This is a genomic window from Alloalcanivorax sp. C16-2 (assembly GCF_046507615.1).
GTDB lineage: Bacteria > Pseudomonadota > Gammaproteobacteria > Pseudomonadales > Alcanivoracaceae > Alloalcanivorax > Alloalcanivorax marinus_A.
On sequence record NZ_JBKFTL010000007.1, the window covers coordinates 55,218 to 110,694 of the forward strand.

Sequence of the window (55,477 nt, forward strand, 5' to 3'; positions counted from 1 at the left end):
TCCACCAGCAAGGATTGGCGATAGGCATCCACCTCGGTGGGGCCGCCGGTTTCGCCATAACCACGCAAATCCGGGGCCACCGCGTGGTAGCCGGACTGCGCCAGCGCCGGCAACTGATAGCGCCAGGAAGCCCAGCACTCCGGAAAGCCGTGCAGGCAAAGCACCAGGGGAGCCCCCGGTTCACCCGCTTCGGCGATAAAAAAGTCCATTCCATTGGCGTGCAGACGCCGTTCACGAATAAAAGCCATGCTCTCGTCGACCTTATGGTGGTTTCCCTGGGGCCAGTCTGGCAATGTGACACTGCCCACGCACCCTGACAAGAGAAGCCGCTACGGTAGCCACGGTGAACAAACCTTCCGCACCCCCACCCCCCGCCAGTCCGGATGGCGACGGCGCTCCCGGCGAATCCGCGTCCAGTGGGTTCAAACGGCGCTTCGACGCCCTGATCCAGCCCTATATTCCGGAATATTTTCCGGTCGCCTGGAAAATGGGCCTGTCGATTTCGGCGCTGATCCTGGTGGGCATGACGCTTCTCGGTGCCTTTCTTCTCAACAACCAGCTCGAACGCATGCGCCAGCAGGCGGACCGGTTCGGCACCGCCATCGCCACGCAACTGGCGCACACCGCCCAGGAACCGCTGCTCGCCGAGGACCACTTCCTGCTCAAGGTTCACCTGAGCAATCTGGTACGCAGCGAAAGCATCGAGGGCGCGGCCCTGTTCGACCGCGACGGTCGACCGGTGGAGCAGGCCGGCGTGCAACCGTCCCAGAATACCCCGGCGAATCTGCCGATGCGCCGCTGGCACCATGACGGCGAAGCCATGAGCACCTACGAGGCGCCGGTGACGGTGGATGGGAACCTCGCCGGCACCGTGGCGGTGACGCTGTCGGATCGCTCCATCACCGCCGCCCAGCATGAGGTGCGCGATACCATGATCACCGCCACCCTGGCCATGGGACTGCTGGCGATCATCGCCTCCTTCCTGATCAGCCGCCGCCTGGCGCAGCCGATCCACAACCTGCTGGCCGCCACCAGCGCCCTGCGCCAGGGCGACCTGCAATACCGGATCCAGGAGCGCCGCAACGACGAAATCGGCCATCTGATCGAGGCCTACAACAGCATGGCCCATGGCATGCTTGAAAAGGACCAGGTGGAGCGCGTCCTGCAGCGCTTCGTGAGCCCTTCGGTGGCGCGCAAGATGATGGCCAATCTGGACCAGGTCACCCTTGGCGGCCGGGACGTGAACGCCACCGTGGTGTTCGCCGACATCGTCGGTTTCACCCGCATGTCGGAAAGCCTGGCACCGGAAGCCGTGGCGGACATGCTGAACGTCTACTTCGACGCCATCACCACCGCGACCTCCTTCTACCGGGGCACCATCGACAAATACATGGGCGACTGCGCGATGATCGTGTTCGGCGTGCCCGAGGAGGATTCGGAACATCTGTTCCACGGTCTGTGCTGCGCGGTGATGATTCAAAGACTGGTGGCCAGACTCAACGAATACCGGGCCGCCCGCGGCCAGACCACGGTGGAATTCCGCATCGGCATGAATTCAGGGCCAATGCTGGCGGGCAACCTGGGCTCCCGGGAACGCATGCAATACACGGTGGTGGGCGACGCGGTGAACCTGGCGTCGCGGCTGTCGAACATGGCCGGCGCCGGCGAAATCATCGCCGCTTCCCCGCTCATCGAAAACCCGAATATCGGCTCCCGGGTACGCGCCATCGAATACGGTGCCATGCGTGTACGCGGGCGCAGCGAGCCGGTCGGCACCTACCGGGTGGACGGGGTGCACGCCCTGTCGGAAACCTTGATGGAACAACGGATCGCCCAATTCCTGGCCGAGCAGTACCTGGAGACGCCGAGTGCCTCGTCATAACATGCCGCGCCTGACCGCGCTGGCCGGCGCCGTCCTTCTTTCCGGCTGCGCCGCCCTGTCTTCGTTCAATGATCCGGCTGATCGGGTCGGCGACGCCCTCAAGGCACAGGACTACCGGCGCGCCCTGGCGGTCATCGACGAGGCCGACGAGGGCCACCCCCGGCATGCCCTGCTCATGGAGCAGCGCGAAGGGGTGTTGCAGGCCAGCCGCGAATACCGCGACCAGGCGCTGGACCAGGCGCGTGCCCTGGCCGAGCGGGAACAGTGGCAGGAGGTACACCAGGTTCTGCGGCAAGCCCGCGAACGGGTAGTGGACCCGGAGCCAGTGACCGAGTTGATGGAACAGCTCGACGATCAACGGGAAGCCCGGCTGCGCGCCCTGCTCAGCCGCGACTATCTGGCCGAAGCCCGCGCCCTGCTGAGCACGCCGGATCTGGACCAGGCCCTGCTCCCTTACCAGGACCCGCGCGCCCGCCAGGCCCGCCAGCGGCGCATGGCATTGCGCGAGGAACTGCATCGCGAGCTGCTGGCCATGGGCAACGACTACGCCGAGGCCGGCCGCTGGCCGCAGGCGCTGGAGGCCCTGGAAACCGCCCACCGCCTGGCGCCGGACACGGCCGCCCCCGAGGCCCTGGGCAAGGCCAGGCAGGTGCTGCACAGCGCCCGGGACCGGGCTCGGGATGCCCGCGACCGGGCACACCGCAAAGAGGCCGAAGCCCTGGTGGAGGGGTACCGCGAAAGCGGACGCCTGGATGATCTTCTGGCCGCCCGCGCTTTCCTGCTCCAGCACCAGGACCCGCAACTGGATGCCCTTCGCGACCGGGTGGAAAGCTGGTCGCGACAACGCTTCCAACGGGCCATGGCTCGCGGCGAGGCGCTCTACGCGGAAGGCGATTACCAGGCGGCCAACCGGCTGTGGCGGAGCGTGGCGCCGCTGGACCCGGACAACCCGGAATTGCTGAAGAAGCTGGAGCGCAGCCGCAAGGTGCTGAATAACCTGCGCTCGCTGGAGCAGTAATCACCGGGCCCGAAACGGGCCCGGTAGCGGGGGCCTAGCGGGCGCTTTCGCCCTCCTCGGGCCGGCTGGCGGCGGGCTCTTCCTTCTCCGGTATCACGCTGTCGGTGTCGGTGACCGGGCCGGAAGTGGGCGGGGTGGCGGAGTCTTCATCGCTTTTCAACTGTTCTTCCTGGTAGGCGCGGCGGTAGTCCTCGGACACCGGCGAACGCCCATCGAAGATGCGCTCCACCTTGGTGGGCAGCGGGAACTTCACTTCACGCACCAACTCCCCTTTGTCGTTGACGCGGAACTGCATGGCGGTGACGCCCATGTATTTTTCCCGGGTCATATCCACCAGGCGGTCATTGCTGGCGAGCACCGTGGGCTTGATGAACACCATCAGGTTGCGTTTCACGTGACTCTTGCTGGTGGAGCGGAACAGCACGCCCAGCAGCGGGATATCGCCCAGAATCGGTACCTTGCTCACCGAATCCTGAACGTCGTCGGTGATCAGACCGCCCAGGGCGATGGTTTCACGGTCATCCGCCAGCACCGTGGTGGCCAGCTTGCGCTTGGTGGTCACGATGTCCACCGCTTCCCCGGTGGATTCCTTCACCGCCGAGGTTTCCTGCTCCAGCTCCAGGCGAATGGTGTCCAGGCCCGCCACATGGGGAGTGACCTTGAGGGTCAGGCCCACGTCCTCGCGCTGAATGGTGGTGAAGGGGTTGGAGACGCCGGAGCCGGTACTGGAAGCCTGCCCGGTGACGAAAGGCACGTTCTCACCGACGATAATGGAGGCTTCCTGGTTATCCAGAGTCAGAATGCTGGGCGTGGAGAGAAGGTTGGTATTGGTGGTGCGCGCCAGAGCCTGAATCAGGGCGCCCCATTCGATATCACCATCGGCATCGGTTTCGCCGATGCCGGCGGTAATGCCGTCACCCAGGGAAATATTGGACGGGTCCTCGGTAATCACCGCCTGCAGCAGGGAGTTGATGCTTACCCCGCTGCCGCCGAAGTTCACCGCGCCGACACCATTCTCAAGATCACCGGCCACGTACTGGAAGCCCAGGGAGCTGGCTTTGTCGCCGGTGACCTCGACGATCGCCGCCTCGATCAGGATCTGGGCGCGACGCACGTCGAGCTGGCTGATCACCGATTGCAACTGCTTCATCATCTCCGGCTCGGCGCGAATCACCAGGGCGTTCAGCGAGGTGTCCGCCTGGATCGAAACCCCGGCGGTGGCATTGGCGGTGCGCGTCGCCGCGGCGCCGCCATTGCCCTCGCCCTGACGGACCGCCGAGGCGCCGGCGGCGAAGTTCTTGAGCAGCTCCGCCATCTGTTCGGCGTCGCCATGGCTGAGACGCACCACCTGGACACCACCGGCGGCGCTGGACGGCGTGTCGAGCTGATTGACCAGTGGGATCAGACGGGCCCGGGTGCCGCGATCGCCTTTGATGATCAACCGGTTGGTACGCTCATCGGCGACCACGGTGGCGGCGCCCTGGAGCCCGCGCCGGCGGTTATTGCCCGAGGCATCCGCCTTGGTCAGTTCCTCCAGCAGCTGCACCATGTTGCCGGCGAAGGCATGCTGCAACTGGACGATCTCCACTTCGTCGCTTTCGGCGGTATCGAGGCTGTTGATAATGGCGCGCATGCGCTGAATGTTATCGGCATGGTCACTGATGATCAGCGCGTTGGCGGACCCCACCGCCGCCAGATGGCCGTACTGCGGCACCAGCGGGCGCAGCACCGGCACCAGTTCCTCCACCGGGGAGTTGTCGACCGGGATCACCTGCGTGATCAGTTCCTCGCCGTCCACGCTGCCCGCGTTTTCGGTGAGCGGCAGATTACTCTGCTTGGCGGTGGTGTTGGTGACGATCTTGATCACCTCTCCGGAAGGCACCGCCGCGTAACCGTGCACCTGCAACACCGATAGAAACAGCTCGTAGACTTCGCTGGCGGTCAACGGCTTATTGGAAATGACGGTGACATCGCGGGCCCGCACGCGCGGATCGACCACGAAGTTCTTACCGGTCATCTCCGCCACCTGGTTGATGAACGCCTGGATGTCCGCGTTACGGATATTGACCGTCCAGGTCTTACCGTCGCCGGTTTCCTCCACCCGGGCCTGCTGCTGGGCATGGACACCGAGCGCCAGGCTCAGCGCCACCACTGCGATTATCGTTTTTAAGGCCGACTTCATAGGTGTCTCGCTAAGGTGGGTAGTTCACGGTAAATTCCTGTTCGCCGCGCTGCACGACAATGATCGCCGCCTGGCTTTCCATGTAGGATTGCAAAGCGGCCAGATCGCTTTCCTCGGTGCCGAGGGGGTAGCCATTCACCGACGCCACCACGTCACCGGGTTTAAGCCCCACCTGCTCGATCAACTGCTGGGGGGCCCGCTCGCCGATCTTGTAACCCTGGTCGGCGCCGGCACTCACCGGCTGCAGGCCCAGTTGGCGAATCAGGGCGGTGCGCTGCTGGGCCAGATCCGTCTGCGGGCTGGGCGCCGGACTGCGCGGCTCCGGCTCGGTGACCTGGGTCACGCCGCCCGCCAGCCCCTTGAGTTCATTCAGGCGCAGGGTTTCCAGCCGACCCTGGCGGCGCAGAATCACGCGATCCGCGTAAATCTCTTCCAGGGTAGCGTTCCCGGGAATGCTGTCACCAATGTGGTAGAGTTCGGCGTCACCGCCACGCTCAGCGATGATCGCCGAGGAACGGCCCCGATCACGGGTCTGGAACAAACCCAGCAACTCCAGGCTGAGGCGGGTTTCCGGCGCGTCCACGGGGCGTTCCTCGGAGGGCTCGGCCTGATACACGCCGAACAGCCGCCAGCCTTCCACCTGGGCGGCGGACAGCGCCGCTCCACCCTGGGCGCCGGCCTGCACCGATACCTGGCGCAACCGGGTCTCGGGCAACGCATCGCGGGGGCCGTACCAAAGCAACCAGACGGTCTGGGCAATCAAATAGGCGAGAATCACAACCAACAACAGAGCCAGTACGGCGCGCGCCATCCGCTCCCAGCGTTGTCGGTTTCCCCTCCGGGCCCACTGAATCATAAAACCTTCAATCCCATTATCGTTTTATACCGGCCCACCGGTCCGAAGGCTTGCCGCCTTATCGGAACCCGGACGTCCCTGGCCATTCTAGGCACGCTTTTGTGACCTGCTTATTATCCGCCGGCACTTAGCCGGAGCGCCCCAGGGTCAAGGGGCGACTCATGCGAAACACCACGTCGGAGGGATCGCCCCCCTGACTTACCCCAAGCAACTGAGGCCAGGCCCGACGGACCTGCACGTTCAGTTTTTCGTTCTCAAGCCGGGCGTGCACCAGTTGTTGTTGTCGCGGCCCGGTGACCTCCAGCTCCGGGGCCCCGTTGACCATCGCCAGACGCCCGTCCAGGGGCGGCACGCTGGCCGCGCCATCGCGACCCCAGGTCACGGTGCCGCCGCTGTAGGTCAAGGTCCCTTTGGCATCGACCACGGCATGGTCGGCGAGTTCCAATGCCATGAGGGTCAAATCCACGGTACCGTCGGCATTACCCTGGGGCACCCCGGCGCTGAACGGAGCCACCGGCACGGTGGCGCGCCACTGCTCCAGGCGCCAATCACCCCAGTCCGCCCCAAGCCAGCCGTTGGCGTCAAGGTCACCGCTTACCATGGACAGTTGCACGCCGGGCGTCAAACCGTGCCAGTCCAGGGCCCAGCTCAATTCGCCCCGGTGCTGCCGCCAACGCGCATCGACACGGGCATCCCACCAGGGCCCGCGGGCGTTAGCCAGCGTCAGCGGCGCTCCGCCGGGACGCAGCGCCGGCACCCGCTCCACCACCACGGCGGCCGGCATCAGCACCACCATGAACACCAGCAAACAAACCACGAACACCGCCCCCAGGGCAAACCAGCGCCGCATTGGAACCCCTGTCGATCAGAACGGAATGTCGTCGTCGAAATCGTCGGCGGGGCCGCTGAAACCACCGCCCTGATTGGCCGGCGCCTGTTGCTGGCCGCCACCACCACCCTGGCCGCCACCTTGATTGCGGCTCTGGTCGTAGTAGTCGTTGTTCTGGTTGCCCTGGTTGCCATAACCGCCCTGGCCACCGCCGCCTCCGCCCTGGAAATCACCGCCACCACGGCCATCGAGCATCTGCATTTCGCTGGCGACGATCTCCGTGGTGTAGCGATCCTGGCCGTCCTGCCCTTGCCATTTACGGGTGCGAATCGACCCTTCCACATACACCTTGGAGCCCTTCTTCAGGTACTCGCCGGCGATTTCGCCGAGCTTGTTGAAGAACACCACCCGGTGCCATTCGGTGCGCTCCTGCTGCTGGCCGCTCTGGCGGTCCTTCCAGCTTTCCGTGGTGGCGAGCCGGACATTGGTCACGGCGCCGCCGCTGGGCATGAACCGGGTTTCCGGATCGGCGCCCAGGTTGCCGATCAGAATGACTTTGTTGACGCCTCTCGCCATGGCTGTTCACTCCCTCAATCTCTTAAGACGACCCACCGGCGCGGGCCGGTGCAAGACCGACCATTGTGCCGCTTTGCGCTCGCCGGCGTAACCCCCGTCAGGAGTGCTTGCGCACCTCGCCGGCCAGGGCCGCCAGCGCCTCTTCATCAAGCTGTTTATTGTCCACCTTGAGCAGGGCCAGGCTCTGCTCAGCCACCACCACCGCCTCGAGCACCCCGGGCACCCCGCGCAAACGGGCCGCCACCTCGCCCCAGTCCTGGCGGTTCTCCAGGTGGATCACACGGTTATCAAGCTTGGGCAACTCGCGCATGCCCCACAGGCAAGCCAGCCAGACCACCGCCAGCAGGGCACAGCCCAGGAACACCGCTTCCGCGCCCACCCACTGGTACAGGGCGCCACCCACCTGGCCACCGATGAACACGCCCAGGAACTGGCTGGTGGAATACACCCCCATGGCGGTGCCCCGGGTACCGGCCGGCGCCGCCCGGCCAACCAGGGAAGGCAACAGCGCCTCCAGCAGGTTGAAGGCCATGAAGTAAACGAACAGCGCCAACACGAAGTGCCAGAGCGTGCCGCCGGCCAGGACCAGCAACACCTCGGCCACGATCAGCAGGCTCACCGCCAGGCGCTTGACTGGCATCGCGCCACGTCGTTCGGCGGTAATAATCAGCGGCACCATGGCCAGAAAGCTGGTCACCAGTACCGCCAGATAAAGCAGGCTGTGCTGCTGCAGGTCCAACCCCAGGCGCTGCTTGAGGATCTGCGGCAACACCACGAAGGAGGCGGTCATGGTCAGGTGCAGCACCATGATGCCCAGGTCCAGACGGCGCAGGTTGGGATCGCCCAGTACGCGGCCAAAACGCTGGGCCGCCGGCAACGGCTCGGCGGCGCGCACCTGGGGCGAAGGCACGCCGAACGCCACGCCCATGGCCAGGATGCCGAGCACCACGGTCAGCCAGAACAGGCCGCTGAGGCCCAGCCAGTGGGCCAGCAACGGCCCCAGGATAAGCGCCAGAATAAAGGCGCCCCCCACCGACATGCCGATCAGGGCCATGGCCCGGGTGCGGCGCTGCTCGCTGACCACGTCGCCGATCAGGGCCATGATCACGCTGGCGATGGCGCCGGCCCCCTGTAACGCCCGGCCCAGAATCACGCCATGGATGGTATCGCTAAGCGCCGCCACCGCGCCGCCGGCCACGAACAACAGCAGGCCCGCCAGCAGCAGCGGGCGCCGGCCGAAGCGATCGGAAAGCATGCCAAAAGGGATCTGCAGCATGGCCTGCATCAGGCCATAGGCGCCGATCGCGGTGCCGATCAACAGGGGGGTGGCGCCGTCCAGTCGCTCCCCGTACACGGCGAACACGGGCAGAATCATGAACAGGCCGAACATGCGCAATGCGAAGATCGCGGCCAGGGAGCCGGTGGTGGAAAGTTCGGTGCGCCGCAAGGCGGCCCGGGAAGCGTCCGTCATGGTCAAGCATCAAGGATACGGAAATGGGACTGGAGTGTATCAGATTAGCGGACGACGGGGATGATGCCGCCCCTGGGAATGATGGTAAATTGAAGCCCCGCTAAAGCGGTGATAAATTGATGACTTGATTCAGTTTTTCTTCTTAGCTCCCCCCCGGGTTTTCCGGGATGCATCATGGACGAATTGATGGATACTTCAACGATACAAAAGGTGTACGTGGTCGGTGGCCAGCATCTTCAGAACGCCCTGCTCACCGAGTTTCTCGACAAGGCGTCGATCCCCGCCACGGCCATCAAGTCCGTGGATCAGGTTAACGAGGACGACCTCGCCGGGGTGGAACAGAACCTGTTCCTGGTGGATTTTCATTCGGTGGACGTCAATCAGGTGATCGCCCGCCTGATGGATGCGGACAAACGGCTGCCCAACGATATTCTGATCGGTGTTTTCAACGTCGATCATGAGGACGATCTGTCGCGTCTGGCCGGACTCCCCATGGTCAACGGCGGCTTCCAGCACGATTGCCCGCAGGACCTGCTGACCAAGGGCATCAAGGCCATGTTCAAGGGCGAACTGTGGTTCCCGCGCAAGGTGTTGCAGCAGTACCTGGTCAAAAGCCGGGCCTTCAACAAGACTTTCGCCCGCAACGAGGTCAACCTTACCGACCGCGAAATCGAGGTGCTCAAGGTGATGGCCACCGGCGCCAAGAACTCCGAAATCGCCAAGGTGCTCAGCCTCAGCCCGCACACCATCAAGACCCACATCTACAACATCTTCAAGAAAATCAACGCTTCCAACCGCCTGCAGGCGGTGAACTGGGCCCAGGAAAACCTCTGATCATTCCGACGCCGGGCCGACCCGGCCGGTGTCGGCGTGTGCCCGCCTTCTTTCCCCGTTCACGGTATTTCCCCTATACTGCACTGTTCATTTTGACAGTAGCCGAGGGCTCGCCATCTCATGGATACCATTCTGGTTCGGGGCGCGCGCACCCATAACCTGAAGAACGTGGATCTCGACATTCCCCGCGATAAGCTGGTGGTAATCACCGGCCTGTCCGGGTCCGGCAAATCGTCCCTGGCGTTCGACACGCTGTATGCCGAGGGGCAGCGCCGTTACGTGGAGTCGCTGTCCACCTACGCCCGGCAGTTCCTCTCGATGATGGAAAAGCCGGACGTGGACCACATCGAGGGGCTGAGCCCGGCCATTTCCATCGAGCAGAAGTCCACCAGCCACAACCCGCGTTCCACGGTGGGCACCATCACCGAGATCTACGATTATCTGCGGCTGCTGTTCGCCCGGGTGGGCGAACCACGCTGCCCGGAGCACGATACCCCCCTGGCGGCGCAGACCATCAGCCAGATGGTCGACCAGGTGCTGACCATGGAGGAAGGCAGCCGGCTGATGCTGCTGGCGCCGGTGATCCGCGAGAAAAAAGGCGAGCACCTGAACCTGTTCGACGAATTGCGCGCCCAGGGCTTCATTCGCGCCCGGGTGGATGGCCGCATTTACGATCTGGACGAGGCCCCCACCCTGGACAAGAACAAGAAGCACACCATCGAGGTGGTGGTGGACCGCTTCAAGGTGCGCGGCGATCTGCAGAACCGGCTGGCGGAGTCCTTCGAGACCGCCCTCAACCTGGCCGACGACATCGCCATCATCGCCTCCATGGACGGCGAGCCGCTGGACGACGACAACCCGGAGATCACCTTCTCCGCCAAGTTCGCCTGCCCACACTGCGGCTACTCGATCCCGGAGCTGGAACCCCGTCTGTTCTCGTTCAACAATCCGGCCGGTGCCTGCCCCAGCTGCGACGGCCTCGGCGTCAAGCAGTTCTTCGACGAGGACAAGGTGATCACCAGCGACGAGCTGTCCCTTGCCGAAGGCGCGATCCGCGGCTGGGACCGCCGCAACGTCTATTACTTCCAGATGCTCAACGCCCTGGCCCAGAGCCTGGGCTTCGACATGGATCAGCCCTTCAACAAGCTGCCCAAAACGGTGCGCCACAAGATTCTGTACGGCACCGGCAAGGAAAGCGTGGAGTTCCGCTACCTCAACGATCGCGGCGATATCATCAAGCGCAACCATCCGTTCGAGGGCATCATCCCGAACATGGAGCGCCGCTACCGGGAGACCGAATCCGACGCGGTGCGCGAGGAGCTGGCCGGCTATCTGTCCACCTCAACCTGCCCCAGCTGCCACGGTTCGCGGTTGCGTGAGGCCGCCCGCCATGTGTTCATCGGCGACACCAACCTGCCGGACCTGGTGCGCCTGGCGGTGGGCCGGGCGTTCGACTACTTCGACAGTCTCAAACTGAGCGGCAGCCGTGGCGAGATCGCCGAGAAGATTCTCAAGGAAATCCGCGACCGGCTGCAGTTCCTGGTCAACGTGGGCCTGGACTATCTGACCCTGGAGCGCAGCGCCGAGACCCTGTCCGGTGGCGAAGCCCAGCGCATCCGCCTGGCCAGCCAGATCGGCGCCGGCCTGGTGGGGGTGATGTACGTGCTCGACGAGCCATCCATCGGCCTGCATCAGCGTGATAACGAGCGTTTGCTGAATACCCTGACCCGGCTGCGTGACCTGGGCAACACGGTGCTGGTGGTGGAACACGACGAGGACGCCATCCGCACCGCCGATCACGTCATTGATATCGGCCCCGGCGCCGGAGTGCACGGCGGCCGGGTGGTGGCCCAGGGCACCGCGAAGCAGGTCGCCGCCAACAAACAGTCGCTCACCGGCGATTACCTTTCCGGGCGCAAGCGCATCGAAGTACCCGCCGAGCGCCGCCGTAACGAGGATGACCTCTGGCTGACCCTGTTCGGCGCCACCGGCAACAACCTCAAGGGCCACCCGCTGAATCTGCCGCTGGGGCTGTTCACCTGCATTACCGGGGTGTCCGGGTCGGGGAAATCGACGCTGATCAACCGTACTCTCTACCCGCTCGCGGCCACCAAACTGAACAAGGCCAGCACCCTGAAAGCCGCGCCCCACGAAAGCCTGGAGGGGCTGGAGCACCTGGATAAGGTGGTGGACATCGACCAGAGCCCGATCGGCCGCACGCCGCGTTCCAACCCGGCCACCTACACCGGCATTTTCACGCCGGTGCGGGAGCTGTTCGCCGGCACCCAGGAAGCCCGTGCCCGGGGCTACAAGCCCGGCCGCTTCAGCTTCAATGTCAAGGGCGGGCGCTGCGAGGCCTGTCAGGGTGACGGCGTGATCAAGGTGGAAATGCACTTCCTGCCCGATATCTACGTGCCCTGCGAGGTCTGCGAAGGGCGACGCTACAATCGGGAGACCCTGGAGGTCACCTATAAGGGCAAGAACATCTACGAAGTGCTGGAAATGACCATCGAGGAAGCCCGCGAATTCTTTGACGCGGTGCCGGCACTGCAGCGACGCCTGCAGACCCTGCTCGACGTGGGCCTGAGCTACGTGAAGCTGGGCCAGGCGGCCACGACGCTGTCCGGCGGCGAGGCGCAGCGGGTCAAGCTGGCCCGGGAGCTGTCTCGCCGCGATACCGGTCGCACGCTCTATATTCTTGATGAGCCGACCACCGGCCTGCATTTCCAGGACATCCAGTTGCTGCTGGATGTGCTCAACCGGCTCCGTGACCACGGCAACACCATCGTGGTGATCGAGCACAATCTGGACGTGATCAAGACCGCCGACTGGGTCGTGGACCTGGGCCCGGAAGGCGGCGACGGCGGCGGGCAGATTATTGCCGAGGGCACACCCGAGCAGGTCGCCAAAACCAAGGGCAGCCACACCGGCCACTTCCTGAAACCCATGCTCGCCAACAAGGGGAAATAAAGCCGCTCTGGCACGGAAACTGCTTGGCTTCTCAAGCCGATGTCACGGAGCGAAGAGCATGAGCGGGGGAGGAATCAACGCCCATTGGTTGATGCATTACCGGGTGGTGACGCTGGTGAACCAATGCCGGCGGCTGATCCGCGACGAATTCGGGGCCCGTCTGTCGCTGACTGACCCGGATTTGCGCGAGGAACTGGAGGCCTACGCCGAGCGCAGCGCCTCGGCGGAACTGAAACGCCTGATGGCGCGCATCGACGAAGAAGCGGGGGAGCCGGAAGCGGCGCCGGAGCCGGTCGCGAGACCGGCCCGGCGCATGTATCGTGGCCAGCCGCTACCGGACCCGGAAGCACCAGCCTCCGGGAAATCGGAGACCGCCCCCGCCAGCGACAAACCGGTGATCTACCGGGGCCGGCGGGTGCGCTGAGTCAACGGATACCCACATAGAGGGTCACCCGATCGGTGCCCTCATAAACCTCATAATCGGTGAGAAAGGCCCGTTGCGGGGCATCTTCCGCCTCGAAGTAGTGCCATACCTGGCTCCAGGCCTCCATGGCGGTTTCCGGCATCCGGCCTTGCGCCCGGAAAACCAGATACTCGCCGGCCTCCAGCGTCAGGGTGGCGAAATCGTCCGGAACCTTCGTCTCATCCGTTACCTCGACACCGGCCAATACGCTGTAGTCGCCCTCGGCGCCGTTTTCATACTCGGTGTAGACGCCGTACACCGGCGATCCGGCGGCCTTGTCCGGGATCGTCTCGGCCAGGCGTTCATCGTTGAATTTTTCCCACAGGCGGTCCAGTTGGGCGTCTTCCGGCCGCAGTTCCCGCTCCTGATTGGTGCGCACCTGAATACCCGCCACCGCCTTGCCGTGGCGGCGTTCGCGTTCCGGTTTGATCACGCCATGTCCTCCCTTCGCTGGTGATGCCGTACCGATTAGAGCGACTCCAGAATCGCCGCCATGTCGTCGGCGTGTTCCTCTTCCTGAGCCAGAATCTCTTCCATGATGCGGCGGGTGGTGGGGTCCTTGTCGCCCAGGTAAGTGGCAATCTCCCGATAGCTGTCGATGGCGATCCGTTCCGCGATCAGGTCTTCCTTGACCATTTCCTTGAGGCTATCGCCGGCCACGTACTCCGCGTGGGAGCGGCTCTGCAGGCCTTCCGGGGAGAAATTGGGCTCGCCGCCCAGTTGCACGATGCGCTCGGCCAGCCAATCGGCGTGTTGCTGCTCCTGTTGCGCATGCTCCAGGAACTCATCCGCGGCGATGCTGGCGTTGAGGCCATCCGCCATGTAGTAGTGCCGCTTATAGCGCAGCGTGCATACGATCTCGGTGGCGAGCGCCTCATTGAGCAGGCTGAGCACGGTTTCCCGATCGGCGGCGTAGCCCGCGGTCACGGCGCCGCGCTCGATGTGCTCGCGCGCCCGCTCGCGGATGGTTTTTATATCGGTGAGAAAGGGCTGCTTCTCGCTCATGGTCTCTCCCTGCGTGGGTGGAACGAATAACTTGGGGTGCCCCTAGTGATGCCGATGGCGACCCGCGAAAACAAGAGGACCAATCGCAAAATAGCGTAAAGCGCCGGCCTCAGGCCGGCGCGCGCAGAGCTTCCTCCAGAGTGGAGTGGAACGAGTAAACCCCTTCACGGGGCGTCACGCCGGCCCGCGCCAGGGTCTTGAGCGGCTGGAACTGAAGATCGGCGATACGCACCCGGGTGCCGCTTTCCTCGCAACGCGCCAGGAACCGCTGCAGCGCCGCCAGACCGCCGGCGTCCATCACCGGCACGCCATCCATGTAAAGCACCAGCACACGGCGCTCTCCGGCGAGAGCCGCCAATTCGCCGAACACCCGGTCGGCGGCGGCGAAGAACAACGCCCCACTGATTTTGAAGACACCCCAGTCTTCCGGCAGGCCGTAGGGCGCCAGCCGTGCCGAACCGGTCATGTCGCCGACCCGGGTCATGGCGGCGATGTCACGCATGAACAGCAGCGAGGCGAGCAGGACCCCGGCGGTGATCGCCACCACCATATCCACGAATACGGTCAGCAGAAAGCAGACCAGGAACACCAGCACATCACTGGCGGGAGCCCGGCGCACCAGACGCACGGCCTTGGGGGCCTCGCTCATGTTCCACGCCACCAGCAGCAGCAACGCCGCCATGGCCGGCATCGGCAGATAGCCCAGCCAGCGCGCCAGCGCCACCATCGCCAGCAGCACCACCAGCGCATGCAGCATGGCGGCCAGGGGGGTTTGCGCACCCGCCTTGTAATTGGCCGCCGACCGGGCAATCGCGGCGGTGGCGGTGATACCACCAAACAGGGGCACCACCAGGTTACCGACGCCCTGCCCCAGCAGCTCACTGTTGGCGCTGTGGCGACGGCCGGTCATGCCATCCAGCACCACCGCGCACAGTAACGACTCGATGGCACCCAGCATGGCGATGGCGAACGCGGTGGGCACCAGACTCACCGCCAACTGCCACAACGCGGCGCCACCCAGCGCGTCGCCGCCGCGCGCCCAGGGCCAGGCCAGCTCCGGCAGTACCGGCGGAATTCCCTGCCCGGTCACGCCACTGTCGAGCACATAGTGGAACCGGGAGGCGATGGTGGGCACGGCGGCGCCCTGGTGGTTGAACCAGGCGGCCAGCGCGCCGCCCACCAGCACCGCCGGCAAATGAGGCGGCAGCGGCGTTTTCAGACGGGGCCAGATCAACAGCACCGCCAGGGTAGCCAGGGCCACCGCCAGGCTGGCACCGTGTACCTCACCCAGCATGCCGCCCAGGGCGGCCAGCTTGCCGGGGTAGGACGCGGGCAGGGATTCCAGAGGCAATCCCAGCAGGTCCTTGATTTGCAGCGTCGCGATCACCACTGCAATACCCGCGGTGAAGCCCAGGGTCACCGGCGGCGGGATGTACTCGATCAGCCTGCCCAGGCGCAGCAACGCCATCAGAATCAGCATGGCGCCTGCCATCATGGTGGCGATCAGAAGGCCGGTGAGGCCGTGCTCCTGGGCCACCGGGTACAGGATCACCACGAAGGCGGCGGTGGGCCCGGAGATGCTGAACCGGGAGCCGCCCAACAGGGCGATCAGGAAACCGCCGACGATGGCGGTATAGAGCCCGTATTGCGGCGCCACGCCGCTGGCGATGGCCAGCGCCATGGACAGCGGGATGGCGATCAGGCCGACGGTGATGCCGGCGGCCAGATCACGACCAAGGCGACGTGCGTCATACCCCTCGGCCAGACTCTCGCGCAGAGCATGGGCGGGACGCAGGGAAAACAGGTGAGCGCGGTGGGACATGGTGATGGGACCCGATGCGGTTGAGAAAATGGAACCCGGGTATTATATTCAAACTGAATCTACATCATATGTTAATGAGATTAACATCATTGCCATGGAAAAGCGCACAGCCCGCCTCACCTTGTTGATTGATCCCCGCAAGAAAGCCGTGTTCGAGCGTCTCTGCGCACGGGAGGATGTCACACCGTCGCAAAAGGTTCGTCAGTTCATCCGTGAGTACGTCCAGCGGGAGCTGGGCGACGACTGGATGACACAGGCGGAACTGGTATTGCGGGAAAAAGAGGAAAAGGAAGGTCCGGAGACCTGACCGCTTCGCCCATCACAGGCGACCTCCTGATAGGTGAACCCCTGATAGGTGACGCCAATCATGACTATTCCCGCAATCCATTATTAAAATCACACCTTCACCCCTATCTTAGGGGATGTCACGTTGACCACTCTGAAAAAGGAGCTAGACATGTCTGTAATCAACACCGAAATCAAACCGTTCAAGGCCCAGGCTTTCAAGAACGGCGAATTCATCGAAGTCAGCGACGCTGATGTAAAAGGCAACTGGGCGGTATTCTTCTTCTACCCCGCCGACTTCACCTTCGTATGCCCCACCGAGCTGGGCGACGTGGCCGACCACTACGAAGAGTTCCAGAAGATGGGCGTGGAAATCTACTCCGTGTCCACCGACACCCACTTCACCCACAAAGCCTGGCACGACAGCTCCGAGACCATCGGCAAGATCAAATACACCATGATCGGTGATCCGACCGCGACCATCAGCCGTAACTTCGAAGTACTGCGCGAAGACGAAGGCCTGGCCAACCGTGGCACCTTCATCGTGGACCCGGACGGCGTGATCCAGGCTCTGGAAATCACCGCCGAAGGCATCGGCCGCGACGCGTCCGACCTGCTGCGCAAGGTGAAGGCCGCTCAATACGTGCGCGCCCATCCTGGCGAAGTTTGCCCGGCCAAGTGGAAAGAAGGCGAGGAAACCCTGGCACCTTCCCTGGACCTGGTCGGCAAGATCTGATCGCGCCTTACCGCGTGAAGACGCCCGGGCCTCGCGCCCGGGCTTCCCTCCCCTCTCATTGTCATGGAGACCGGCATGCTTGACGCCAACCTGAAAAACCAACTGCAGTCCTACATGGAGCGCATCACGCAACCGTTCGAGATGGTCGCGTCCCTGGACGACGGCGACAAATCCCGGGAGCTGTTGGAGCTGTTGCGCGAGATCGAAGCAATGTCCGACAAGATCAGCCTGCGCGATGACGGCGACGACGCTCGCACGCCCTCGTTCAGCCTGAACCGGATCGGCGGCGACATCAGCCTCCGCTTCGCCGGCATCCCCATGGGGCATGAATTCACCTCCCTGGTACTGGCGCTGCTGCAAGTAGGCGGCCACCCGCCAAAAGCCAGTGAGGAGGTGATCGAACAGGTGAAGGCGCTGGACGGCGACTTCCAGTTCGAAACCTATTTCTCTCTGTCCTGCCAGAACTGCCCGGACGTGGTCCAGGCACTGAACCTGATGGCGGTACTGAACCCGAATATCAAACACGTGGCCATCGATGGCGCGCTGTTCCAGGATGAAGTGGAAGAGCGCGAAGTCATGGCGGTGCCCAGCGTGTTCCTGAACGGCGAACCGTTCGGCCAGGGCCGCATGAGCCTGGAAGAGATCGTCGCCAAGCTGGATACCGGCTCCGCCGAGCGCGACGCCGAGAAGCTCAACGCCAAGGACCCGTTCGACGTCCTGGTGGTGGGTGGCGGACCCGCCGGCGCGGCCAGTGCCATCTATGCCGCCCGCAAGGGCATCCGCACCGGTGTGGCGGCGGAGCGCTTCGGTGGCCAGGTACTGGACACCAACGCCATCGAGAATTTCATCTCGGTGACGGAAACCGAAGGCCCGAAACTGGCTGCCGCGCTGGAAGAGCATGTCCGCCAGTACGACGTGGACATCATGAACCTGCAGCGTGCCGAACAGTTGATCCCGGCAAGCCAGGAAGGCGGGTTGCACGAAGTGAAATTCGCTTCCGGCGCCAGTCTCAAGTCCAGGACTTTGGTGCTGGCCACTGGCGCCCGCTGGCGCAAGATCAACGTGCCCGGGGAAACTGAGTACCAGGGCAAAGGCGTGGCCTACTGCCCGCATTGCGACGGCCCGCTTTTCAAGGGCAAGGATGTGGCGGTGATCGGCGGCGGCAACTCCGGCGTGGAAGCGGCCATCGACCTGGCCGGCGTGGTCAAGCACGTGACCCTGCTGGAGTTCGATGACAAGCTGCGCGCCGACGCGGTGCTGCAGAAGAAACTGCACAGCCTGCCCAACGTGACCGTACTGGTGAGCGCGCAAACCACCGAAATCACCGGTGAAAACGGCCGCGTTAACGGCCTGCTCTACAAGGACCGGCAAAGCGGTGAGTCCCACCGGGTGGATCTGGCCGGGGTATTCGTGCAGATCGGCCTGCTGCCCAACACCGACTGGCTGAAGGGCGCCATTGAGTTGACTCCGCACGGCGAGATCATCGTCGACGGGCGTGGCGAGACATCGGTTCCCGGCGTGTTCGCCGCCGGCGACGTAACCACGGTGCCTTACAAGCAGATCGTGATCGCCGTGGGCGAAGGCGCCAAGGCGGCGCTGAGCGCCTTCGACCATCTGATCCGGCAGTCGGTAAGCAGCGACGCGGCCTGATCGCGCCGCTCCGGCGCAGCGAAAAGCCCGGCCCGCCATTGGCGGGTCGGGCTTTTTTGTCGCCCCCGCCCTGTAGCACCGACTTGTAGGAGCGACTGGGCGGCATTCCGCTTCAGTCGCGATCAACGGCGGTGCCCGAACCATCGCGACTGAAGTCGCTCCTACGCGCCCCTACAAGTCGCCGCTACGGCGGCCTAGGGGGCAGCGCCTCGCATGACCAGGCAAAACAAAACCCCCGGCCGTTTCCGGCGCGGGGGTTTTGTTTCAGCCTTGGCCGCGAACGGCCAACCAGCTTATTCAGCTTCGGCGGCTTCGCCTTCCGGGCGATCAACCAGCTCGACATACGCCATGGGGGCGTTGTCACCGGCACGATAACCCATCTTCAGGATCCGCAGGTAACCACCCGGGCGCGCCTTGTAGCGCGGACCCAGTTCGTTGAACAGTTTGCCAACCATTTCCTTCGACCGGGTACGGTCGAAAGCCAGTCGACGGTTGGCCACGGAGTCTTCCTTGGCCAGGGTGATCAGGGGCTCGGCCACCCGACGCAGTTCCTTGGCTTTGGGAAGCGTGGTCTTGATCGCTTCGTGTTCAAACAGCGACACCGCCATGTTGCGGAACATGGCCTGACGGTGTGAGCTGTTCCGATTCAGTTTTCTGCCGCTCTTGCGATGACGCATGGTTCTGTTCCTAAAATCGATTAACGCAACTTGGTGTTGAGCCGGTCATCATCCCGGAGGCTGACCGGCGGCCAGTTTTCCAGGCGCATGCCCAGCGACAGGCCTTTGGAAGCCAGCACGTCCTTGATCTCGGTGAGGGACTTCTTGCCCAGGTTCGGGGTCTTGAGAAGTTCCACCTCGGTACGCTGTACCAGGTCACCGATGTAGTAGATGTTCTCCGCCTTAAGGCAGTTGGCGGAACGGACGGTCAGTTCCAGATCGTCCACCGGACGCAGCAGGATCGGATCGATCTCCTCGCGTTCCTGCTTCGGCTCGGGCTTGGCATCCTGCTCCAGATCGACGAACACGGCGATCTGTTGCTGGAGAATCGTGGCCGCGCGGCGGATCGCTTCTTCCGGATCGATGGTGCCATCGGTTTCCAGATCGATCACCAGCTTGTCCAGGTCGGTACGCTGTTCCACCCGGGCGGCTTCCACCACATAAGCAACACGACGCACCGGGCTGTAGCTGGCGTCCAGCTGCAGGCGACCAATGCCGCGGGTCTCGTCATCGTCGCTCTGGCGGGTATCGGCGGCCTCGTAGCCGCGACCCTTGCGCACTTTCATGCGCATGCGCAGCTCGGTGTCCCCGGTAATGGTGCAGATCAGGTGGCCCGGGTTGACGATTTCAACGCTGTGATCGCGCTGAATGTCGTCGGCGGTCACGTCACCGGGGCCCTTCTTGACCAGTTCCAGGGTCGCCTCGTCGCGGTCCTCCATTTTCAGGGCCACGTTCTTCAGGTTGAGGAGAATGTTGATCACATCTTCCTGCACACCATCAATGGAGGAGTATTCGTGCTGTACGCCCTCGATCTCCACTTCGGTGATCGCGCACCCGGGCATGCTGGACAGCAGGATGCGGCGCAGCGCCGTGCCCAGAGTATGGCCAAAACCACGCTCCAGCGGCTCCAGTACGACCTTGGCGTGGGTCTCGCTGATCGCGTTGACCGCGATCGAGCGGGGCGTGAGAAATTCGTTCACGGCGGTCATAGAGATCCCTCAGGCAGTCCTTACTTGGAGTACAGCTCGACGATCAGGTTTTCGTTGATCTCAGCCGGCAGATCGATACGCTCCGGCCGGGCTTTGAACGTGCCCTCGAGCTTCTTCTCGTCCACTTCCACCCAGGTCGGGAAACCACGCTGCTGGGCCAGTTCCATGGCGTTCTTCACGCGCAGCTGGTTCTTGGCCTTTTCACGCACGGTGATCACGTCACCGGGTGCCACCTGGTAGGAGGCGATATTCACGCTACGACCGTTCACCAGGATCGCGCGGTGGGCGACCAGTTGGCGAGCCTCGGAGCGGGTGGCGCCGAAACCGAGCCGGTACACCACGTTGTCCAGACGGCCTTCCAGCAACTGCAGCAGGACCTCGCCGGTGGCGCCGCGGGAGCGGGCGGCTTTCTTGTAGTAGCCGCGGAACTGCTTCTCCAGCACGCCGTACATACGACGTACTTTCTGTTTTTCACGAAGCTGCACGCCGTAATCGGACAGACGGCCCGGACGGCGACCGCCGGCGGCCTGACCCGGGGGCTGTTCCGCCTTGCACTTGGACTCGAGCGGACGAATACCGCTCTTCAGGAACAGGTCGGTGCCTTCACGACGGGAAAGCTTGCACTTGGGACCGATGTATCTTGCCATCTTGCTCTATCTCCCGTTACACGCGGCGCTTCTTGGGCGGACGACAACCGTTATGCGGAATCGGCGTCACGTCCTGAATGTGGGTAATCTTGTAGCCACAGGCATTGAGCGCGCGAATAGAGGACTCGCGGCCCGGGCCGGGGCCCTTGACGCGCACTTCCAGGTTTTTCAGCCCGTAGTCCTTGGCGGCATTGCCCGCGTTTTCGGCGGCCACCTGGGCCGCGAACGGGGTGCTCTTACGTGAACCACGGAAGCCCGCACCACCGGAAGTCGCCCAGGACAGCGCGTTGCCCTGCCGGTCGGTGATGGTGATGATGGTGTTGTTGAAAGAAGCGTGTACATGCGCGATACCGTCCGCAACGGTCCGCGTTACCTTCTTCCGACGTGCGCCACTGTCTCTTTTCGCTTTAGCCATGTTGCTCAATCCAAATCAGGACTTACTTGCGGATCGGTTTCCGCGGGCCCTTGCGGGTCCGGGCATTGGTTTTGGTGCGCTGCCCGCGCAGGGGCAGGCTACGGCGATGACGGATGCCGCGATTGCAGCCCAGGTCCATCAAACGCTTGATGTTCATGTTGATTTCCCGGCGCAGATCGCCCTCCGTGGAAACCTTAGCCACTTCGGCGCGGATCGCGTCCAGCTGATCGCCGGACAGATCACGGACCTTCATGGTCGGCTCGATGCCGGTCTGCTCGCAAATCTTGCGGGCACTGGTGCGGCCAATCCCGAAAATATAGGTGAGGGAAATCACCGTATGCTTGTTGTCCGGGATGTTAACGCCTGCAATACGGGCCATCCGAATATCTCCGATTCACAACGCGGTGTGCCAGGCTCTGGCGCCGAAAGGCGGAAGAGTCTAGCGTCACACCGACTGAATTTCAACCAAATACCAGGAAAGAAGTTCTGTCCCGACAACGCCTTAGCCTTGGCGCTGCTTGTGCCGGGGCTCGGCACTGCAGATCACCATGACTCGACCCTTACGACGGATCACCTTGCAGTTGCGGCAGATCTTCTTCACAGAAGCCTGAACTTTCATCGCACTCGCCTCGTTTTACCTGTAGCCCGGGGGCCGTTAACGCACCAGACCGGTGCCGCCATACCCTTTCAGGTTGGCTTTCTTCATCAACTTCTCGTACTGGGTGGACATCAGGTGCGAATTGACCTGCGACCAGAAGTCCATCACCACCACGACCACGATCAGCAGCGAGGTGCCGCCCAGGTAGAAAGGCACGTTCCACACCGCCTGCAGGCCGAGGGGCAGCAGGCAGACCAGGGTCATATAGACCGCGCCTATCAGTGTGAGACGACCCATCACCGTATCAATATAACGGGCGGACTGCTCACCGGGGCGGATACCCGGGATATAGGCCCCGGATTTTTTCAGATTGTCCGCCACATCCTTCGGGTTGAACACCAGCGCCGTGTAGAAGTAGCAGAAAAACACGATCGCCAGGGTGAACAACAAAATGTACAGCGGCGTACCAGGCAGCAGCGCATCGCTCACGGTGCGCAACGTCTGGCCCCACCAGGAGTCCGGATCACTGGTGCTGAACCACTGGCTGATGGACGCCGGGAACAGCAGGATCGAACTGGCGAAGATGGCCGGGATCACACCCGCCATGTTCACCTTCAGCGGCAGATGACTCTGCTGCGCCGCGTACACCCGGCGGCCTTGCTGGCGCCGCGCGTAGTTGACGGTGATACGTCGTTGGCCGCGCTCGACGAACACCACGCCGAAGATCACCGCCACCGCCACCAGGAACACCAGCAGCATGGCCAGCAGACTCAGGTCACCCTGACGGGCGGACTCAAAGGTCTGCGCCACCGCGCCGGGCAACCCGGCCACGATGGAGGCGAAGATCAACATGGAGATACCGTTGCCGATGCCGCGCTCGGTAATCTGCTCACCCAGCCACATCAGGAACACGGTACCGGTGACCAGCGTGCTCACCGCCACGAAGTAGAAACTCGCCACCTGAAGGGTAGTGGCCGCTTCCGGCAGCAGGGTAATACCCTGGCTCTTCAGCCCGGCAACCACCCCGGCCGACTGAATCACGCCCAGCAGCACCGTCAGATACCGGGTGTACTGGGTGATCTTGCGCCGGCCCTGCTCCCCTTCCTTGCGCAACTGCTCAAGGCTGGGAACCACGGCGCTCATCAACTGGACCACGATGCTCGCCGTGATATAGGGCATGATGCCAAGCGCGAAGATGCTCATGCGCTCCAGCGAACCGCCGGAGAACATGTTGAACAGGCCAAGAATGGTATCCCGGTTGTTGTTGAACATCTGTTGCAACGCATCCGGGTTCATCCCGGGTACCGGAATATGCGCACCGATACGGAACACCACCAGCGCACCGAGCAGAAACGCAATGCGACGACCCAACTCACGGGTGGCGCCGCCGGAGGCCCCGGTGCTGTTCTTCAAGGTCTGTGCACGGTTCTTGGCCATAACCCCGCCCCGTTACTCTTCGATTTTACCGCCGGCCTTTTCCACCGCTTCGCGGGCGCCTTTGGTGATCGCCACACCGCGCACGGTCACGGCCCGATCGATGCCGCCACGCAGCACGATCTTGGCGCGCTTCTTGTCCGAGCGGACCACGCCGGCTTTCTTCAGAGTGTCCAGGTCGACCACGTCGCCTTCCACCTTGGCCAGCTCCTCAAGACGCACCTCGGCGGTGGCCATGGCCAGCTTGGAAGTAAAGCCGAACTTGGGCACACGGCGCTGCAGCGGCATTTGGCCGCCTTCGAAGCCAGGCTTCACGGTGCCGCCGGAGCGGGATTTCTGGCCTTTATGACCACGACCACCGGTCTTGCCCAGGCCAGAGCCGATACCACGGCCTACCCGCTTTTCTTCCGGACGGGAACCGTCGGCCGGATGCAGATCATTCAGACGCATCGCTTATTCTCCCTCTACCCGTACCATGTACGCGACCTTGTTGATCATGCCGCGCACCGCAGGCGTATCTTCAACTTCCACGGTGTGACCGATGCGGCGCAGCCCGAGACCGCGCACACAGGCCTTGTGGCCTTCGAGCCGACCGTTGGTGCTTTTAACCTGGGTTACTTTGATCTTGTCAGCCATGTTTAAGCTTCCGTCTGTGTGCGCTTAGCCGAGAATCTCTTCAACGGACTTGCCACGCTTGGCCGCCACGGATTCCGGGGAGGACATTTGCTTGAGCCCGTTGAAAGTGGCTCGCACCACGTTCACCGGATTGGTGGAGCCATAGCACTTGGCCAGCACGTTCTGTACGCCGGCCACTTCCAGCACGGCGCGCATGGCACCGCCGGCGATCACGCCGGTACCGTCATCGGCCGGCTGCATGTACACCTTGGAGGCGCCATGGTTGGCCTTGATCGGGTGCTGGATGGTGGTGCCTTTCAGGTCCACCTGAATCATGTTGCGACGGGCGGCTTCCAGAGCTTTCTGGATAGCGGCCGGCACTTCACGCGCCTTGCCGCGGCCGAAGCCCACTTTACCCTTGCCGTCGCCTACCACGGTCAGCGCGGTGAAGCCGAAAATACGGCCGCCTTTTACTACCTTGGCGACCCGGTTCACTTGAACCAGCTTCTCCTGGAGACCTTCGTTGGGATCAACTTTCGCCATAACCAAGCACCCTTAGAATTCAAGCCCGTTTTCGCGCGCGGCATCCGCCAGCGCCTTGATACGACCGTGGTAACGGAAACCGGAACGGTCAAAGGCGACGCGCTCGATGCCCGCCTCTTTGGCGCGCTTCGCGATCAGTTCGCCCACTTTGGCGGCGGCGTCGGCATTGCCGGTCGTGCCGCCACGCAGGTCCTTTTCCACCGTGCTCGCCGTAACCAGAACCTGGTCACCGGCCGCGCTGGTGATCTGTGCATAGATGTGGCGCGGGGTGCGATGTACGGACAGACGGATCTGGCCGGACTCGCGAATGCTCAAGCGAGTACGTTTGGCCCTGCGCAGACGTGCAACTTTCTTGTCCATCATGGCTCTAGTCTCAACGATTATTTCTTCTTGGCTTCCTTACGGCGCACCTGCTCATCGGCATAGCGCACCCCCTTGCCTTTGTAGGGCTCGGGCGGACGGAAACCACGGACATTGGCGGCAACTTGACCGACCAGCTGCTTATCAATGCCCTTGATGACAATTTCGGTCTGGGTCGGAGTCTCGATGGTGATGCCCTCGGGCAACTGATACGCCACCGGATGGGAGAAGCCCAGCGTCAGGTTCAGGACCTTGCCCTGAGCCTGGGCGCGATAGCCCACGCCGTTGAGGACCAGCTTGCGCTCGAAGCCCTCGGACACACCGGTGACCATATTATTGACCACGGCCCGGGTGGTGCCGGCCAGTGCCCAGGCTTCCTGGGATTCCTCGCGCGGCTTGACGGTGAATACACCGTCGTCCAAAGACACTTCCACCAGTTCGTGTACTTCGTGCTCCAGATTGCCCTTGCTGCCCTTAACGGACACCTTGGCGCCGTCGATTTTCAGCTCGACGCCGCTGGGCAGTTTAACCGGATTCTTCGCTACTCTAGACATTGTTGCACCTAAACCCGTCTACACCGCTCACCGTCAGGACACTTCGCAGATCAGCTCGCCGCCAACGTTGGCCTGGCGCGCCGCGCGATCGGAAATGATGCCCTGGTTGGTGGACACGACCATCACACCCAGGCCGCCCTTAACCTTGGGAATCTGGCCGGCGTTTTTGTACACACGCAGGCCGGGGCGGCTTACCCGGGCGATCTTCTCGATCACCGGTTGGCCCTCGAAATACCGAAGCTCCACGGTCAGGGTCGGCTTTTTCTCACCGTCCACCGAGAAACCTTCGATGTAACCTTCTTCCTTCAGTACCTTGGCAATGGCCTCTTTGGTCTTGGAAGAGGGGATATCCACCTTGCTCTTCCGGGCCATTTGCGCATTGCGGATACGGGTAAACATATCCGCCAGGGTATCTTGCATGCTCATGCCGCAATCGCTCCGCTATAACTCGATTACCAGCTGGATTTAACCAGGCCGGGAACATCGCCGCGCATCGCCGCTTCACGCAGCTTGATACGGCTCAAACCAAACTTCCGGTAGTAACCGTGCGGACGACCGGTGATCCGGCAGCGATTACGCTGGCGTACCGGAGAAGAATCGCGCGGCAGTTTCTGCAGCTGCATCTGGGCATCCCACTTCGCCTCGGGTTCGGCGCTGGGATCCTGGATGATTGCTTTCAGCGCTTCGCGCTTGGCGGCGTAACGCTGAACCAGCTTGGCGCGCTTCGCCTCCCGATTTTTCATAGAGACCTTTGCCATGACAAATCCTCTCAGCCCTTCAGCGGGAAGTTGAAGGCGCGCAGCAGCGCGCGTGCTTCGTCGTCGGTCTTGGCCGTGGTGGTGATGGTGATATCCAGACCACGCAGCTTGTCGACCTTGTCGAAATCAATTTCCGGGAACACGATCTGCTCGCGCAGGCCCATGGAATAGTTACCCCGGCCGTCAAAGGACTTGGGGTTGAGACCACGGAAGTCGCGTACTCGCGGAATCGCCACGGATACCAGGCGATCCAGGAATTCGTACATGCGACGGTTGCGCAGCGTCACCTTGCAGCCGATCGGCCAGCCTTCACGGATCTTGAAACCCGCGACGGACTTACGCGCCTTGGTGATCAGCGGCTTCTGGCCGGCGATCGCGGTCATGTCGGACAGGGCACCTTCGATGGCCTTACGGTCCTGGGCCGCTTCACCAACACCCATGTTCAGGGTGATCTTGGTGATTTTCGGCACTTCCATGACGTTCTCGTAGCCGAGTTGCTCCTTGAGCTTCGGCACGATCTCTTCGTTGTAAACCTTCTTCAGATCACTCATGGTTCACCTGTCCTCACGCGTCCAGCGGTTCGCCGTTGGACTTGAAGAAACGTACCTTGCGGCCGTCCTCGACGCGGAAGCCGACACGATCGGCTTTCTCCGCCTTGGCATTCCAGATGGCCACATTGGAAGCGTCGATACCGGCTTCCTGTTCCACGATGCCACCCTGGATTCCGCGGTTCGGATTGGCGCGCACGTGTTTCTTCACCACGTTCACTCCGGCCACGATCAGGCGGCCGTTGGGCAGCACACGCTGTACCTTGCCGCGCTTACCCTTGTCCTTGCCCGCGATTACGATGACTTCATCATCACGCTTGATCTTGAGCATTGCCTTCACCCGCCTTTAAAGAACTTCCGGTGCCAGTGAGATGATTTTCATGAACTGCTCGGTCCGCAGCTCACGGGTCACCGGTCCGAAGATCCGGGTACCTACCGGCGCCTTGTTGTTGCCCAACAGCACGGCGGCGTTTTCATCAAAACGGATCACGGAGCCGTCCGGACGACGCACGCCGCGACGGGTGCGTACCACCACCGCCGTCATCACGTCGCCTTTCTTGACGCGGCCGCGCGGAATCGCTTCCTTTACTGTGACCTTGATGATGTCACCAATGCCTGCATAGCGGCGGTGGGAACCACCCAGCACCTTGATGCACTGCACTCGACGCGCGCCGCTGTTATCGGCGACTTCGAGCATGGTTTCGGTCTGAATCATCGCTTACTCTCTCCAACTCCTGCCCTGCAGGCAGCCACAGCAACGTCGGTCAGACCTTGTTGGTCTGCTCCACCACGTTTACCAGCATCCAGGTTTTACGCTTGGACAACGGACGGCATTCCTCGATCGTCACCAGGTCGCCTTCGTTGCACTGATTCTGTTCATCGTGCGCCACCAACTTGGTGGAGCGCTTGATGATCTTGCCGTAAATAGGGTGCTGAACCCGGCGCTCAACCAACACGGTGATCGTTTTGTCACCCTTGTTGGAAATCACCTTGCCGGTAGCGGTCCGGCGCAGTTTCTCTTTCGCCTCTGCCATGACTAGTTACCCTGCTTCTCTCTCAGAATGGTTTTTACCCGTGCAATATCACGGCGAACCTTCCCAAGCTTATGGGTTTGTGAAAGCTGCCCGGATGCCAGTTGCATGCGCTGCTTGAACTGCTCTTCAAGCAACTCGAGCTGGTGACTCTGCAGCTCCTCAACACTCTTATCTCTCAGTTCACTCGCTTTCATGGCTTACATCACCGTCCGAGTAACAACGCGGGTGCTGATCGGCAGCTTGGCCGCGGCGAGACGAAACGCTTCACGCGCCACGTCTTCTGAAACACCTTCCATTTCGTAGAGCATGCGACCCGGCTGAATCTGGGCCACCCAGTACTCCACGTTACCCTTACCCTTACCCATCCGAACCTCGAGAGGCTTCTGGGTAATCGGCTTGTCGGGAAAGACACGAATCCAGATTTTGCCGCCACGCTTGATGTGACGGGTCATGGCACGACGCGCGGCTTCGATCTGGCGAGCCGTGATCCGGCCGCGACCGGTGGCCTGCAGGCCAACGGTGCCGAATGACACCTTGCTGCCCCGCTGTGCCAGGCCGCGGTTACGGCCCTTCTGAATTTTCCGGAATTTGGTACGCTTCGGCTGCAACATCGTTAGTTACCCTTTAACCACGGCCGCGCTTCTTAGCGCCCTTGGCCTGCTGCTTCTGCTCTTCCTGAATCTGCTCCATGCCACCCAGCACTTCACCGCGGAAGATCCAGACCTTGACGCCGATGGTGCCGTAAGTGGTCTCGGCACGTACGCTGGCGTAATCGATATCGGCACGCAGCGTGTGCAGAGGCACCCGGCCTTCACGGTACCATTCGGTACGTGCGATCTCGGCACCGCCCAGACGACCGGACAGCTGCACCCGAACGCCTTCCGCGCCGGCCTTCATGGCGTTTTGCACGGCCCGCTTCATCGCGCGGCGGAACATCACCCGGCGCTCAAGCTGACCGGCGATGTTATCGCCAACCAGACGCGCATCCAGATCGGGCTTGCGCACTTCCTCGATGTTGATGTGCACCGGCACGCCCATTTTGGCGGCCACATCGCGGCGCAGGCGTTCCACATCCTCGCCCTTTTTACCGATCACGATGCCGGGACGCGCGGTGGAGATGGTGATACGAACGTTCTCGGAAGGACGTTCGATCTTCACCCGGCTCACGGACGCGTTCTTCAGCCGCTTGAACAGGTAGTCACGGACCTGCAGGTCGGTAACCAGGCAGTCGGAATAGGTTTTCGGCCCGGCATACCAGAGGGAGTTGTGCTCCTTGACAATGCCCAGGCGGATACCGATCGGATGAACTTTCTGACCCATCTGGTTACTCCTGACCTTCCGAGACTTTCACAGTAATGTGGCACGTACGCTTGAGAATGCGATCGGCGCGGCCTTTGGCGCGCGGACGGATACGCTTCATCGTCATGCCTTCATCCACGAAGATCGTGGATACCTTCAGCTCATCCACATCGGCGCCCTCGTTGTTTTCCGCGTTGGCAATCGCGGACTCGAGCACCTTCTTCACAATGCGGGCCGCCTTCTTGGGGCTGAAGGCGAGAACATTCAACGCCTTCTCCACCTCGAGACCGCGGATCTGGTCAGCCACCAGCCGGGCCTTTTGAGCCGAAATTCTTGCGCCCCGCAGACGGGCTGCAACTTCAGTCGCCATGGCTGTCACCTTATCGCTTAGCCTTCTTGTCCACGATGTGCCCGCGGTAGGTGCGGGTCAGGGCGAATTCGCCCAGCTTGTGGCCCACCATGTGCTCGGTGATCAGTACCGGAACATGCTGACGGCCGTTATGCACCGCGATGGTCAAACCCACCATCTCCGGGATGATCATGGAGCGACGGGACCAGGTTTTGATCGGCTTGCGGGAGCCGGCTTCCACCGCTTCTTCCACCTTCTTGAGCAGGTGGTGATCCAGAAACGGACCTTTCTTCAGTGAACGTGGCACAGCCTGAACCTCTCTCTATCCCTTACTTACGACGGTCGCGCACAATCATCTTGGAGGTGCGCTTGTTGGTACGCGTTTTGTGGCCCTTGGTGGGCACGCCCCAGGGGGTAACCGGGTGACGACCACCAGAAGTGCGGCCTTCACCACCACCATGGGGGTGATCCACCGGGTTCATCGCCACACCGCGTACGGTCGGACGAACACCCCGCCAGCGCTTGGCGCCAGCTTTACCCAGCGAGCGCAAGCTGTGCTCACTGTTGGAGACTTCGCCGATGGTGGCCTTACACTCGGCGCTCACCTTACGCATCTCGCCGGAGCGAAGACGCAGGGTCACGTAACCACCATCCTTTGCCAGAACCTGCGCGGAAGTACCTGCGGAACGCGCCAGCTGACCACCCTTGCCAGGCTTCATTTCCACGTTGTGCACGGTGGAACCCAGCGGGATGTTACGCAGCGGCAGCGCATTGCCAACCTTGATCGGCGCATCCTCGCCAGCCTGGACGCGATCACCGGCCTTGAGGGCCTTGGGCGCCAGGATGTAGCGACGCTCGCCATCCAGGTATTTGACCAGTGCGATGTGGGCGGAGCGGTTCGGATCATACTCAACCCGCTCGATCACGCCGACCACGCTTTCCTTGTCACGACGAAAATCGACGCGACGGTACTTCTGCTTGTGACCACCGCCCTTGTGGCGGGTGGTGATGCGGCCGTTGTTATTCCGACCGCCACTCTTGCTCTTTGCTTCCAGCAGCGGCGCGTAGGGAGCCCCTTTGTAGAGCTCCGCGTTCACCACCTTGACGACAAAGCGGCGGCCCGGGGAAGTCGGCTTGGTTTTTACAATCGCCATGATTCCTTACTCCCTTACCTTACTCTGCGCCCAGGAAGTCGATGTCCTGACCTTCGGCCAGAGAGACATAGGCTTTTTTCCAGCCCGCGCGTTTGCCGGCGACCCGACCGAAGAACTTCTGCTTGCCCTTCACGTTGCTGGTGCGAACGGATTGCACCTTGACGTCGAACAGGCTTTCCACGGCCTTCTTGATCTCCAGCTTGTTGGCATCCTTCGCGACCTTGAATACGAAGGCGTTGCCCTGATCGGCCACCAGGGTGGCTTTCTCGGAGATGTGCGGCGCGAGAAGGACGTTAAAAATACGTTCTTTGTTCATGCCAGCGCCTCCTCAAGCTGTTTCAGAGCCGGCACGGTGATCAGCACTTTCTCGAAGGCGATCAGACTGACCGGATCCACGCCCTTGGCGTCGCGAATGTCCACCTTGGGCAGATTGCGCGCCGCCAGGTAGAGGTTCTCATCCACGTCACTGGTAACGATCAGCGCGCTGCTCAGAGACAGATCCTTCAGCTTGGTGGCCACCGCCTTGGTTTTCGGCTCGTCGACGGAAAACTCATCGACCACCACCAGACGCTCCTGACGCACCAGCTCGGACAGGATGCAGCGCAGCGCGCCACGGTACATTTTGCGATTTACTTTCTGGGAGAAATCGCGGGGCTCGGCGGCGAACGTCTTACCGCCGCCACGCCACAGCGGGCTGCGGATGGTACCCGCGCGAGCCCGACCGGTTCCTTTTTGCCGCCAAGGCTTACGACCACCGCCCGCTACCGCGGCGCGATTTTTCTGAGCCTTGGAACCCTGACGGGCACCGGCCAGAAAAGCGGTCACAACCTGATGAACCAGAGGCTCGTTGAAGTCCTTGCCGAAGGCGACTTCGGAAACGGTTACGGTACCTCCAGAGGCAGTATTGAGATTCATCCTCTATTCCTCTTTCAGGCCTTCGCCTTCACTGCCGGGCGCACGATCACATCACCACCGGCCGCACCGGGGATGGCACCCTTTACCAGCAACAGATTCTTTTCCGCATCCACACGCACGATTTCCAGATTCTGGACCGTGACGCGCTCGGCGCCCAGATGACCGGCCATCTTCTTGCCTTTGAACACCCGGCCCGGGGTCTGGTTCTGACCAATGGAGCCCGGAGCCCGGTGGGACAAGGAGTTACCGTGGGTCGCATCCTGGGTGCGGAAATTCCAACGCTTCACGCCACCCGCGAAACCCTTACCCTTGGAGGTGCCGGTCACGTCCACGGACTGACCTGCCTCGAAAATCTCCAGGGTGATCTCGGAGCCGGCCTGCAGCTCACCCGCTTCGGCGCGGAACTCACCCGCCTTGCGGCCGGCCTGCACGCCCGCTTTCGCGAAATGACCAGCCTGCGGCCTGGTCACCCGGTTGGCCCGGCGCTCACCCACCGTTACCTGCACGGCTTCGTAGCCATCTGTCTCGTCGGTCTTGACCTGACTCACCCGGTTCGGGGTCACTTCAATAACGGTGACCGGAACACTGACACCTTCTTCAGTGAAGACCCGGGTCATCCCGCATTTCCGACCGATTACACCAATCGCCATTGTTTACCTCTTTACAACCTGTCGCGGTTGAACCGCCCGTAGTTGTAGGTCTGAGCTGTCTCTCAGGCCAGTTATCCCAGGCTGATCTGCACGTCCACACCAGCGGCCAGATCCAGCTTCATCAGCGCGTCCACGGTCTTGTCCGTGGGCTCGACGATATCCACCAGCCGCTTGTGAGTGCGGATCTCGTACTGGTCTCGTGCATCTTTGTTCACATGCGGAGAGATCAGCACCGTAAACCGTTCTTTGCGCGTCGGCAGGGGAATGGGCCCCTGTACCTGCGCACCCGTCCGTTTTGCCGTATCCACGATCTCCTGGGCGGACTGATCAATAAGGCGATGATCAAAGGCCTTGAGACGGATGCGGATTCTTTGGTTAGCCATAGCTAACAAACTCCAGACTGTTTCGAACCATTCTTTAGATGGCAAAAAGCCCGCCCAACCTATCCGCTCGGAAGGTGGAGGGTTGTCAAAACAAGCCCGGGAACGATGCCCCGGTTGATCGCGCTCTCTAGCCGGCATTACCGGCAAAGAGGGCGCAAATTGTAGAGACAAAAAAAGGCCAGGGCAAGGCCCTGGCCCATTTTTTTTGCACTTACTCGATGATCTTGGAGACCACGCCGGCGCCGACGGTGCGGCCGCCTTCACGGACCGCGAAGCGCAGGCCTTCTTCCATGGCGATCGGGGCAATCAGCTCAACGTTCATCTGAACGTTGTCGCCCGGCATCACCATTTCAGTGCCTTCCGGCAGGGTGCACGCACCGGTCACGTCCGTGGTACGGAAGTAGAACTGCGGACGGTAGCCGTTGAAGAACGGAGTGTGACGACCACCCTCGTCCTTGCTCAGCACGTACACTTCGCCTTCGAACTTGGTGTGCGGGGTGATGCTGCCCGGCTTCGCCAGTACCTGACCACGCTCCACTTCGTCACGCTTGGTGCCACGCAGCAGCACGCCCACGTTCTCACCCGCGCGGCCTTCGTCCAGCAGCTTGCGGAACATCTCAACGCCGGTACAGGTGGTCTTCATGGTGTCCTTGATGCCCACGATTTCCATCTCGTCACCCACCTTGATGATGCCGCGCTCAACGCGACCGGTCACCACGGTACCACGACCAGAGATGGAGAAAACGTCCTCGATCGGCATCAGGAACGGTTGATCCACCGCCCGTTCCGGCTCGGGGATGTAGTCGTCCAGGCACTCAACCAGCTTCACCACCGCCGGCATGCCGATTTCGCTGGTGTCGCCTTCCAGCGCCTTCAGCGCGGAGCCCTTGATGATCGGGGTGTCGTCGCCCGGGAAATCGTAGTCGCTCAGCAGCTCGCGCACTTCCATCTCAACCAGCTCGAGCAGCTCTTCGTCATCGACCATGTCCGCTTTGTTCAGGAACACGACGATGTAGGGAACGCCCACCTGGCGGGACAGCAGGATGTGCTCGCGGGTCTGCGGCATCGGGCCGTCCGCCGCGCTCACCACCAGGATCGCGCCGTCCATCTGCGCCGCGCCGGTGATCATGTTCTTCACGTAGTCGGCGTGACCGGGGCAGTCAACGTGCGCGTAGTGACGGTTCGGAGAATCGTACTCAACGTGAGAGGTCGCAATGGTGATACCGCGCTCACGCTCTTCCGGCGCATTGTCGATCTGGTCAAACGCGCTCGCGGAGCCAGAACCCCACGTCTCGAAGCACACCCGCGTCAGGGCGGCGGTCAGCGTCGTCTTACCATGGTCAACGTGACCAATGGTGCCTACGTTTACGTGCGGTTTATTGCGTTCAAACTTTTCCTTTGCCACGGCTCTATACCTTTAACAAATTAACCGTAAATTTAAGATTTCTTGCCGCTAATCACGTCGTCGGCGATGTTGCGCGGCGCTTCCGCGTACTTCAGGAACTCCATGGAGTAACTGGCGCGGCCCTGCGACATGGAGCGCAGGTCGGTGGCGTAACCGAACATCTCGGACAGGGGCACCTCGGCGCGAATGATCTTGCCGGACAGCGTGTCTTCCATGCCCTGGACGATACCACGACGACGGTTGAGGTCGCCCATCACGTCGCCCATGTACTCCTCGGGGGTTACCGCTTCCACCTTCATCATCGGCTCAAGCAGTACCGCGCCGGCTTCCTTGGCGGCGTTCTTCACCGCCAGACCACCGGCCATGCGGAAGGCGTTCTCGTTGGAGTCCACCTCGTGGTAGGAACCATCGTAGAGAATCGCTTTCACGCCCAGGACCGGGTAACCGGCCAGCACGCCGGACTGCAGCTGCTCTTCGATACCCTTCTGCACCGCGCCGAAGTATTCCTTCGGCACCACGCCGCCATGGATCTGCTCTTCGAACTCGAAGTCGGCATCGCGATCGATCGGCTCGAACTTGACCTTGACGTGACCGTACTGACCACGACCACCGGACTGTTTGACGAACTTGCCTTCCACGTCGGCGGGCTTGGTGAAGGTCTCGCGGTACGCCACCTGGGGCGCGCCGATGTTCGCTTCCACCTTGAACTCGCGGCGCATGCGATCCACCAGGATGTCCAGGTGCAGCTCGCCCATGCCGGAGATGATGGTCTGCCCGGTTTCCTCGTCGGTCTTCACGCGGAACGAGGGATCTTCCTGCGCCAGACGGCCCAGGGCCAGGCCCATTTTCTCCTGGTCGGCCTTGGACTTCGGCTCCACCGCCACGGAAATCACCGGATCCGGGAATTCCATGCGCTCGAGCACGATCACCTTGTTGAGGTCACACAGGGTGTCACCGGTGGTCACATCCTTGAGGCCCACACAAGCGGCGATGTCGCCGGCGCGCACTTCCTTGATCTCCTCGCGGCTGTTGGCGTGCATCTGCAGCAGACGACCAACGCGCTCCTTCTTCTGCTTCACGGAGTTGTACACGGAGTCGCCGGAATTCAGCACCCCGGAGTACACCCGGATGAAGGTCAGGGAGCCCACGAACGGGTCGGTGGCGATTTTGAATGCCAGCGCGGAGAACGGTTCCTCGTCGGAGGACTGACGGGACTCGACGGTCTCGCCATCGTCCAGCACACCCTGGATCGCCTTCACTTCGTCCGGCGCCGGCAGGTATTCCACCACCGCGTCGAGCATGGCCTGAACGCCCTTGTTCTTGAAGGCGGAGCCACACAGTGCCAGCACGATTTCGTTGGCCAGCACCTGCTGACGCAGACCGGCTTTGATCTCGTCGTTGCTCAGATCGCCGTTCTCGAGGTACTTGTCCATCAGTTCCTCGGACGCCTCGGCGGCGGACTCGACCATCTGCTCACGCAGTTCGTCGCAACGACCCTTGAGCTCTTCCGGGATATCGGTCTGCTCATAGGTCATGCCCATGTCGTTCTCATTCCAGTAGATGGCTTTCATCCGGATAAGATCGACAACGCCCTTGAAATCGTCCTCGGCGCCGATGTTCAGCTGGATCGGAACCACCTTGGCGCCGAGCCGCTGGCGAATCTGGGCGACGACGCGCTCGAAATCCGCGCCGGCACGGTCCATCTTGTTGACGAACACGATCCGCGGCACTTCATATTTGTTGGCCTGACGCCATACGGTTTCGGACTGCGGCTCCACGCCGGAGGTACCACAGAACACCACGACCGCGCCATCCAGCACCCGCAGGGAGCGTTCCACCTCAATGGTGAAATCCACGTGCCCGGGGGTGTCGATGATGTTGATGCGGTACTGGTCGTACTGCTGGTCCATGCCCTGCCAGAAGGTCGTGGTAGCAGCGGAGGTGATGGTGATACCACGCTCCTGCTCCTGCTCCATCCAGTCCATGGTCGCGGCACCGTCATGCACCTCACCGATTTTGTGAGACACACCGGTGTAAAAGAGGACGCGTTCGGTCGTGGTGGTCTTGCCCGCGTCCACGTGGGCGCAGATGCCAATATTGCGATAACGGTTAAGAGGAGTCTTACGTGCCACGCTGCTAACCTCGATTCACTGAATCAAATACAAAAACCGGCCTGATCGCAGGCCGGTTTACTCGTTCTGCCTTCTGCTTTAGAAGCGGAAGTGGGAGAAGGCCTTGTTGGCCTCGGCCATGCGGTGCACGTCTTCCCGCTTCTTCATGGCCGCGCCCTTGCCTTCGGCGGCGTCCATTACTTCACCCGCCAGGCGCTGGGCCATGCTCTTCTCGCCACGCTTACGGGCGGAGTCCACCAGCCAGCGCATGGCCAGAGCGGTACGACGGCTGGGACGCACCTCAACCGGCACCTGATAGGTCGCGCCACCCACACGGCGGCTTTTCACCTCGACCATCGGGCGGATGTTATCGAGGGCCTTCTCGAACAGCTCCAGCGGCTCACCGCTCTTGCGCTCGGCCACGGTATCCAGCGCACCGTATACAATGCGCTCGGCCACGGACTTCTTGCCGTCGACCATAACGTGGTTCATGAACTTAGCCAGCAGCTGGCTACCGAATTTCGGATCCGGCAGGATCTCGCGTTTGGCTACGACGCGTCTTCTTGGCATCGGATGTGTTCCTCATCATGCCCCGCCGGGGCGGGGAAAGCTTCAGGGTTACCCGGGACGAAGCCCGGCCTTACTCATCCCGCCGGGTCGCCAGGCGCCCGGCCGTATGGAAAGGGGGTGTATTTACTTCTTCGGCCGCTTGGCGCCGTATTTGGAACGACGCTGCTTACGGTCCTGAACACCCGCGGTGTCCAGCGTGCCGCGCACGGTGTGGTAGCGCACACCCGGGAGGTCTTTCACACGACCACCACGGATCAGCACCACGGAGTGCTCCTGCAGGTTATGGCCTTCCCCCGGAATATAGGAGGACACTTCATAACCGTTGGTCAGGCGCACCCGGCACACTTTACGCAGCGCGGAGTTCGGCTTCTTCGGGGTAGTGGTGTACACCCGGGTGCAAACGCCGCGCCGCTGCGGGCAGCCCTGCAGGGCGACCGAGTCGCTTTTCTCAACCTTTCTCTTGCGCGGGTTCCGCACAAGCTGGTTTACAGTTGCCATGAAACTACTGCTCCACGCTTACAGTTCTGTGACGAACATTGCTCTTTATCGCCACCCTTTTTGATCATTCCATAGCCTATTTCGGGCTATAGACAGGGGCGACGGATTCTAGGGAGCCCCTGGCGCCAAGTCAAGGCACCAGGGGCCAGGTCCCGCTTTTCGACCGCCTTACTCCCCGTCGGAGGAGCTCAGGGCCTCGGACAGCGCCGCTTCCACCTCGTCCATGGTGGGGCCGTCGCCGGTGGCTTCGGCACGCTGACGGCGGCGTTCCTCGTGGTAGGCGTAGCCGGTACCGGCCGGGATCAGACGCCCCACCACCACGTTTTCCTTCAGGCCGCGCAGGTCGTCTTCCTTGCCGGTCACCGCCGCTTCGGTCAGCACCCGGGTGGTCTCCTGGAAGGAGGCCGCGGAGATAAACGACTCGGTGGCCAGGGACGCCTTGGTGATACCCAGCAGCAGACGCTCGCCACGGGCACGCATTTTGTCCTCTCCGGCGAGACGCTCGTTCTCTTCGGTGAGGCGGGCGTATTCCACCTGCTCGCCCTTGATAAAGGCGGAGTCGCCGATCTCGGTGATTTCCACCTTGCGCAGCATCTGGCGAATGATCGTCTCGATGTGCTTGTCGTTGATCTTCACGCCCTGCAGACGGTAGACCTCCTGCACCTCGTTGACGATGTAACGGGCCAGTTCCACTTCCCCCATGAGACGCAGGATGTCGTGGGGGTTGAGCGGGCCATCGGAGACCACCTCGCCCTTCTCCACGTGCTCACCTTCGAACACGTTGAGCTGGCGCCACTTGGGAATCAGCTCCTCGTAGGTATCGCCACCTTCGTCCGGGGTGATCACCAGCCGCACCTTGCCCTTGGTTTCCTTACCGAAGGAAACGGTACCGCTCTTCTCGGCGAGAATGGCGGCTTCCTTGGGATTACGGGCCTCGAACAGGTCCGCCACCCGCGGCAGACCACCGGTGATATCACGGGTCTTGGAGGATTCCTGGGGAATCCGCGCGATCACGTCACCCATGCCGATATCGGCACCGTTCTTCAGCGCCGACAGCGCGCCGCCGGGCAGGAAGTAGTTGGCCGGGTTATCGGTGTTGGGCAGGGTTACCGGCTTGCCGCTGGCGTCCACCACGCGAACCACCGGGCGCAGATCCTTACCCGCGGACGGGCGGTCCTGGCTGCTCAGCACCTCGATGTTGGTGAGGCCGGTCAGTTCGTCGGTCTGGTAGTTCACGGAGATGCCTTCCTCCATGTCACCAAACTGCACCTTACCTTCCACCTCGGCGATAATCGGGTGGGTGTGCGGGTCCCAGGTCGCCACGACCTGACCGCCGTCCACCGGATCGCCTTCCTTGACGGTAACCATGGCGCCGTAAGGCAGCTTGTAGCGCTCGCGCTCACGGCCCAGGTCGTCGGCGACGGCCAACTCCGCGGAGCGGGACACGATCACCAGGCCGTCCTTGTGCTGAACGTGCTTGGCGTTGTGGAAGCGCACCTTGCCGCCGTGCTTGATCTGAATGCTGGACACCGCGGAAGCCCGGCTCGCCGCGCCCCCGATGTGGAAGGTCCGCATGGTCAGCTGGGTGCCCGGCTCACCGATGGACTGGGCAGCGATAACACCAACCGCCTCGCCCACGTTCACCCGATGGCCCCGTGCCAGGTCGCGACCGTAGCACTTGGAGCACACGCCCCAGCGGGTTTCACAGGTAATCGGCGAGCGCACGATGACTTCGTCCACGCCCATGGTTTCGAGGCGATCCACCCACACTTCATCCAGCAGGGTGCCGGCTTCCACCGCCACTTCGTCGGCGTTGAGCGGGTTCATCACGTCGCGCACCACGACCCGGCCCAGTACCCGCTCGCGCAGGGGCTCGACCACGTCACCGCCTTCGATCAGCGGCGTCATCAGCAGGCCCTGCTCGGTGCCACAGTCGATCTCGGTGATCACCAGGTCCTGGGCCACGTCCACCAGACGGCGGGTCAGGTAACCGGAGTTCGCGGTCTTCAACGCGGTATCCGCCAGACCTTTCCGGGCACCGTGGGTGGAGATGAAGTACTGGAGTACGTTCAGCCCTTCACGGAAGTTGCTGGTGATCGGCGTCTCGATAATGGAGCCATCCGGCTTGGCCATCAGGCCACGCATGCCGGCCAGCTGACGAATCTGCGCCGGGGAGCCCCGGGCGCCGGAGTCCGCCATCATGTAGATCGAGTTGAAGGAATCCTGCAGCTCGTCCTCGCCATCACGGTTGACGACGACTTCTTTGTTCAGGTTTTCCATCATCGCCTTGGCGATCTGGTCGTTGGTGCGCGCCCAGATGTCGATCACCTTGTTGTAGCGCTCACCGCGGGTCACCAGACCGGAAGCGAACTGCTCCTCGATCTCGCGCACTTCTTCCTCGGCGGCGGCGATCATCTTCACCTTGGCGTCCGGGATCACCATGTCCTCGACACCGATGGAGGAGCCGGACAGGGTGGCTTCGCGGAAGCCCATGTACATGATCTGGTCGGCGAAGATGCAGGTTTCCTTGGTGCCCAGAATCCGGTAGCAGGTATTCAGCAGACCGGAGATCGCCTTCTTGGTCATGTTGCGGTTGACCTGATCGAAGCCGATGCCGTCAGGCACGATGTCCCACAGCTTGCAGCGACCGACAGTGGTCTCCACCAGACGATCGTTCTCTTCGACCCGGCCTTCCTGGTCACGCACCACTTCGTGGATGCGCACCTTGATACGGGCGTGCAGATCCACTTCCTTGGTGCCCAGGGCGCGCATCACTTCCTGGGTGTCGGAGAACACCCGGCCTTCGCCCTTGGCGTTGATCCGTTCACGGCTGATGTAGTACAGACCCAGCACCACGTCCTGGGTCGGCACGATGATCGGTTCACCGTTGGCCGGGGACAGGATGTTGTTGGTGGACATCATCAGCGCCCGGGCTTCCAGCTGAGCCTCCAGGGTCAGCGGCACGTGCACCGCCATCTGGTCACCATCGAAGTCCGCGTTGAAGGCGGCGCACACCAGCGGGTGAAGCTGGATCGCCTTGCCCTCGATCAGCACCGGCTCGAACGCCTGGATGCCCAGACGGTGAAGGGTCGGCGCCCGGTTCAGCATCACCGGGTGTTCGCGAATCACCTCGGCGAGGATATCCCACACCTCGGCGGTTTCGCGCTCGACCATCTTCTTGGCGGCCTTGATGGTGGTGGCCAGACCACGGGCTTCCAGCTTGGCGAAGATGAACGGCTTGAACAGCTCCAGAGCCATCTTCTTGGGCAGGCCGCACTCATGCAGCTTGAGGGTCGGGCCCACCACGATCACGGAACGACCGGAGTAGTCCACCCGCTTACCCAGCAGGTTCTGACGGAAACGACCCTGTTTGCCCTTGATCATGTCGGCCAGGGATTTCAGCGGGCGCTTGTTGGAGCCGGTGATGGCCCGGCCGCGACGGCCGTTATCCAGCAGCGCGTCCACGGACTCCTGCAGCATGCGCTTCTCGTTGCGCACGATGATGTCCGGGGCGTTCAGGTCGAGCAGCCGCTTGAGGCGGTTGTTACGGTTGATCACCCGGCGATACAGATCGTTCAGGTCGGAGGTCGCGAAACGACCGCCGTCCAGGGGCACCAGCGGACGCAGGTCCGGCGGCAGCACCGGCAGCACCGTCATGATCATCCATTCGGGCTCGTTGCCGGAGGCGTGGAACGCTTCCATCAGCTTGAGCCGCTTGGACAGCTTCTTGAGCTTGGTGTCCGAGTTGGTGGCCTCGATTTCCTCGCGCAGGGTGTTGATCTCGTCCTGCAGATCCAGCTCGGTGAGCAGTTGTTGAACCGCTTCCGCGCCCATCTTGGCTTCGAACTCGTCGCCGAACTGCTCCAGCGCGTCGAAATACTCCTCATCGGTGAGCAGCTGACCACGCTCCAGAGTGGTCATACCGGGCTCGGTGACCACGAAGGATTCGAAGTACAGCACCCGCTCGATGTCGCGCAGGGTCATATCCAGCATCAGGCCGATGCGGGACGGCAGCGACTTCAGGAACCAGATGTGCGCCACCGGGCTTGCCAGCTCGATATGGCCCATGCGCTCACGGCGGACCTTGGAGAGAGTGACCTCAACGCCACACTTCTCGCAGATCACACCCCGGTGCTTGAGGCGCTTGTACTTGCCGCACAGGCACTCATAGTCCTTGATCGGACCAAAAATGCGCGCGCAGAACAGGCCATCACGCTCCGGCTTGAAGGTGCGGTAATTGATGGTCTCCGGCTTTTTCACTTCGCCAAAAGACCAGGAACGGATCAGATCCGGCGGTGCCAGACCGATCTTAAGCTTGTCGAACTCCGTGACTTGTCCCTGACTTTTGAGCAGATTCAGCAAGTCTTTCAAGGCCAGTCCTCCGTATGGAGCTTTCGCTCGCGATTCTTTCCTAAACCCGGGTCAGGCGTGGCGCCACTTCCGCCTCGCGGCAGCGGCGCCGTCGCCTCAGTCGTTTTCCAGCTCGATGTTGATACCGAGCGAACGGATTTCCTTCAGCAGTACGTTGAAGGACTCCGGCATACCCGGATCCATCCGGTGGTCGCCATCGACGATGTTCTTGTAAATGCGGGTACGGCCATTCACATCGTCCGACTTAACGGTGAGCATTTCCTGCAGCGTGTACGCCGCGCCGTAGGCCTCCAGGGCCCACACTTCCATCTCACCGAAGCGCTGACCACCGAACTGCGCCTTACCACCCAGCGGCTGCTGGGTCACCAGGCTGTAGGAGCCGGTGGAGCGGGCGTGCATCTTGTCGTCGACCAGGTGGTTCAGCTTGAGCATGTACATGTAGCCGACGGTCACCTTGCGGTCGAACTGCTCGCCGGTACGGCCATCCCAAAGCTGAATCTGACCGGAGCGGTCCTGGCCGGCGAGTTCCAGCAGCGCCTTGATCTCGAACTCCTTGGCACCATCGAACACGGCGGTGGCCATGGGCACGCCGGCACGCAGATTGCGAGCCAGCTCGATGATGTCCTGGTCCTCGAAATGGCTCCAGTCCTCATCGGTGCCACCGGCGCCGGTCTGGTTGTAGATCTGGTCAAGGAAGTCGCGCACTTCCGCGACTTTTTTCTCCTGATCCAGCATCTCGCCGATGCGCTCGCCCAGGCCCTTGGCGGCCCAGCCCAGGTGGGTCTCGAGAATCTGCCCCACGTTCATCCGCGACGGTACACCCAGCGGGTTGAGGACCACGTCCACGGGGACGCCGTTCTCGTCGTAGGGCATGTCTTCCTCGGGCATGATCACGGAGATCACACCTTTGTTACCGTGACGGCCGGCCATCTTGTCACCGGGCTGAATGCGACGCTTGATCGCCAGGTAGACCTTGACCACCTTGAGCACGCCGTGGGACAGATCGTCGCCGCCGGAGATCTTGGCCTGCTTGTCCTTGTAGCGCTCGTCCTGTTCCTTCTTGTGCAGCTCCAGGTACTGGTGCGCGCGCTCCAGTTGCTCGGCCACGTCGTCATCGGCGGGACGCAGTTCAAACCACTTGTCACCTTCCAGCTCGTCGAGCACCGCGTCGGTCAGCTCGGTGCCACGCTTGAGGCCGGCGCCGCCGTTGACCTTCTTGCCCAGCAGCACGGACCGCAGACGGTCCTTGATGTCCTGCTCGAGAATCCGGTACTCGTCCTTCAGGTCCTTGCGGAACTTGTCCAGCGCGTCCTGTTCGATCTGGCGGGCACGCTCGTCCTTCTCAACGCCATCGCGAGTGAACACCTGCACGTCGATGACGGTGCCCTTGACGCCGGAGGAAACCCGCAGGGAGGTGTCCTTCACGTCGGAGGCCTTCTCACCGAAGATCGCGCGCAGCAGCTTCTCTTCCGGCGTCAGCTGGGTTTCGCCCTTGGGCGTCACCTTGCCGACCAGAATGTCGCCGGCTTCCACCTCGGCACCGATGTAAACGATACCGGACTCGTCAAGCTTGCCGAGCGCCACTTCGCCCACGTTGGGGATATCGGCGGTGATTTCCTCGGCGCCCAGCTTGGTATCACGGGCGATACAGGTGAGCTCCTGGATGTGAATAGAGGTGAAACGATCCTCCTTCACCACCCGCTCGGAGATCAGGATGGAGTCCTCGAAGTTGTAGCCGTTCCAGGGCATGAACGCGACGCGCATGTTCTGGCCCAGGGCCAGCTCGCCCATGTCCACGGACGGACCGTCGGCCATGATGTCGCGGGCCGCTACCCGATCACCCACTTTCACCAGCGGACGCTGGTTGATGCAGGTGTTCTGGTTGGAGCGGGTGTACTTGGTGAGGTTGTAGATATCCACACCCGCTTCACCCTCGACCACCTCGTCGTCGTTCACTTTGACGATGATCCGGGAAGCGTCCACCTTGTCGACGATACCGCCACGCTGGGCCACCACGCAGACGCCGGAATCCCGGGCCACGTGACGCTCCATGCCGGTACCCACCAGGGGCTTCTCGGCACGCAGGGTCGGCACCGCCTGACGCTGCATGTTGGAGCCCATCAAGGCGCGGTTCGCGTCATCGTGCTCCAGGAACGGAATCAGGGACGCGGCCACGGACACCACCTGGCGCGGGGAGACATCCATATGGGTAATGGTGTCCCGCTCCATGACGGTGAACTCGTAGCGGTGACGCACGGTAACGAAGTCTTCAACGAAACTGCCGTCGTCGTTCATCTTGGCGTCGACCTGCGCGATCACGCACTCCGCTTCCTCGATGGCGGACAGGTACTCGATCTCATCGCTGACCTTACCGTCGATCACCTTGCGGTACGGCGACTCCAGGAAGCCGTACTCATTGGTGCGCGCGTAGCTGGCCAGGGAGTTGATCAGGCCGATGTTCGGCCCTTCCGGCGTCTCGATGGGACACACGCGACCGTAGTGGGTCGGGTGCACGTCGCGCACTTCGAAGCCGGCACGCTCACGGGTCAGACCGCCCGGGCCCAAGGCGGACACCCGGCGTTTGTGGGTGATCTCGGACAGCGGGTTGTTCTGATCCATGAACTGGGACAACTGGGAGGAGCCGAAGAACTCCTTCACCGCGGCGGCCACCGGCTTGGCGTTGATCAGATCCTGCGGCATCAGGCCTTCGGACTCGGCCAGGCTCAGACGCTCCTTGACGGCGCGCTCCACCCGAACCAGACCAACGCGGAACTGGTTCTCCGCCATTTCGCCCACGGAACGGATACGACGGTTACCCAGGTGATCGATGTCATCGACCACGCCGTTGCCGTTGCGGATGTCCACCAGAGTCTTGAGCACATCGATGATGTCGGACTGATCGGTGCCCATCTGCTCGAAGTACTGCTTGCCTTCATCGTCGGTACGGGCGCTGAAGTAACGACCGTCATAGATGATGCCCGGGCCGGTGACGTCGTCACGGCCGAGACGGCGGTTGAACTTCATGCGACCCACGCCGGACAGGTCGTAGCGCTCGTCGGTGAAGAACAGGTTGCGGAACAGGTTCTCCGCCGCTTCCTTGGTGGGCGGCTCGCCGGGACGCATCATGCGGTAGATTTCCACCAGCGCCTCAAGGGGGCTACGGGTGGGATCGGCACGCAGGGTGTCGGCCATGAACGGCCCATGGTCCAGGTCGTTGGTGTAGAGCGTCTCGAACGTGGCGATACCGGCGTTCTCGATTTTCTCGAGGCTGTCGGCGCTCAGTTCGGTATTGCACTCCACCAGAACCTCGCCGGTTTCCTGGTCGATGATCGACTTAGCCAGGTAACGGCCATGCAGGTATTCGGCGGGAATTTCCAGGTATTCGATATTGGCTTTTTCGAGCTGACGGATGTGACGCGCGGTGACGCGGCGACCACGCTCCACCACCACTTCCTCGCCGGCAAGGATATCGAAGGTCGCGGTTTCACCACGCAGACGCTCCGGCACCAGCCGCATGCGGTAGACACCGTTCTCGAAAAGGATTTCGTTGGTGTCGAAGAAAGTGTCGAGGATCTCGTCCGAGGTATAGCCCAGGGCACGCAGCAGAATGGTCGCCGGCAGTTTGCGGCGACGGTCGATGCGCACGTATACCAGGTCCTTGGGATCGAACTCGAAGTCGAGCCAGGAACCACGGTAGGGGATCACCCGCGCGGAATACAGCAGCTTGCCCGAGGAGTGAGTCTTGCCCTTGTCGTGATCGAAGAACACGCCCGGGGAACGGTGCAGCTGTGACACGATCACCCGCTCGGTACCGTTGATCACGAAGGTGCCGTTTTCGGTCATGAGCGGAATCTCGCCCATGTAGACCTGCTGTTCGCGGATATCCTTGATCGCGCCGTTGGATTCCTTGTCGTAGATCACCAGACGAATACGCACGCGCAGCGGCGCGGCGTAGGTGGTGCCACGAATGATGCACTCTTTGACATCAAAAACCGGTTTGCCGAACTCATAGCCGGCATACTCGAGGGCCGCGTTCCCGGAGTAGCTGGAAATCGGGAACACTGACCGGAAGGCTGCTTCCAGGCCCGCGTCCAAGCGCTCCTCGGCGCTCTTGTCGTGTTGCAAGAACTTGCGGTAAGAATCGAGCTGTATGGCCAGAAGGTACGGAACCTCCATGACCTTAGGAAGCTTGCCGAAATCTTTGCGGATCCGCTTTTTCTCAGTGAATGAGTATGCCATCTGCGTTCCTCGGCTGTTGACCTATCACCCCTGGGTGATATTCCTGCATGAAACCCTTCATGCAGAAACGACAAAAGGCTGGCAGCCCTTAAGCTGCCAGCCGGTGTCTTTCCGCCGGAATGTGGAAAGACATTGCGCTCTCGCGCTTACTTGAGCTCGGCGGTACCGCCAGCCTCTTCGATCTTTTTCTTGATCTCTTCGGCTTCGTCCTTGGAAGCGCCTTCCTTGACCGGAGCGGGTGCGCCCTCGACCAGTTCTTTCGCTTCTTTCAGACCCAGACCGGTTACTTCGCGGACTGCCTTGATCACGCCGACTTTCTTGTCGCCGAAACCGGTCAGAACCACGTCGAATTCGGTCTGTTCTTCAGCGGCACCACCAGCGTCGCCACCAGCGGCCGCGGGAGCGGCTGCAACGGCGGCAGCGGCGGTTACACCGAACTTCTCTTCCATGGCCTCGATCAGTTCAACGAGGTCCATAACGCTCATGTCAGCGATTGCGCTGAGGATATCTTCTTTGGAAACGGCCATTTTCAATCTCCTAAAATCACCGTACGGGCGATCCCGAGTGGAATCGGGTAGTTACGCTGCTGATCGCTGGATCAGGCAGCTTCCTGCTGTTTCTTGTCCTTCACCGCGGCGACGGTACGCACAAACTTGCCGGGCACCTCGTTGAGGGTACGGACAAACTTGGCCACCGGGGCCTGCATGACGGACATAAGCTGAGCAAGGGCTTCTTCACGGGTGGGCAGCTTGGCCAGGACATCGATGTCCTTGGCTTCGTACGCCACACCGCCTACGGCCAGTGCTTTAACTTCGAGCGCGTCGTGGTCCTTGGCGAAATCCTTGATCAGCCGGGCGGCTGCGCCCGGATCTGCCTGGGAAAACGCCAGGATCGTGGGGCCGACCAGCGAGTCGCTGAGGCACTCGTATTCAGTGCCTTCAACGGCGCGCTTGGCCAGCGTGTTCCGTACTACTTTCAGGTACACGCCGGTTTCACGAGCCTTCACGCGCAGAGCGGTCATCTCTGACACGGAAAGTCCCCGATAGTCGGCAACCACGGCGGACAGCGCTTCGGTAGCCGCAGCATTCACCGAAACCACAATCGCCCGTTTGTCCTCCAGATTCAAAGGCACGATTTACCTCCTGGATTCACAAACTTAACCGGACCCGTCGACTGCCTGACAGATGGGCCCAGCGGTTGCCAGGACCGGTCACCCGGTCCGTTATCGCGGAAGCCAGCCCCTGCTTTGACACAGGATTTGCAACTACCGCGCCTGCGCAGGCGGTTACCCCTTAACCTCGGGTGGAAACTCGGCTCATGAAGCCGGACTCCATTCACACCCTCGGACCTGCGGTCTTTGACGCCCCGGCGGTTGGCCCGCGAAGCAGGCATCGCCGTCGGGATCAAAGCCCTTTGGGACCGGCACCAGGCCGCCCCCGGATTTCTTACATAGCCAGGGAAGCGGGATCGATGGACAGACCCGGACCCATGGTGCTGGACAGCGTTACCTTCTTGAAGTACGCGCCCTTCGCGGAAGCCGGCTTCGCCTTCTTGAGATCGGCGATCAGCGCTTCCACGTTTTCCTTGATGGCGTTGGCGTCAAAGCCGACCTGACCCACCGTGCAGTGGATGATGCCGCCTTTGTCGGTGCGGTAACGCACCTGACCGCCCTTGGCGTTCTTCACCGCCTGAGCCACGTCCGGGGTCACGGTGCCGACTTTCGGGTTCGGCATCAGACCACGGGGGCCGAGGATGGTGCCCAGCTTACCCACGACGCGCATGGCGTCCGGAGAAGCGATCACCACGTCGAAGTTGATCTCGCCGCCCTGAACCTGCTCGGCCAGGTCATCGAAACCCACCACGTCGGCGCCGGCTTCCTTGGCTTCCTCGGCCTTGGCGCCCTGGGCGAACACGGCGACGCGAACGGTCTTGCCGGTGCCGTGGGGCAGCACGGAAGCGCCACGCACGTTCTGGTCGGATTTACGCGGGTCAACACCCAGGTTCACGGAAACGTCGATGGATTCCTTGAACTTCACCGCGGACAGCTCGTTGAGCAGAGCCACGGCGTCTTCCACTTGATAGAACTTGCCCGATTCCACTTTTTCACGGATGGCGCGGGCGCGCTTGGACAGCTTGGCCATTGGTTAGTCCTCCACGTCCAGACCCATGGAACGGGCGGAGCCCGCGATGGTACGCACGGCGGCGTCCATATCGGCAGCGGTGAGATCCGGCTCTTTCGCCTTGGCGATCTCTTCGAGCTGCGCGCGGTTCACCTTGCCCACCTTCTTGGTGTTCGGCTCACCGGAACCGCTCTTGATGCCCGCTGCTTTCTTCAGCAGGTAGGCCGCCGGCGGCGTCTTCATGGTGAAGGTGAAGGAACGGTCGCTGTAAACCGTGATCACCACCGGCACTGGCGCGCCCTGATCGAGCTGCTGGGTCTGGGCGTTGAACGCTTTACAGAACTCCATGATGTTCACGCCGTGCTGGCCCAGAGCGGGGCCGACCGGCGGTGAAGGGTTAGCCTGACCCGCTGCCACTTGCAGCTTGATGTAGGCTTCGACTTTCTTGGCCATGATTAAGACTCCTTGGGTTCGAACGCCGTTTTACGGGCTCCCCTGAGGTGGGTCGTTTGCCCCGCCCGACTGAACCGGCGAGGCACCGTGGGATCAGGTCTTTTCAACCTGCCCGAATTCCAGCTCCACAGGCGTGGAGCGACCGAAAATGAGCACCGCCACCTGCAGGCGGCTCTTTTCGTAGTTCACTTCTTCCACCACGCCGTTGAAATCCGCGAACGGGCCGTCGGTGACGCGCACCACTTCGCCGGCCTCGAACAGCGTCTTCGGCTTCGGCTTCTCCACCGCGTCGTCCATGCGACGCAGAATGGCATCCGCCTCTTTCTGGGTAATCGGCGATACCCGACCCGGGTTTTTCGGATCTTCGCCAATAAAGCCCATCACCTTGGGCGTTTCCTTGACCAGGTGCCAGGAGTCGTCGCACATTTCCATTTCCACCAGCACGTAGCCGGGGAAGAATTTGCGCTCGGACTTCCGCTTCTGACCACCTCGCATCTCCACCACTTCCTCGGTGGGCACGAGAATCTCGCCAAACAGTTCTTCCATGGAGCGCAGCTTGACGCGCTCTTCCAGGGCCCGCTTGACGTGCTTTTCAAAGCCGGAATAAGCGTGTACGACGTACCAACGCTTCGCCATGTGTACCCCTTAGCCGATGAGCATCGAGATCGCGCCGTTGAGCAACCAATCGAGCACGAACAACAGCAGTGCGACGATCAGCACGAACACCAACACGATCAACGTGGTCTGCAGCGTCTCCTGACGGGTCGGCCATACCACCTTGCGCAGCTCCACCATGGAGTCCTTGCGCAGCTGGTTGAACGCCTTGCCCTGTTCGGTCTGCAGGGCAACGAACGCGGCCACGAGACCGACGACCAGCACGCCCAGCGCCCGGTACAGGGGGGACACCTCGGAGAAATAGCTGTTACCCACAACAGCAACAGCCACCAGCGCGGCCGCGATGACCCACTTGGTGGCCTCTAGAACGGAGGACCCAGACTGCCCTTCTGCTTTCTCACTCATCTGCCGACGCACCCCGCCGCCTGATGGCAGCTCTGGGAGAATTGGCAGGCCAGGAGGGACTCGAACCCCCAACAGCCGGTTTTGGAGACCGGTGCTCTACCAATTGAACTACTGGCCTGTAACCTCGAAAACACAACAGCCGGGACCCTTGGGCCCCGGCCCTTTCACCACCTTGGTGGTGTCTTACTCGATGATCTTGGAGACCACGCCGGCGCCGACGGTGCGGCCGCCTTCACGGACCGCGAAGCGCAGGCCTTCTTCCATGGCGATCGGGGCAATCAGCTCAACGTTCATCTGAACGTTGTCGCCCGGCATCACCATTTCAGTGCCTTCCGGCAGGGTGCACGCACCGGTCACGTCCGTGGTACGGAAGTAGAACTGCGGACGGTAGCCGTTGAAGAACGGAGTGTGACGACCACCCTCGTCCTTGCTCAGCACGTACACTTCGCCTTCGAACTTGGTGTGCGGGGTGATGCTGCCCGGCTTCGCCAGTACCTGACCACGCTCCACTTCGTCACGCTTGGTGCCACGCAGCAGCACGCCCACGTTCTCACCCGCGCGGCCTTCGTCCAGCAGCTTGCGGAACATCTCAACGCCGGTACAGGTGGTCTTCATGGTGTCCTTGATGCCCACGATTTCCATCTCGTCACCCACCTTGATGATGCCGCGCTCAACGCGACCGGTCACCACGGTACCACGACCAGAGATGGAGAAAACGTCCTCGATCGGCATCAGGAACGGTTGATCCACCGCCCGTTCCGGCTCGGGGATGTAGTCGTCCAGGCACTCAACCAGCTTCACCACCGCCGGCATGCCGATTTCGCTGGTGTCGCCTTCCAGCGCCTTCAGCGCGGAGCCCTTGATGATCGGGGTGTCGTCGCCCGGGAAATCGTAGTCGCTCAGCAGCTCGCGCACTTCCATCTCAACCAGCTCGAGCAGCTCTTCGTCATCGACCATGTCCGCTTTGTTCAGGAACACGACGATGTAGGGAACGCCCACCTGGCGGGACAGCAGGATGTGCTCGCGGGTCTGCGGCATCGGGCCGTCCGCCGCGCTCACCACCAGGATCGCGCCGTCCATCTGCGCCGCGCCGGTGATCATGTTCTTCACGTAGTCGGCGTGACCGGGGCAGTCAACGTGCGCGTAGTGACGGTTCGGAGAATCGTACTCAACGTGAGAGGTCGCAATGGTGATACCGCGCTCACGCTCTTCCGGCGCATTGTCGATCTGGTCAAACGCGCTCGCGGAGCCAGAACCCCACGTCTCGAAGCACACCCGCGTCAGGGCGGCGGTCAGCGTCGTCTTACCATGGTCAACGTGACCAATGGTGCCTACGTTTACGTGCGGTTTATTGCGTTCAAACTTTTCCTTTGCCACGACTCTCTACCTCTCAACTTGGCTGTGCATTCCCGTCTGAACGGCGTGCGCCTGGAAAACACATTTATAGGACCGCGCCACTCGCGGACCACCCTGGCACCACCAAGACACATGAAGCCGGGCCCGGGAGGTTCCCGGGCCCGGAATCTGGAGCTCATGACCGGATTTGAACCGGTGACCTCACCCTTACCAAGGGTGTGCTCTACCTACTGAGCTACATGAGCGTAACCTTCATACTGCCTTGTCAGGCATCCAAATTGTTGCCGCAGACTGGAGCGGGCAGCGGGAATCGAACCCGCATCATCAGCTTGGAAGGCTGAGGTTCTACCGTTGAACTATGCCCGCGAACCTTCCGTCTGTACTGCCAGCCTGCCGGCGAATCTGGTGGAGGGGGGAGGATTCGAACCTCCGAAGCTTTCGCGTCAGATTTACAGTCTGATCCCTTTGGCCACTCGGGAACCCCTCCTGAAAAGGGCCTACATTCTCTTTACGCCGCCCTGGGTTGTCAACCACATTTTCAGGGATTTTCAAGCTCTTAGGCGCGCGTAAAGTGGAGCTGGCGAGAGGAGTCGAACCCCCGACCGGCTGATTACAAATCAGCTGCTCTACCAACTGAGCTACGCCAGCAGCGTAAGGGCTGCGCATTCTATAGAAACCCCACCGGGGGTGCAATCGTTGCCGGCGATTCAGGCGCCATCAGCGCGTTCCAGCCTGCAGGCGGCTCGATCCCGGCCCACATCCGGGTTGCCGGCCAGGAAATCCTCCAACTCCATGGCTCCGGCGGCGCCCTCCGGCAGGTACAACCAGTACTCAGTGACCGGGCGGGACGTTTCGCGCACGAACGCCGGATAACCGGCGTTGCGCATCTTCACGCGCAGCCCTTCGGCGGAATCGGCGCTGGAAAAATACCCCAGGGAAATGGCATTCGCGTCCGCGCCGGTCTTGACGATGAAGCTGTCCACGCCGCGAGCCTGCAGCTCGCCGAGCACCGCCAGGGCCCGCTCACGGGTTTCATAGGGAGGCAGATAGACCCAGTTGAGATGGTCTTTCCGCACACTGACCGCCTCGATGCGCCCGTGCAGCCCCACCGCCGCCAGCTGAATTCGCGCCCGCTCGGCATCCCCGCGACCGGACCAGGGGCCCACCACCGGGCACAACCCGGGGCCGGCCGCCGACCCGGGACCGGAGCCCAGGCGCTGCTGTGGCGCCTCGGCAAGCAACGTCAACGTCGGCGCGGCGGATGCGTCATCCGGCAACGACCGCGCAACCGGCACCGCCGGCGCATCGGGCTCAACGGCCATCATGACGCCTTGCCAGCCCAGGTACACCAGATTCACCACCACCAGGCTGTAAAAGACCCAACGCACGGACTTTGTCCCCCAAGCCTCATTCTTGTCGTGCCGCCACCCGTTCCAGGCCGTCCAGCACGAGATCGGGCAAGTGCAGGAATTCAAAGGAAAAAGCGGAAGACAATTCGTCCGCGTCCCCACCCGTGACCAGCACTTTGCAAGTATCGGGAAGGCGCTCTCGCAGTTCAACCACCACATCCGTGACGAACGCCACAGACATGCGCAGCAACCCGTTGTGCACGCATTCGCCGGTGGAGCGCCCCAGGCCCAACCGCGGGCGGGCGCGCTCCACATGGACATCGGCGGTGTCACGCAACAGAGCGTTGCGCAGCATACCCAGGCCGGGAACGATATAACCACCAAGAAACTCGCCCTCCCCGTCCACCGCGTCGATTGTGAGGGCACTGCCGCAATCGATGATGATGCCGGCGCCGAAACGCTGCCAGCACTCCACCAGCGCCACCCAGCGGTCCACGCCGAGCCGGCGCGGCTCGGGATAACAACTGCGCACTCCGAAGTCGCGCTCTCGGGAATAGTAGAAACAGGGCGATCTGCCGGTGTGCTCACGCACCAGGGCGGCGATGCGCTCATCGGCCTCCGGCCCCGCCACGGAAGCAATCCAGATGGTGTCCAGGTCGGCACCGGGGGCGAGCGGCTCATCCAGCGCCGTCCACCAGTCCCGACCGTGGGCGCGCCCGCCCTGAATCACCCGGTCACCATCACGATGACGCCATTTCAGGGCGGTGTTGCCCACGTCCACGAACAATTTCATTGCAATCTCAAACTCACTTCACCGCCATGCACGTAACGGCGTTTCCCATCGATCTCGACACACAACGCGCCGTCTTCCGCCACGCCCAGAGCCAGGCCGGCCCGGGCGCCTTCGCTACCGTGCACGGTCACTGGCCGGTCCCGGCACAGATCCAGCGCCTGGAAATCCGCCATGAAGGGCGAGAAACCATCGACGGCGAAACGTTCCAGCATGGCAAGCAATTCCTGCCCCACCGCGACAGCCAGGCGTGTGCGCGGCGGCGGCGTGGCGCAGGCACGGCGAAGATCAATCCAATTCTGATCAATGCCCCCGGCCTGACGGTCGCTCATCGCCACGTTCAAGCCCACGCCCACCACCACCTGGACGCGACCATCCATTTCTCCGGCCAGCTCGATCAGCACACCGCCCAGTTTGGCGTTGCCCACCAGCAGGTCGTTGGGCCATTTCAGCCCCGGCTGCAGGCCCGGCGCTTCACGCTCCAGCGCCCGCGCCACGGCCACGCCGGCGGCCAGGCTCAACCCTCCCAGGGCTGAGTACCCACCGGCCAGTTCATACAGCACGCTAATATACAGATTGGCGCCAAATGGCGACTGCCAGGCGCGCCCGCGCCGGCCACGACCAGCGCTTTGGAATTCCGTCGTCACCACCACCGGCGAGGGAGCGCCCTGACCCGCCAGGGTCAGGGCGTCGCCGTTGGTGGATTCGGTCACGGGCAGGAAGCGCAATGCGGCGCGGCCCCGAAAGGCCGCCTCCAGTGCGTCGGGGTCGAGCAGATCCAGAGGCTGGCTCAAGCGATAGCCCTTGCCCCGCACGGATTCCACCGCCAGGCCCAGTTCCTCGAGCCGGTGAATGCGCTTCCAGATCGCCGCCCGGGAGATGCCCAGCGCCTCGCCCAGTTCAGCCCCGGAGTGGAAACGACCGTCGGCGAGACGGCGGATCAATGCCAGGTCGGCGTTGGCTTCCATTGACGATCAATGCTCCCAGATCACGCCGCGGGATTTGCCCCACTCCGGCAAATCCGCCGCGTAGTACTTTTCGATCTCATTGCGTTTGAGCTTCAGGGTCGGCGTGATCAGACCGTTCTCCACCGTCCACGGGGTCTTGCACACCACCAGGCAATTGAGGCGCTCATGAGGATCCAACTGAGTATTGACCCGCTCCAGAAGCTCCTCCAGCGATTTGCTGAAGTGATCTTTTTCCGCGCCCTTGCCCAGCTTCTCCTGTTCCTCGGGGGTGAGGTTCAGCAGCGCCACCGGCTGCGCCATGTTGGAACCGATCACGCAGGCCAGCTCCACGCCCGGCTGGCTGGCCAGACGGTTCTCGATCGGCGCCGGCGCCACGTACTTGCCTTTCTCCGTCTTGAAGATTTCCTTGATTCGACCGGTAATGCGCAGTCGGCCCCGGTCATCGATCTCGCCGACATCCCCGGTCTTCAACCAGCCGTCCTCGGACAGCACCTCGGCGGTAAGGTCCGGTTGCTTATAATAGCCGCTCATATTACCCACGCTGCGCACCTCAACCTCGCCGGCCTCGCCGATGCGGCATTCCACGCCATCGTTGGGCGTACCCACCCAGCCGATACGCTGGTCGCCCTGCTCGGTGGTGTGAGACCAGCCGAAGTTCTCGGTCATGCCGTAGACTTCCAGGATCTCCAGGTCCAGCTTGTTGAACCAGGTAATGATCTCCGTGGACAGGGGGGCGGCGCCGGACAGCGCCACACGGCACTCGTCCAGCCCCATGGCGCCCAGCACCTTCTTCTTGATTATCCGGTTGAGCAGCGGAATCTTGAGCAGTGTGTTGAGCTTCTGCGGCGGTACCGCTTCGGAGGCCTTTTGGTAGAACTTGGACCAGATACGGGGCACCGCGAAAAACAGGGTTGGCTTGGCGCGCTTGATGTCCTCGCCGAAGGTCTCCAGGGATTCGGCGAAGTACACGGTATTACCGGTATACAGGAGGGCCATCTCCACCGCCGCCCGCTCGGCCACATGGGACAGGGGCAAGTAGGAAATCATGCGGTCCGCCGGTTCCAGGTTGTACACCCGGATCACCTTGTCCCCCACCGAGGAAAGGCTCTGGTATTGGTGCATCACGCCCTTGGGGACACCGGTGGTACCGGACGTGTAGATAATGGTGGCCAGATCCTCCGGGGCCGGGCTGGCGGGCTCCGCCAGGGGCGCCTGCCCGGCGATGATCTCGGCCCACCCCGGCGCCTTGGCGCGCACGTCATCCGGTGCCAGGGAGAAGGCGATCTGCTTGATGTCCGCGGACACACCATCCTTCATGATGTCCCAGTCATCGAGTTTGCCGACAAACAGAATCCGCGATTCGCTGTGCTCGAGGATCAGCTTCACGGAATCCGCCACCAACGTCGGATACAGCGGCACGCTCACGCCACCGGCGATCCAGATCGCCAGATCGGCGATGATCCACTCGGCGCAGTTCTTGGACACAAGAGCGACGCGATCACCGGCCTTCACCCCTTCCGCCTGCAGGTAGGCCGCCATGCGATAGGCCTCGTCGGCCACCTCCTCCCAGGTGTAACGGCGTACTTTCTCGCCGCCCAGGGGTTGCACCATCGCCACCTGGTCGCCCTGCAGGCGACGACGATCGTCCAGTGCCTGGATCGGGGTTTTCATGGCTCCATTCTTATCA

At 62.3% G+C, this 55,477-nt stretch carries 62 protein-coding genes and 5 tRNA genes (2 of these 67 only partly in view); 8 read left to right on the forward strand and 59 right to left on the reverse strand.

The window, feature by feature from the left end; genetic code table 11:
• Positions 1-248 carry the beginning of an alpha/beta fold hydrolase gene (locus ACLD02_RS18715; protein ID WP_203105733.1) on the reverse strand. It extends 712 nt beyond the left edge of the window, so the window shows 248 of its 960 coding nt (coding positions 1-248); its start codon is at positions 246-248; its stop codon lies beyond the left edge, outside the window.
• 239 nt (positions 249-487) lie between these two features.
• Between ACLD02_RS18715 and ACLD02_RS18720 the strand changes: the two genes are divergently transcribed.
• Entirely contained in the window at positions 488-1,882 is a 1,395-nt protein-coding gene (locus tag ACLD02_RS18720; RefSeq protein ID WP_410299408.1) for an adenylate/guanylate cyclase domain-containing protein, read from the forward strand.
• Entirely contained in the window at positions 1,869-2,900 is a 1,032-nt protein-coding gene (locus ACLD02_RS18725) for a hypothetical protein (RefSeq protein ID WP_203105734.1), read from the forward strand. Before ACLD02_RS18720 ends, ACLD02_RS18725 begins: the two co-directional genes overlap by 14 nt.
• Positions 2,901-2,934: 34 nt before the next feature.
• Here ACLD02_RS18725 and gspD read toward each other — a convergent pair whose 3' ends face one another.
• From gspD to ACLD02_RS18750, 5 genes are all read right to left on the reverse strand, one after another.
• Complete coding sequence (gene gspD, locus ACLD02_RS18730; protein WP_410299401.1) at positions 2,935-5,052, reverse strand: type II secretion system secretin GspD; 2,118 nt, start codon at positions 5,050-5,052, stop codon at positions 2,935-2,937.
• Positions 5,053-5,092: 40 nt separating this feature from the next.
• Entirely contained in the window at positions 5,093-5,893 is an 801-nt protein-coding gene (locus ACLD02_RS18735; RefSeq protein WP_238401154.1) for a type II secretion system protein N, read from the reverse strand.
• Positions 5,894-6,065: 172 nt separating this feature from the next.
• Positions 6,066-6,788, reverse strand: coding sequence for a type II secretion system protein N (gene gspN / locus ACLD02_RS18740; RefSeq protein ID WP_203105737.1), 723 nt, complete (start codon positions 6,786-6,788; stop codon positions 6,066-6,068).
• Between the two features lie 15 nt (positions 6,789-6,803).
• Positions 6,804-7,343 (reverse strand): single-stranded DNA-binding protein, encoded by a 540-nt coding sequence (gene ssb, locus ACLD02_RS18745; protein ID WP_203105738.1) that lies wholly within the window; start codon positions 7,341-7,343, stop codon positions 6,804-6,806.
• Positions 7,344-7,440: 97 nt separating this feature from the next.
• Positions 7,441-8,814, reverse strand: coding sequence for an MFS transporter (locus ACLD02_RS18750; RefSeq protein WP_203105739.1), 1,374 nt, complete (start codon positions 8,812-8,814; stop codon positions 7,441-7,443).
• A gap of 174 nt (positions 8,815-8,988) precedes the next feature.
• On the opposite strand from ACLD02_RS18750, the gene ACLD02_RS18755 reads away from it, so the two are divergent.
• From ACLD02_RS18755 to ACLD02_RS18765, 3 genes are all read left to right on the forward strand, one after another.
• On the forward strand, positions 8,989-9,648 hold the full coding sequence (locus ACLD02_RS18755) for a LuxR C-terminal-related transcriptional regulator (RefSeq protein ID WP_238401155.1): 660 nt from the start codon (positions 8,989-8,991) through the stop codon (positions 9,646-9,648).
• A 120-nt stretch (positions 9,649-9,768) separates the two neighbouring features.
• Complete coding sequence (uvrA, locus tag ACLD02_RS18760; RefSeq protein ID WP_410299402.1) at positions 9,769-12,618, forward strand: excinuclease ABC subunit UvrA; 2,850 nt, start codon at positions 9,769-9,771, stop codon at positions 12,616-12,618.
• A 58-nt stretch (positions 12,619-12,676) separates the two neighbouring features.
• A complete protein-coding gene (locus ACLD02_RS18765) occupies positions 12,677-13,042 on the forward strand; it encodes a hypothetical protein (RefSeq protein WP_203105741.1) in 366 nt (121 codons plus the stop codon).
• Position 13,043: 1 nt separating this feature from the next.
• On the opposite strand, the gene ACLD02_RS18770 is transcribed toward ACLD02_RS18765, so the two are convergent.
• The 3 genes from ACLD02_RS18770 to dauA all read right to left on the reverse strand — a co-directional run bounded on the left by ACLD02_RS18770 (position 13,044) and on the right by dauA (position 15,908).
• Positions 13,044-13,514, reverse strand: coding sequence for an effector binding domain-containing protein (locus ACLD02_RS18770; protein WP_203105742.1), 471 nt, complete (start codon positions 13,512-13,514; stop codon positions 13,044-13,046).
• 35 nt (positions 13,515-13,549) lie between these two features.
• Positions 13,550-14,086 (reverse strand): bacterioferritin, encoded by a 537-nt coding sequence (locus tag ACLD02_RS18775; protein ID WP_203105743.1) that lies wholly within the window; start codon positions 14,084-14,086, stop codon positions 13,550-13,552.
• A gap of 109 nt (positions 14,087-14,195) precedes the next feature.
• Positions 14,196-15,908: a C4-dicarboxylic acid transporter DauA gene (gene dauA, locus ACLD02_RS18780; protein ID WP_410299403.1), complete on the reverse strand. Its 1,713-nt coding sequence runs from the start codon at positions 15,906-15,908 to the stop codon at positions 14,196-14,198.
• Between the two features lie 4 nt (positions 15,909-15,912).
• On the opposite strand from dauA, the gene ACLD02_RS18785 reads away from it, so the two are divergent.
• The 3 genes from ACLD02_RS18785 to ahpF all read left to right on the forward strand — a co-directional run bounded on the left by ACLD02_RS18785 (position 15,913) and on the right by ahpF (position 18,579).
• Positions 15,913-16,215 (forward strand): hypothetical protein, encoded by a 303-nt coding sequence (locus ACLD02_RS18785; protein ID WP_410299404.1) that lies wholly within the window; start codon positions 15,913-15,915, stop codon positions 16,213-16,215.
• Positions 16,216-16,365: 150 nt separating this feature from the next.
• On the forward strand, positions 16,366-16,929 hold the full coding sequence (gene ahpC, locus ACLD02_RS18790; protein WP_203105745.1) for an alkyl hydroperoxide reductase subunit C: 564 nt from the start codon (positions 16,366-16,368) through the stop codon (positions 16,927-16,929).
• 75 nt (positions 16,930-17,004) lie between these two features.
• Positions 17,005-18,579: an alkyl hydroperoxide reductase subunit F gene (gene ahpF / locus ACLD02_RS18795; RefSeq protein ID WP_203105746.1), complete on the forward strand. Its 1,575-nt coding sequence runs from the start codon at positions 17,005-17,007 to the stop codon at positions 18,577-18,579.
• 293 nt (positions 18,580-18,872) lie between these two features.
• Here the strand turns inward: ahpF and rplQ are convergent, their stop codons facing one another.
• From rplQ to ACLD02_RS19045, 50 genes are all read right to left on the reverse strand, one after another.
• Positions 18,873-19,256, reverse strand: coding sequence for a 50S ribosomal protein L17 (gene rplQ / locus ACLD02_RS18800; RefSeq protein ID WP_161385842.1), 384 nt, complete (start codon positions 19,254-19,256; stop codon positions 18,873-18,875).
• A 20-nt stretch (positions 19,257-19,276) separates the two neighbouring features.
• Positions 19,277-20,284: a DNA-directed RNA polymerase subunit alpha gene (locus tag ACLD02_RS18805; RefSeq protein ID WP_203101500.1), complete on the reverse strand. Its 1,008-nt coding sequence runs from the start codon at positions 20,282-20,284 to the stop codon at positions 19,277-19,279.
• Positions 20,285-20,304: 20 nt separating this feature from the next.
• Positions 20,305-20,931 (reverse strand): 30S ribosomal protein S4, encoded by a 627-nt coding sequence (rpsD, locus tag ACLD02_RS18810; protein WP_161385840.1) that lies wholly within the window; start codon positions 20,929-20,931, stop codon positions 20,305-20,307.
• Positions 20,932-20,947: 16 nt separating this feature from the next.
• Positions 20,948-21,346, reverse strand: a complete 399-nt coding sequence (gene rpsK / locus ACLD02_RS18815) for a 30S ribosomal protein S11 (RefSeq protein ID WP_014996090.1) — start codon at positions 21,344-21,346, stop codon at positions 20,948-20,950.
• 22 nt (positions 21,347-21,368) lie between these two features.
• Positions 21,369-21,725: a 30S ribosomal protein S13 gene (rpsM, locus tag ACLD02_RS18820; RefSeq protein WP_161385839.1), complete on the reverse strand. Its 357-nt coding sequence runs from the start codon at positions 21,723-21,725 to the stop codon at positions 21,369-21,371.
• 123 nt (positions 21,726-21,848) lie between these two features.
• The gene (gene rpmJ / locus ACLD02_RS18825; protein WP_008928865.1) at positions 21,849-21,965 is read right to left on the reverse strand and encodes a 50S ribosomal protein L36; all 117 of its coding nucleotides are present in this window, start codon (positions 21,963-21,965) and stop codon (positions 21,849-21,851) included.
• A gap of 36 nt (positions 21,966-22,001) precedes the next feature.
• A complete protein-coding gene (secY, locus tag ACLD02_RS18830) occupies positions 22,002-23,381 on the reverse strand; it encodes a preprotein translocase subunit SecY (protein WP_203101499.1) in 1,380 nt (459 codons plus the stop codon).
• 12 nt (positions 23,382-23,393) lie between these two features.
• Positions 23,394-23,828: a 50S ribosomal protein L15 gene (gene rplO, locus ACLD02_RS18835; RefSeq protein ID WP_203101498.1), complete on the reverse strand. Its 435-nt coding sequence runs from the start codon at positions 23,826-23,828 to the stop codon at positions 23,394-23,396.
• Between the two features lie 3 nt (positions 23,829-23,831).
• Entirely contained in the window at positions 23,832-24,014 is a 183-nt protein-coding gene (gene rpmD / locus ACLD02_RS18840; RefSeq protein ID WP_203101496.1) for a 50S ribosomal protein L30, read from the reverse strand.
• Positions 24,015-24,038: 24 nt separating this feature from the next.
• Positions 24,039-24,536, reverse strand: a complete 498-nt coding sequence (gene rpsE / locus ACLD02_RS18845; protein ID WP_161385836.1) for a 30S ribosomal protein S5 — start codon at positions 24,534-24,536, stop codon at positions 24,039-24,041.
• Positions 24,537-24,548: 12 nt separating this feature from the next.
• On the reverse strand, positions 24,549-24,899 hold the full coding sequence (gene rplR, locus ACLD02_RS18850) for a 50S ribosomal protein L18 (RefSeq protein ID WP_203101494.1): 351 nt from the start codon (positions 24,897-24,899) through the stop codon (positions 24,549-24,551).
• A gap of 17 nt (positions 24,900-24,916) precedes the next feature.
• On the reverse strand, positions 24,917-25,450 hold the full coding sequence (gene rplF / locus ACLD02_RS18855) for a 50S ribosomal protein L6 (protein ID WP_203101492.1): 534 nt from the start codon (positions 25,448-25,450) through the stop codon (positions 24,917-24,919).
• Positions 25,451-25,483: 33 nt separating this feature from the next.
• A complete protein-coding gene (gene rpsH / locus ACLD02_RS18860) occupies positions 25,484-25,876 on the reverse strand; it encodes a 30S ribosomal protein S8 (protein ID WP_203101490.1) in 393 nt (130 codons plus the stop codon).
• A 26-nt stretch (positions 25,877-25,902) separates the two neighbouring features.
• Complete coding sequence (rpsN, locus tag ACLD02_RS18865) at positions 25,903-26,208, reverse strand: 30S ribosomal protein S14 (RefSeq protein ID WP_203101489.1); 306 nt, start codon at positions 26,206-26,208, stop codon at positions 25,903-25,905.
• 11 nt (positions 26,209-26,219) lie between these two features.
• Positions 26,220-26,759: a 50S ribosomal protein L5 gene (gene rplE / locus ACLD02_RS18870; protein WP_203101486.1), complete on the reverse strand. Its 540-nt coding sequence runs from the start codon at positions 26,757-26,759 to the stop codon at positions 26,220-26,222.
• Positions 26,760-26,772: 13 nt separating this feature from the next.
• Positions 26,773-27,087, reverse strand: a complete 315-nt coding sequence (gene rplX / locus ACLD02_RS18875) for a 50S ribosomal protein L24 (RefSeq protein WP_203101483.1) — start codon at positions 27,085-27,087, stop codon at positions 26,773-26,775.
• 15 nt (positions 27,088-27,102) lie between these two features.
• On the reverse strand, positions 27,103-27,471 hold the full coding sequence (gene rplN, locus ACLD02_RS18880; RefSeq protein WP_138770784.1) for a 50S ribosomal protein L14: 369 nt from the start codon (positions 27,469-27,471) through the stop codon (positions 27,103-27,105).
• A 49-nt stretch (positions 27,472-27,520) separates the two neighbouring features.
• The gene (gene rpsQ / locus ACLD02_RS18885) at positions 27,521-27,790 is read right to left on the reverse strand and encodes a 30S ribosomal protein S17 (RefSeq protein WP_161385830.1); all 270 of its coding nucleotides are present in this window, start codon (positions 27,788-27,790) and stop codon (positions 27,521-27,523) included.
• 2 nt (positions 27,791-27,792) lie between these two features.
• A complete protein-coding gene (rpmC, locus tag ACLD02_RS18890) occupies positions 27,793-27,984 on the reverse strand; it encodes a 50S ribosomal protein L29 (protein WP_203101481.1) in 192 nt (63 codons plus the stop codon).
• Positions 27,985-27,987: 3 nt separating this feature from the next.
• On the reverse strand, positions 27,988-28,401 hold the full coding sequence (gene rplP, locus ACLD02_RS18895; RefSeq protein ID WP_203101479.1) for a 50S ribosomal protein L16: 414 nt from the start codon (positions 28,399-28,401) through the stop codon (positions 27,988-27,990).
• A 13-nt stretch (positions 28,402-28,414) separates the two neighbouring features.
• The gene (rpsC, locus tag ACLD02_RS18900) at positions 28,415-29,110 is read right to left on the reverse strand and encodes a 30S ribosomal protein S3 (RefSeq protein ID WP_203101471.1); all 696 of its coding nucleotides are present in this window, start codon (positions 29,108-29,110) and stop codon (positions 28,415-28,417) included.
• Positions 29,111-29,114: 4 nt separating this feature from the next.
• Positions 29,115-29,459, reverse strand: a complete 345-nt coding sequence (rplV, locus tag ACLD02_RS18905) for a 50S ribosomal protein L22 (RefSeq protein ID WP_161385826.1) — start codon at positions 29,457-29,459, stop codon at positions 29,115-29,117.
• Between the two features lie 10 nt (positions 29,460-29,469).
• Complete coding sequence (gene rpsS / locus ACLD02_RS18910) at positions 29,470-29,745, reverse strand: 30S ribosomal protein S19 (RefSeq protein WP_067612803.1); 276 nt, start codon at positions 29,743-29,745, stop codon at positions 29,470-29,472.
• Between the two features lie 22 nt (positions 29,746-29,767).
• Complete coding sequence (gene rplB, locus ACLD02_RS18915) at positions 29,768-30,592, reverse strand: 50S ribosomal protein L2 (protein ID WP_203101469.1); 825 nt, start codon at positions 30,590-30,592, stop codon at positions 29,768-29,770.
• Between the two features lie 19 nt (positions 30,593-30,611).
• The gene (gene rplW, locus ACLD02_RS18920; protein WP_203101467.1) at positions 30,612-30,908 is read right to left on the reverse strand and encodes a 50S ribosomal protein L23; all 297 of its coding nucleotides are present in this window, start codon (positions 30,906-30,908) and stop codon (positions 30,612-30,614) included.
• Positions 30,905-31,507 (reverse strand): 50S ribosomal protein L4, encoded by a 603-nt coding sequence (rplD, locus tag ACLD02_RS18925; RefSeq protein ID WP_203101465.1) that lies wholly within the window; start codon positions 31,505-31,507, stop codon positions 30,905-30,907. Before rplD ends, rplW begins: the two co-directional genes overlap by 4 nt.
• A 14-nt stretch (positions 31,508-31,521) precedes the next feature.
• The gene (rplC, locus tag ACLD02_RS18930; RefSeq protein WP_203101457.1) at positions 31,522-32,157 is read right to left on the reverse strand and encodes a 50S ribosomal protein L3; all 636 of its coding nucleotides are present in this window, start codon (positions 32,155-32,157) and stop codon (positions 31,522-31,524) included.
• 71 nt (positions 32,158-32,228) lie between these two features.
• On the reverse strand, positions 32,229-32,540 hold the full coding sequence (gene rpsJ / locus ACLD02_RS18935) for a 30S ribosomal protein S10 (protein WP_067612426.1): 312 nt from the start codon (positions 32,538-32,540) through the stop codon (positions 32,229-32,231).
• 211 nt (positions 32,541-32,751) lie between these two features.
• The gene (tuf, locus tag ACLD02_RS18940) at positions 32,752-33,945 is read right to left on the reverse strand and encodes an elongation factor Tu (RefSeq protein WP_203101440.1); all 1,194 of its coding nucleotides are present in this window, start codon (positions 33,943-33,945) and stop codon (positions 32,752-32,754) included.
• 32 nt (positions 33,946-33,977) lie between these two features.
• Positions 33,978-36,077 carry an elongation factor G gene (fusA, locus tag ACLD02_RS18945; RefSeq protein ID WP_203101456.1) on the reverse strand — a complete coding sequence of 700 codons (2,100 nt, stop codon included), beginning with the start codon at positions 36,075-36,077 and terminating at the stop codon, positions 33,978-33,980.
• A 78-nt stretch (positions 36,078-36,155) separates the two neighbouring features.
• A complete protein-coding gene (rpsG, locus tag ACLD02_RS18950) occupies positions 36,156-36,626 on the reverse strand; it encodes a 30S ribosomal protein S7 (protein ID WP_203101455.1) in 471 nt (156 codons plus the stop codon).
• Positions 36,627-36,749: 123 nt separating this feature from the next.
• Entirely contained in the window at positions 36,750-37,124 is a 375-nt protein-coding gene (rpsL, locus tag ACLD02_RS18955) for a 30S ribosomal protein S12 (RefSeq protein WP_067606428.1), read from the reverse strand.
• Positions 37,125-37,292: 168 nt separating this feature from the next.
• Complete coding sequence (gene rpoC, locus ACLD02_RS18960; RefSeq protein ID WP_203101453.1) at positions 37,293-41,495, reverse strand: DNA-directed RNA polymerase subunit beta'; 4,203 nt, start codon at positions 41,493-41,495, stop codon at positions 37,293-37,295.
• Positions 41,496-41,591: 96 nt separating this feature from the next.
• Complete coding sequence (gene rpoB / locus ACLD02_RS18965) at positions 41,592-45,734, reverse strand: DNA-directed RNA polymerase subunit beta (protein WP_203101451.1); 4,143 nt, start codon at positions 45,732-45,734, stop codon at positions 41,592-41,594.
• A 146-nt stretch (positions 45,735-45,880) separates the two neighbouring features.
• Positions 45,881-46,261, reverse strand: a complete 381-nt coding sequence (rplL, locus tag ACLD02_RS18970; protein ID WP_203101449.1) for a 50S ribosomal protein L7/L12 — start codon at positions 46,259-46,261, stop codon at positions 45,881-45,883.
• Between the two features lie 71 nt (positions 46,262-46,332).
• Entirely contained in the window at positions 46,333-46,866 is a 534-nt protein-coding gene (gene rplJ / locus ACLD02_RS18975) for a 50S ribosomal protein L10 (protein WP_203101447.1), read from the reverse strand.
• Positions 46,867-47,179: 313 nt separating this feature from the next.
• Positions 47,180-47,875: a 50S ribosomal protein L1 gene (gene rplA, locus ACLD02_RS18980; RefSeq protein WP_203101445.1), complete on the reverse strand. Its 696-nt coding sequence runs from the start codon at positions 47,873-47,875 to the stop codon at positions 47,180-47,182.
• A 3-nt stretch (positions 47,876-47,878) separates the two neighbouring features.
• Positions 47,879-48,307: a 50S ribosomal protein L11 gene (gene rplK, locus ACLD02_RS18985; RefSeq protein WP_138770766.1), complete on the reverse strand. Its 429-nt coding sequence runs from the start codon at positions 48,305-48,307 to the stop codon at positions 47,879-47,881.
• A gap of 93 nt (positions 48,308-48,400) precedes the next feature.
• Positions 48,401-48,943 carry a transcription termination/antitermination protein NusG gene (gene nusG, locus ACLD02_RS18990; protein ID WP_203101443.1) on the reverse strand — a complete coding sequence of 181 codons (543 nt, stop codon included), beginning with the start codon at positions 48,941-48,943 and terminating at the stop codon, positions 48,401-48,403.
• Positions 48,944-48,952: 9 nt separating this feature from the next.
• Positions 48,953-49,327, reverse strand: coding sequence for a preprotein translocase subunit SecE (gene secE, locus ACLD02_RS18995; RefSeq protein ID WP_203101441.1), 375 nt, complete (start codon positions 49,325-49,327; stop codon positions 48,953-48,955).
• Positions 49,328-49,369: 42 nt separating this feature from the next.
• Positions 49,370-49,445, reverse strand: a tRNA-Trp gene (locus tag ACLD02_RS19000).
• Positions 49,446-49,510: 65 nt separating this feature from the next.
• The gene (gene tuf / locus ACLD02_RS19005; protein ID WP_203101440.1) at positions 49,511-50,704 is read right to left on the reverse strand and encodes an elongation factor Tu; all 1,194 of its coding nucleotides are present in this window, start codon (positions 50,702-50,704) and stop codon (positions 49,511-49,513) included.
• A gap of 148 nt (positions 50,705-50,852) precedes the next feature.
• Positions 50,853-50,928: transfer RNA gene (locus tag ACLD02_RS19010), tRNA-Thr, on the reverse strand.
• A gap of 47 nt (positions 50,929-50,975) precedes the next feature.
• Positions 50,976-51,049: transfer RNA gene (locus tag ACLD02_RS19015), tRNA-Gly, on the reverse strand.
• Between the two features lie 37 nt (positions 51,050-51,086).
• Positions 51,087-51,170: transfer RNA gene (locus ACLD02_RS19020), tRNA-Tyr, on the reverse strand.
• Between the two features lie 85 nt (positions 51,171-51,255).
• Positions 51,256-51,331, reverse strand: a tRNA-Thr gene (locus tag ACLD02_RS19025).
• Positions 51,332-51,390: 59 nt separating this feature from the next.
• Positions 51,391-52,071, reverse strand: a complete 681-nt coding sequence (locus ACLD02_RS19030) for an SPOR domain-containing protein (protein WP_410299405.1) — start codon at positions 52,069-52,071, stop codon at positions 51,391-51,393.
• Positions 52,072-52,090: 19 nt separating this feature from the next.
• Complete coding sequence (locus ACLD02_RS19035; RefSeq protein WP_410299406.1) at positions 52,091-52,825, reverse strand: type III pantothenate kinase; 735 nt, start codon at positions 52,823-52,825, stop codon at positions 52,091-52,093.
• Positions 52,822-53,790, reverse strand: a complete 969-nt coding sequence (locus ACLD02_RS19040) for a biotin--[acetyl-CoA-carboxylase] ligase (RefSeq protein WP_410299407.1) — start codon at positions 53,788-53,790, stop codon at positions 52,822-52,824. Before ACLD02_RS19040 ends, ACLD02_RS19035 begins: the two co-directional genes overlap by 4 nt.
• A gap of 6 nt (positions 53,791-53,796) precedes the next feature.
• Positions 53,797-55,477, reverse strand: the 3' portion of a protein-coding gene (locus tag ACLD02_RS19045) for an AMP-binding protein (protein WP_203101436.1). 8 nt of this gene lie beyond the right edge of the window; only the last 1,681 of its 1,689 coding nucleotides appear in the window; the start codon falls outside the window, past its right edge; its stop codon occupies positions 53,797-53,799.

Bases quoted from the DNA above. Each gene is read 5' to 3' on its own strand.
- rplX (WP_203101483.1), bottom strand. From the start codon at position 27,087: ATGCTCAAGATCAAGCGTGATGATGAAGTCATCGTAATCGCGGGCAAG.
- rplQ (WP_161385842.1), bottom strand. From the start codon at position 19,256: ATGCGTCATCGCAAGAGCGGCAGAAAACTGAATCGGAACAGCTCACAC.
- rpsG (WP_203101455.1), bottom strand. From the start codon at position 36,626: ATGCCAAGAAGACGCGTCGTAGCCAAACGCGAGATCCTGCCGGATCCG.
- ACLD02_RS18775 (WP_203105743.1), bottom strand. From the start codon at position 14,086: ATGAGCGAGAAGCAGCCCTTTCTCACCGATATAAAAACCATCCGCGAG.
- rplD (WP_203101465.1), bottom strand. From the start codon at position 31,507: ATGAATCTCAATACTGCCTCTGGAGGTACCGTAACCGTTTCCGAAGTC.
- ahpF (WP_203105746.1), top strand. From the start codon at position 17,005: ATGCTTGACGCCAACCTGAAAAACCAACTGCAGTCCTACATGGAGCGC.
- ACLD02_RS18765 (WP_203105741.1), top strand. From the start codon at position 12,677: ATGAGCGGGGGAGGAATCAACGCCCATTGGTTGATGCATTACCGGGTG.
- rpsJ (WP_067612426.1), bottom strand. From the start codon at position 32,540: ATGGCTAACCAAAGAATCCGCATCCGTCTCAAGGCCTTTGATCATCGC.
- uvrA (WP_410299402.1), top strand. From the start codon at position 9,769: ATGGATACCATTCTGGTTCGGGGCGCGCGCACCCATAACCTGAAGAAC.
- rpoB (WP_203101451.1), bottom strand. From the start codon at position 45,734: ATGGCATACTCATTCACTGAGAAAAAGCGGATCCGCAAAGATTTCGGC.
- rpsL (WP_067606428.1), bottom strand. From the start codon at position 37,124: ATGGCAACTGTAAACCAGCTTGTGCGGAACCCGCGCAAGAGAAAGGTT.
- dauA (WP_410299403.1), bottom strand. From the start codon at position 15,908: ATGTCCCACCGCGCTCACCTGTTTTCCCTGCGTCCCGCCCATGCTCTG.
- rpsQ (WP_161385830.1), bottom strand. From the start codon at position 27,790: ATGGCAGAGGCGAAAGAGAAACTGCGCCGGACCGCTACCGGCAAGGTG.
- rpmC (WP_203101481.1), bottom strand. From the start codon at position 27,984: ATGAAAGCGAGTGAACTGAGAGATAAGAGTGTTGAGGAGCTGCAGAGT.
- rplE (WP_203101486.1), bottom strand. From the start codon at position 26,759: ATGAGTGATCTGAAGAAGGTTTACAACGAAGAGATCGTGCCGAAGCTC.
- rplK (WP_138770766.1), bottom strand. From the start codon at position 48,307: ATGGCCAAGAAAGTCGAAGCCTACATCAAGCTGCAAGTGGCAGCGGGT.
- ACLD02_RS19040 (WP_410299407.1), bottom strand. From the start codon at position 53,790: ATGGAAGCCAACGCCGACCTGGCATTGATCCGCCGTCTCGCCGACGGT.
- rpsD (WP_161385840.1), bottom strand. From the start codon at position 20,931: ATGGCAAGATACATCGGTCCCAAGTGCAAGCTTTCCCGTCGTGAAGGC.
- ACLD02_RS18720 (WP_410299408.1), top strand. From the start codon at position 488: ATGGGCCTGTCGATTTCGGCGCTGATCCTGGTGGGCATGACGCTTCTC.
- ACLD02_RS18750 (WP_203105739.1), bottom strand. From the start codon at position 8,814: ATGACGGACGCTTCCCGGGCCGCCTTGCGGCGCACCGAACTTTCCACC.
- secE (WP_203101441.1), bottom strand. From the start codon at position 49,327: ATGAGTGAGAAAGCAGAAGGGCAGTCTGGGTCCTCCGTTCTAGAGGCC.
- rplR (WP_203101494.1), bottom strand. From the start codon at position 24,899: ATGATGGACAAGAAAGTTGCACGTCTGCGCAGGGCCAAACGTACTCGC.
- rpsE (WP_161385836.1), bottom strand. From the start codon at position 24,536: ATGGCGAAAGTTGATCCCAACGAAGGTCTCCAGGAGAAGCTGGTTCAA.
- rplF (WP_203101492.1), bottom strand. From the start codon at position 25,450: ATGTCTAGAGTAGCGAAGAATCCGGTTAAACTGCCCAGCGGCGTCGAG.
- secY (WP_203101499.1), bottom strand. From the start codon at position 23,381: ATGGCCAAGAACCGTGCACAGACCTTGAAGAACAGCACCGGGGCCTCC.
- ahpC (WP_203105745.1), top strand. From the start codon at position 16,366: ATGTCTGTAATCAACACCGAAATCAAACCGTTCAAGGCCCAGGCTTTC.
- gspN (WP_203105737.1), bottom strand. From the start codon at position 6,788: ATGCGGCGCTGGTTTGCCCTGGGGGCGGTGTTCGTGGTTTGTTTGCTG.
- rplL (WP_203101449.1), bottom strand. From the start codon at position 46,261: ATGGCCGTTTCCAAAGAAGATATCCTCAGCGCAATCGCTGACATGAGC.
- ssb (WP_203105738.1), bottom strand. From the start codon at position 7,343: ATGGCGAGAGGCGTCAACAAAGTCATTCTGATCGGCAACCTGGGCGCC.
- ACLD02_RS19035 (WP_410299406.1), bottom strand. From the start codon at position 52,825: ATGAAATTGTTCGTGGACGTGGGCAACACCGCCCTGAAATGGCGTCAT.
- rpsH (WP_203101490.1), bottom strand. From the start codon at position 25,876: ATGAGCATGCAAGATACCCTGGCGGATATGTTTACCCGTATCCGCAAT.
- rpmD (WP_203101496.1), bottom strand. From the start codon at position 24,014: ATGGCTGACAAGATCAAAGTAACCCAGGTTAAAAGCACCAACGGTCGG.
- rpsK (WP_014996090.1), bottom strand. From the start codon at position 21,346: ATGGCTAAAGCGAAAAGAGACAGTGGCGCACGTCGGAAGAAGGTAACG.
- rpsC (WP_203101471.1), bottom strand. From the start codon at position 29,110: ATGGGTCAGAAAGTTCATCCGATCGGTATCCGCCTGGGCATTGTCAAG.
- rplN (WP_138770784.1), bottom strand. From the start codon at position 27,471: ATGATTCAGACCGAAACCATGCTCGAAGTCGCCGATAACAGCGGCGCG.
- rplO (WP_203101498.1), bottom strand. From the start codon at position 23,828: ATGCGTCTGAATGATCTGCATCCGGCCGACGGTTCCCGTCCGGAAGAA.
- rpmJ (WP_008928865.1), bottom strand. From the start codon at position 21,965: ATGAAAGTTCAGGCTTCTGTGAAGAAGATCTGCCGCAACTGCAAGGTG.
- rpsN (WP_203101489.1), bottom strand. From the start codon at position 26,208: ATGGCAAAGGTCTCTATGAAAAATCGGGAGGCGAAGCGCGCCAAGCTG.
- ACLD02_RS18755 (WP_238401155.1), top strand. From the start codon at position 8,989: ATGGACGAATTGATGGATACTTCAACGATACAAAAGGTGTACGTGGTC.
- ACLD02_RS18805 (WP_203101500.1), bottom strand. From the start codon at position 20,284: ATGACCGCCGTGAACGAATTTCTCACGCCCCGCTCGATCGCGGTCAAC.
- rplP (WP_203101479.1), bottom strand. From the start codon at position 28,401: ATGTTGCAGCCGAAGCGTACCAAATTCCGGAAAATTCAGAAGGGCCGT.
- nusG (WP_203101443.1), bottom strand. From the start codon at position 48,943: ATGGCGAAGCGTTGGTACGTCGTACACGCTTATTCCGGCTTTGAAAAG.
- rplA (WP_203101445.1), bottom strand. From the start codon at position 47,875: ATGGCCAAGCTGTCCAAGCGCGCCCGCGCCATCCGTGAAAAAGTGGAA.
- rplW (WP_203101467.1), bottom strand. From the start codon at position 30,908: ATGAACAAAGAACGTATTTTTAACGTCCTTCTCGCGCCGCACATCTCC.
- rplV (WP_161385826.1), bottom strand. From the start codon at position 29,459: ATGGCGACTGAAGTTGCAGCCCGTCTGCGGGGCGCAAGAATTTCGGCT.
- ACLD02_RS18735 (WP_238401154.1), bottom strand. From the start codon at position 5,893: ATGGCGCGCGCCGTACTGGCTCTGTTGTTGGTTGTGATTCTCGCCTAT.
- rplB (WP_203101469.1), bottom strand. From the start codon at position 30,592: ATGGCGATTGTAAAAACCAAGCCGACTTCCCCGGGCCGCCGCTTTGTC.
- ACLD02_RS18785 (WP_410299404.1), top strand. From the start codon at position 15,913: ATGGGACCCGATGCGGTTGAGAAAATGGAACCCGGGTATTATATTCAA.
- rplC (WP_203101457.1), bottom strand. From the start codon at position 32,157: ATGGCGATTGGTGTAATCGGTCGGAAATGCGGGATGACCCGGGTCTTC.
- rpsM (WP_161385839.1), bottom strand. From the start codon at position 21,725: ATGGCCCGTATTGCAGGCGTTAACATCCCGGACAACAAGCATACGGTG.